This window comes from Rathayibacter sp. AY1B7 (genome assembly GCF_002932735.1).
In the GTDB taxonomy this organism is placed as follows: domain Bacteria; phylum Actinomycetota; class Actinomycetes; order Actinomycetales; family Microbacteriaceae; genus Rathayibacter.
Window position 1 is genome coordinate 53634 of the sequence record NZ_PSWK01000002.1, and the last position, 55328, is coordinate 108961.

Genomic DNA, 55328 nt, shown 5'->3' on the forward strand with positions numbered 1-55328 from the left:
CCCTCGCGCTCGCGATCGTCGTCGCGATGATGTGGAGCCGCTCCGACGCCCGCGAGACCAAGCGCCGCGACCGCCAGGCCGACCGCACCGGAGAGGCCGAGCTCACGGCCTACAACGACCGCCTGGCCGCCCTCCAGAAGCGCGGCTGATCCGCGCCCGGGCCCCGGGGTCCCGGCGGCCCGCGGGTACAGTGGAGCGGTGACTCAGCCGACCCTCTCCGACGAGCAGCAGCGGGTCTTCGACCTCATCGAGAACACGCGCGAGCACCTGTTCGTCACGGGTCGCGCGGGCACGGGCAAGTCCACCCTGCTCAACCACCTGAGCTGGAACACCGACAAGCAGATCGTCATCTGCGCCCCCACCGGCGTCGCGGCGCTGAACGTCGGCGGCCAGACCATCCACTCGCTCTTCCGACTGCCGATCGGCGTCATCGCCGACTCCGACCTCGACCAGCCGCCCGAGCTGCGCAAGCTCCTCAACACCATCGACACACTCGTCATCGACGAGATCTCCATGGTCAACGCCGACCTGCTCGACGGGATCGACCGCAGCCTCCGGCAGGCGCGGCAGCGGCGCTCCGAGCCGTTCGGGGGCGTGCAGGTCGTCCTCTTCGGCGACCCGTTCCAGCTCGCGCCCGTTCCCGGCGATCCGGAGGAGCGCGCCTACTTCGCCGACCGCTACCGCTCGCTGTGGTTCTTCGACGCCCTCGTCTGGCAGGAGGCGCCGCTGCGGATCGTCGAGCTCGGCCGGATCCACCGGCAGAGCGACGAGCGCTTCAAGTGGATGCTCAACGCGGTCCGCTTCGGCATGGTGACGAAGGAGATCGCCGACGTGCTGAACGCGGCGGGCGCGCGGACGCCTCCGGCCGACGACGCGATCACGCTCGCGACCCGCAACGACACGGTCAACCGCATCAACCAGGCGGCGCTCGCGCGGCTGAAGGGCCCGCTGAAGACCGCGTCGGCCGAGATCAGCGGCGACTTCGGCGGGCGCGCCTATCCGGCGGACCAGAACCTCGAGCTCAAGATCGGCGCGCACGTGATGTTCCTGCGCAACGACTCCGAGCAGCGCTGGGTGAACGGCACGATCGGCCGGGTGACGAAGGTCGCGGGGACGGTGTGGGTCGAGGTGGACGGCGAGGTCCACGAGGTCGAGCCCGCGACCTGGGAGCGCTACCGCTACTCCTACTCCGCCGCGACGAAGAAGCTCACCCGCGAGATCGTCGCCGAGTTCGCGCAGTTCCCGCTCCGCCTGGCGTGGGCGGTCACGATCCACAAGTCGCAGGGCAAGACCTACGACTCCGCCGTGGTCGACCTCGGGCAGCGCGCCTTCGCGCCCGGGCAGACCTACGTGGCGCTCAGCCGCATCACGAGCCTCGAGGGGCTCTACCTGACGCGGCCGCTCCGGCCGAGCGACATCATCGTCGACAAGGACGTGCTGCGCTTCATGTCCGAACGGCGAGCCGAGCCGGCCGCCGTCGCGGAGGCGTCCGCGGATTGACGCCCCGCGGAGGAGGTCGGAGCAGGCCCTCAGGCCGCCGCGCAGGTCCGGGCGAGATCGCGGAACAGCTCCGTCGTCAGCCGGTACGCCTCCGCGACCTCCGCGATGACCCGCTCGCGCTCCTCCTCGTCCCAGCCCGCGGCGTCGAGCTGCTCGCGATAGGTGGCGCGGAAGGCCGACGGTGCGGCGATCTCGCCGAAGAGGAAGAAGCCGACGCCGTTGGTCTCGAAGCCGAACCGCCGCTGCAGCAGCCCGCGGACGATCGCGCAGCCGGAGAGGTCGCCGAGGTAGCGCGTGTAGTGGTGGGCGACGAAGCCGCCGCTCCAGCCCGCGGCCACGGTGCGGATCCGGTCGACGTAGGCGCCGGTCGAGGGCAGCGGGCGGATTCGTTCCCGCCAGTCCTCGCCGACGAGGAAGCGCAGGTCCTCCGCGATCGCGGGGAGCCGGGTGAGCTTGGCCGAGAGGAAGGGCTCCGCGACCGGATCGCCGGCCATGTCCTCCGCCACGGCCTCGAGGGCCTCGTAGACGAAGTAGTGCTGCGAGATGAGCGCGATGTAGTCGTCGCGGCTGCCGGAGCCGGTCATCAGCGAGGTCATGAAGGCGGCGCCCTCGTCGTCCGCGCCGGACTGCCCGATGCGCAGGCGCAGGGCCTCGGAGAACGGGATGACGTTCGACACGGTGGCCTCCCTCGGCGACTGAGGTCTGCCTTACCTTAGCCGAGCGGGGCCGCCGGGACCAGAGGGCGTCAGTGCCCGTGTCCGCGGTCGACGACGGAGTGCATCATCCCGCCCATGTCGCCCGAGCCGCCCGAGGAGGCGGCCATGGCGGGGGTGGCGAGGGCGGAGACGGTGAGCGCGCCGGCCAGGAGTCCGACGAGAGCTCGCGACGGCGAGACGGCCTTCTCCTCGACGCGCGGAGAGCGGAGCGAGACGGCCACCACGGCGACCGCGATCAGCTGGAGGGCCGCGGCGGCCAGCGCGGGGAGGGGCTCGGCGAGTGCGCCGAGGGCCAGAGCGAGGGCGAACGCCGCCAGGGAGGCGACCGCGACGACCAGCGCGGAGCGCGGCACGACGATCCGGCCGCGCGCCAGGACGAGGACCGCCCAGAGGATCTCGACGGCACCGAGCACTCCGATCACCGGGGCCTGCACGCCCTCGCCGCCGGCGGCGAGCGAGAGGTGGACGAGCCCGGCGCCGAGTCCGGCGAAAGCGGCGTTGCAGCGGGCCACGGTGGTCATGGCGGCTCCTTCGCTGGATCGGGGAAGAAGAGGAGGCCCCGGATCGACACACCGCATCGTGTCGTCCGGGGCCGTTCAGTCCGTCCGCCGCGGAAAACGGCGGGCCCACGGCGGACGGAGTAGAGGGGGGCGGCGGGTGCCGCCCTGGTCAGGCGGTCGCGGCGGTGCGCGTCCTCGCCGTCTTCTCGGTGCCGAGTCCGACTCCCAGGAGCACCAGCGCGCTGGCCAGGTGCAGGAAGTGGTCGGCGGTGTTCAGCGCCAGCACGTTCAGAGCGGTGTCGACCAGGAAGAAGCCGACGATGCCGAGCAGCAGGTACACCGCTCCGACGGTCACGTTGACGGTCTTCGCCGCGGCGACGGTCGACAGGCCCGCGATCAGCAGCGCGCCTCCGATGAGCAGGTGGGCGATGTTGTGCAGCGGGTTCACCTCGAAGATGCCGAGCAGGAGCCCGCCTTCGGTCGAGAGGAACTGCACGCCTCCGGTCACGACGAAGCCGAGCAGCCCGACGACGACGTAGACGGCTCCGAAGAGAGTCGCCAGCAGTCGATTGGGGGATCTGCGCATGGTCTCTTACCTCCTTCGAGCAGCGCCTCTGCGCTGTACTCCCTCTCTTCGTAACCGGGCGCCTGCCGGTTTGGGAACGGGGTGGACTCCGCCGGTCACGGTCAGGACACGAATCGCGATCGGGCGCTCAGCGGCCCTCTCCGGCCCGACGGAGCCCCCGTACAGTGGTGCCGTTCGCAGACGACGGGGGAGTCGCACGGCATGGGATCTCGCAGACGGACGCGGACGGGGCTGCTCGTCGTCCCGGTCCTCGTGCTCGCACTGGCCGGCTGCACGCCCGCCGCCGCCTCGCGCGTGGCGGAGGCGCCCGCGCAGGCGGCGTCGGAGGAGCTCGCCTCCGCCCTGTCGGGGTTCCTCGACGAGACGGTCGGCGTCGCCGGCGCGACCGGAGCGGTCGCCGGTGTCTGGTCGCCGTGGGGCGGCAGCTGGGAGGGCGCGGTCGGCTGGGAGTCGGACGAGCGCACCACCGCCCTCACCACCGACGCGCACCTGCGGCTCGGCACCGGCGGCACCGAGGCGATGACCTGCGACGTGGTCCTCGCCCTCGCCGACTCCGGCCGGGTCGACCTCGACGCCGACGTCGGCGAGACGCTGCGCTCCCTGCCCGGCATCGACGGGCTCACCCTGCGCGAGCTCTGCGCGCACACCTCCGGCCTGGCCGACTTCCGCTCGGCGCTCTGGCCGACCGTGCTCCAGAACCCCCCGCGGCAGTGGCCGACGCTCGAGCTGCTCGCCGCGGCCCAGGTGCGCGGCGCCTCGGCCGAGCCCGGAGCGGCGTGGTCCGACTCCGCCACCGGTCCGCTGCTCGCCGGCATCGTCGCCGCGCAGGTGACCGGTCGGAGCATCGGGGAGCTCTACGACCAGTACGTGGTGCCGCGGTACGGGCTGCGCAGCACGGAGCTGCCAGACGCCTCCGAGGTCGACCTGCCCGCTCCGTCCCCCCGCGGCTACGCGGTCGCGCTGGACCCGGCGACCGGGGAGAAGCGCTGCGACGTGCGCCTCGACGTCACCGCCGCGTCCCCGTCCGCGCTCGGCGCCGCGGGCGGAGCGCTGACCGATCTGGAGGACCTCCGGCGGCTGGCGACGGGTCTCGCGGCCGATCCCGCGGGCGACGCCATGTGGCAGGACCCGGTCGTCCAGGGCCAGGGCCGCGCCGACTACCTCCGCGCCGGGCTCGGCGGGCACGAGGCGGGACCCCTCCGCGGCTTCTCGGGCCTCGCGCCCGGCTTCGTCACCGCGGCCTACTCCGACCCGGTCTCGGGCCTGACCGTGGCCGTCTCGATCAACAGCTCGACGCCCGGCGGCGACTTCGCCGCGACGGTCGCCCGCACCCTGGCCGCCATCGCGGTCGAGCAGGGAGCCGCGGCGGGAGCCGAGGGCCTGCCCCGGCTCCCGTGGACGGCCGACGGCGAGCGCGGCGCCGTGCAGGGGACCCCGACGCGCTGCTGATCCGGCGGCGCCCTACTCTGGTGCCATGCCGATCACTCCCGACACCAAGGACTGGACCTGGGTCCTCGAGTGCCCCTGCCTCGAGTGCGGTTTCGACGCCTCGCTCGTCGACGCCGACGAGGTCGCCGAGCTCATCCGCGAGAACGCCGCCGCCTGGCCCTACGTGCTCGACCGCGACGACGCGGCGGGCCGGCCCGACGACGAGACCTGGTCGCCGCTCGAGTACGCCGCGCACGTGCGCGACGTGCACCGCATCTACCGCACCCGTGTGCAGCTGATGCTCGCCGGCGACGACCCGCTCTACCCCAACTGGGACCAGGACGTCACCGCCGTGGAGGAGCGCTACGACCAGCAGGACCCCGCGACGGTCGGCCGCGAGCTGGTCGAGGCGGCCGAGCGCATCGCCGAGGTGTTCGACTCCGTCGCCGGCGCTCAGTGGCAGCGCCGAGGCCGCCGCAGCGACGGCGCGGCGTTCACGGTCGACACGATCGCCCGCTACTACCTGCACGACGTCCAGCACCACCTGCACGACGTGCAGGGCTGAGCTCAGGTGTCGATGAGCTGCGGATTGAGGAACGAGAGCGTCCGCGCGTAGGCGAGCGCCGCGGAGGCGGGGCTGACCGCGTCGCGCAGGTTGCCGTTCGCGAAGTGCCGCTGCGTGTCCGGGTAGGTGTGCGCCGTGACCGGCGTCCCCGACTCCTTCAGCCGCCCGACGAACGACTCCGGGTCGTCGCCCGCGGGCCACTCGTCGCTCTGCGCGTAGTGCAGGAGGGTGGGGCACGGGACCAGCACGTGCTCCTCCGCACCGAGGGTGGCGTAGTACGCGACCACCGCGTCCACGAGCCCGGTGCCCGCGGCGAGCAGCCCGAGGCGGCCGCCGAAGCCGAAGCCGATGACGGCGCTGCGCGGTGCCCCGGCCGCGACTCCGGTGCCGACCGCCTCGGCGACGGCGGCGAGGGTGCGGTCCTGCGCGGCCATCGCGGCGAGGTCGCGCGCGTCCTCCGGGGCGAGCGTGGCCCAGCCGTCGTAGAGGTCGGGCACGAGCACGTGGTAGCCGTGCTTCGCCACGGCCTCGGCGAACGGCTCCAGCCACGGCAGGCGCCCGAAGACGTCGTGCAGCACGACCACCACGGGCCGGCCGGGGTGCCCGTACTCGAGGGCGACGCCCGGCGACGGGATCTGGACGAGCTCTGTCACCCCTCCACCCTGCCCTCTGCGTCCCGCGATCCCGCGCGCTGCCACTGATCCGCCCGGCGTGTCGCGTCGGAACGCAGCTCGGGCGCCTCACCGCTCCGCGCGGCCGTGCGGCTCCAGCGGCAGGACGACCTGCTCGCGCAGGTGCTCGTAGACGACCGAGGTGCGCACGTCGGCGACCTCGCGGCGCTGCGTCAGCTCGTCGATGACGAAGGCGTAGAGGTCCTGGTTGTCGCGGACGGCGACGTGGATGATGAAGTCCTCCGAGCCGGAGGTGACGAACACGCCGACCGTCTCGTCGAGGCCGGCGACCCAGTCGCGGAAGGCCTCGATGATCTCGCGCGACGGCGGACGGATGCGGACCGCGATCAGCGCCTGCACGCCGCGCCCGAGGGCCGCGAAGTCGAGAGTGAGCGTCGCGCCGGTGATGACGCCGCGGCGCCGGAGGCTCCTCGTTCGGTCGAGGGCGGTGGTGGGCGAGACGTGCACGGCGGCTGCGAGGTCCCGGTTCGTGATCCGTGCATCCGACTGCAGGACCTGCAGGATCCGGACGTCGAGTTCGTCGAGTGCCGCTCCTGGGCCGTTCTGCTGGTCGTTCATACGGAGATCCTGCCGCAGGGGAGCCCTCCTGCCTACTCTTCGTGACGTCACTTCGCACGAACCGAGGAGCATCATGACCATCCCCGCCCCCGACGCCGTCGGCTTCCACCCCGACGAGATCGACACCGCCGCGCCCACCCGCTCGGCTCGCCTCAAGTGGGTGGTCGTCGTCGACGAGTCCCTCCCCGCCGGTCGCGCCGTGAACGCCGCGATCTGCGTGGGCGCCGCGACGGCCGCGCACGTCGTGGGACTGCTCGGACCGAGCCCCGCCGACGCGTCCGGATCGCTGCATCCCGGTCTGCCGTGGGCCGGCTGCACGGTCCTCGCCGCCGACGCGGCCACCCTGCTCGCGATCCGCGCGAAGGCCGAGGCGCACGAGGGGACGTTCGTCGCCGACATGCCCGCGTCGGCGCAGGCCACCCGGGTGTACGACGAGTACCGGGAGGCGGTGGCGGCGAGCGGCTCCGACGAGCTGCAGTACCTCGCGGTCAGCCTGGTGGGGCCGAGGAACCGGATCGACAGGATCGTCGGGCGGCTGCCGCTGCTGGGCTGACGGATACCGCTGGGCTGGCGGACGCCGCTGGGCTGCCGGACGCCGCTGCGCTGCCGGACGCCGCTGCAGCGCCGGAGGAGGAGCCGTTCGCATCGGGCCGGAGGACCGGCCGCAGACGAGGGGGAGGAGAGCGAGTGACGGGAATCGAACCCGCGCCATCTGCTTGGGAAGCAGAAGTTCTACCATTGAACTACACTCGCGCGGCGCCGCTCGGGCGCACCAGGACATCGTAGCAAGGCCCGGAGCCGGCCCATGCCCCGGGGTCGCGCCACGCCCTAGGATCGCAGCGTGCTCCTCTCCGACCGCGACATCTCGCTCGAACTCGCCTCCGGCCGCGTGGGGCTCGCCCCGCACGATCCGTCGATGCTGCAGCCGTCGTCCGTCGATGTGCGCCTCGACCGCTTCTTCCGGCTGTTCGACAACCACCGCTACCCGTACATCGATCCGGCCGAGGACCAGCCCGAGCTGACCCGCCTGGTCGAGACGCCGCAGGGCGAGCCGTTCATCCTCCACCCGGGAGAGTTCGTGCTCGGCTCGACCTACGAGGAGGTGTCGCTGCCGGACGACATCGCGGCGCGCCTCGAGGGCAAGAGCTCTCTCGGACGGCTCGGGCTGCTGACCCACTCGACCGCCGGATTCATCGATCCGGGCTTCACCGGCCACGTCACCCTCGAGCTCAGCAACGTCGCGACGCTCCCCATCACGCTCTGGCCGGGGATGAAGATCGGCCAGATGTGCTTCTTCCGCCTCAGCTCGCCCGCCGAGAAGCCCTACGGCTCGGCGGAGTACAGCTCGCGGTACCAGGGCCAGCGCGGTCCGACCGCGTCGCGGTCGGCGCTCAACTTCCACCGCACGGACGTCTACACCGACTGACTCCGGCGCAGGGATCAGGGCGCGGGGGTCAGCCCAGCAGGCGGGGGAGCTGCAGCACGAGCCAGGGGGAGAACGCCCAGGGGGTCGAGCGGACGGCGGCGAGCGTCGCCTCGGCGTCGACCCACTCGTAGTCCATGACCTCGTCGAGGCGCGGATCGAGGGCGTCGCGGCTCGACAGCGTCGCCGTGTAGACGGGGCAGATCTCGTTCTCGACGACGCCGGACGCGTCGACCGCGCGGTAGCGGAAGTCCGGCAGGGCGACCTCCAGCGTGGCCAGCCGGGCGCCGAGCTCGCGCTCGGCCCGGCGGACGACGGCGTCCTCGATCCGCTCGCCCGGGGCGGGGTGCCCGCAGAAGGAGTTGGTCCAGACGCCCGGCCAGGTGCGCTTCTCGAGTGCGCGGCGGGTCACCAGAAGCGCGCCGTCCGGGGAGAAGACGTGGCAGGAGAACGCGAGGTGCAGGGGAGTGGCCGTGTCGTGCACGGTCGCCTTGTCGGCGACCCCCACGGCGTTCCCGGCCTCGTCGAGGAGGACCACCTGCTCGATCCGGTCCGTCTGCACAGTGGCGGCTGGCGAAGTCATACCCGCAAGTCAAGCACGCCGCAACACATCAGCCGGCTTATCGTCCTGGTTCTCCCCTTTGTTAGCCTTCCCACGTGGATACGCGCGACCCCGTGGTTCTGTCCCGGTTGAGGCAGGAGCACGTCGATGCCGTCCTGGACAGGTTCTTCTCGTTGGCGAGGTCCCGGGCGGTGCGTCTCGGACCCCGCTACCTGACCCTCTGGCAGACGCTGGAGGCCAACACCCGCGGCGGCAAGCGCTTCCGCCCGCTGATGGTGATCTCCGCGTACGAGGCCCACGGCGGCCAGGATCCGGAGGCCGCCGCCCATCTCGGCGCGGCGTTCGAGCTGCTGCACACCGCGCTGATCGTGCACGACGACGTGATCGACCGCGACTTCGTGCGCCGCGGCGGCCCGAACGTCTCGGGCAGCTACCGCGACGAGGCGACGACCGCGGGCCTCTCCATCCCGATCGCCGAGCACCGGGGCACCTCGGTGGCCGTGATCGCCGGGGACCTCGCCCTCACCGGCGCCCACCGCCTCGTCGAGGGCGTCGGCGCCTCCGACGGCGTGCGGGCCCGCCTGCTCACCCTGCTCGACGAGGCCGTCTTCGCCTCCGCCGCGGGTGAGCTGGCCGATGTGGACTTCTCCCTCATGCCGGGCATGCCCTCGGTCGACGAGGTGCTCGAGATGGAGCGCCTCAAGACGGCCGTCTACTCGTTCGAGGCGCCGCTCCAGGCCGGAGCGATCCTCGCCGGGGCCTCGGACGCCGCGGTGGACGCCCTCGGCGAGTTCGGCCGCTGGATCGGCATCGCCTATCAGATCGTCGACGACCTGCTCGGGGTCTTCGGCTCGGAGGGGCAGACCGGCAAGACCACGCTGGGCGACCTCCGCGAGGGCAAGCGCACCGTCCTCATCGCCCACGCGGCCGGCACGGACTGCTGGCCCGACATCGAGGCGCTGATCGGCGACGAGCACCTCGCGCCCGAGACCGCGGAGAAGGTGCGCGGCATCCTCGAGGAGTGCGGCGCCCGCAGCTACGCCGAGGGGCTCGCGAACCAGTTCGCCGATCGCGCCTGGGCGGCTCTGGAGACGCCCGCGGTGTCGGAGGCGTTCCGCAACGAGGTCCGCCCGCTGGTGGCCAGCGTGGTCGGGCGCACCCGATGAGCGCTGTCCGCCACGCGCGGATGCGCGCGACGATGCGCTCCGCCCGGCCGAGCCCCCGTACGGTGGCACGATGAGCCGCCAGAGCGAACTGTACGACCGCGTCGCGCACGAGTCGTCCGCGCAGGTGATCCGCCGCTACTCCACCTCCTTCGGGCTGGCCACGCGTCTGCTAGCCCCGGGTGTCCGCGAGCGGGTGGAGGACGTCTACGCCCTCGTGCGCGTCGCCGACGAGATCGTCGACGGCGTCGCCGAGGAGGCCCGTCTCGATCGGGCCGCGGTGGAGGAGTCTCTCGACGCCTTCGAGGCCGAGACCGAGCGCGCGCTCGCCTCCGGCTACAGCTCCAACCTCGTGATCCACGCCTTCGCTCGGACCGCGCGGGCGACCGGATTCGGCACCGAGCTCACCCGGCCGTTCTTCGCGTCGATGCGCGCCGACCTCCGCGAGACCGAGCACACCCCCGAGTCCTTCGAGGCCTACGTCTACGGCTCCGCCGAGGTCGTCGGGCTGATGTGCCTGCACGTGTTCCTCGCGGCGCCGGACGCGGGGCTCGTCTCCGAGGCCGCCCGCGAGCGGCTCGTGGCCGGAGCGCGCCGCCTGGGCGCCGCGTTCCAGAAGGTCAACTTCCTCCGCGATCTCGCCGCCGACGTCGACGGCCTCGGCCGCAGCTACTTCCCCGGAGTCGACCCGCGGGCGTTCTCCGAGCGCGACAAGGCCTCGCTGCTCGCCGACCTCGACGACGACCTCGCCGAGGCCGCAGCCATCGTGGCCGAGCTCCCGCGCTCGAGTCGGCGCGCGGTCCTGCTGGCCCACTCCCTCTTCGCCGCCCTGGCCGACCGGATCCGCGCGACGCCCGCCGAGGAGCTCCTCCGCGCCCGCGTCAGCGTGCCCACGGCCGCCAAGGCGGCGCTCGCGGCCAAGGCGGCCGTGTCGACGCTCGGCCCGCGCCTGGGCCCCGGCCCCGTCCGCGCGACCCGCTCGAGGACCGGCCCGCACCGCGCCGTCGTCATCGGCGGGGGGATCGGCGGACTCGCCTCCGCCGCGCTGCTCGCGCGCGACGGCTACGACGTGACCCTCCTGGAGGCGCGCGAGGCCGTCGGCGGCCGCGCCGGCTCGTGGGAGCACGAGGGCTTCCGCTTCGATACCGGTCCCTCCTGGTACCTGATGCCCGAGGTGTTCGACCACTTCTTCCGCCTCATGGGCACCAGCGCCGAGGAGCGCCTCGACCTCGTCACGCTCGACCCCGGCTACCGGGTCTACAGCGAGGGCGTCGACGAGCCGATCGACGTGCTCGCCGACCTCGAGTCGAACCTCGCGCTCTTCGAGAGCATCGAGCCCGGAGCGGGCGAGCGGATGCGCGCATACCTCGACTCCGCGCGCGACACCTACGAGATGGCCAAGCGCCGCTTCCTCTACACGAGCTTCTCGTCCTTCCTCCCGCTGCTGCGCCGCGACGTGCTCAGCCGGACCGGGAGGCTCGGCCGCCTGCTGCTCACTCCGCTCGACACGTTCGCGGCGACGGCGGTCACCGACAACCGGCTGCGCCAGATCCTCGGCTACCCGGCCGTCTTCCTCGGCTCCTCGCCGTTCGCCGCGCCGAGCATGTACCACCTGATGAGCCACCTCGACCTCGCCGACGGCGTGCTCTATCCGATGGGCGGATTCACGAAGCTGATCGAGGCGGTCGCCGACGTCGCCGAGGAGGCCGGCGTCACCGTCCGCACGTCCTCGCCCGCGACGCGGATCCTCACCGCCCGCTCGCCCCGCGGCGGACGCCGCGGCGCCGAGGTCGTCGGAGTCGAGTTCACGGGCCCCGACGGCACGGAGCGGATCCCCGCCGACCTGGTCGTCAACGCCTCCGACCTCTTCACCACCGAGCAGTCGCTCCTCCCCGAGGAGCTGCGGACCTACCCGCCCGCCTACTGGGAGAAGCGCGAGCCCGGCCCGAGCGCCGTCCTCGTCCTCCTGGGCGTGCGCGGGGAGCTGCCCGAGCTCGAGCACCACACCCTGCTCTTCACGAAGGACTGGCGCGACAACTTCGACAAGATCTTCGGCGAGCACCCGACCGTCCCCGATCCCGCGTCGATCTACGTCTGCCGCCCGAGCGCGACCGACGCGAGCACGGCTCCGGAGGGGCACGAGAACCTGTTCGTGCTCGTGCCGATCCCGGCCGACACCTCGATCGGCCACGGCGGAGTCGACGGCGCGGGCGACGCGCGCGTCGAGGCCATCGCCGACCAGGCCATCGCGCAGATCGCGTCCTGGACCGGCGCGGCCGACCTGGCCGAGCGGATCGTCGTCCGCCGCACCATCGGCCCGGCCGACTTCGAGAGCGACCTCGGCGCCTGGCGCGGCTCGATGCTCGGACCGGCCCACGTCCTCTCGCAGAGCGCCTTCTTCCGGGCCGGAAACGTCAGCCGGCACGTCGACGGCCTGCTCTTCGCCGGCAGCTCCACGATCCCCGGCATCGGCCTGCCGATGTGCATCATCAGCGCCGAGGTCATGCTCAAGCGCGTGCGCGGCGACGTGTCGACCGAGCCGCTGCCCGTGCGGGAGGCGCCGTCCGCTCCGGTCGCGCCCGTCGCCGTGGGGGAGTAGGCGTGGGGATCCTCTACCTGCTCGCGCTCCTCGTCTCGATCACCGGGATGATCGTGCTCGATCGCCGCTTCCGGCTGTTCTTCTGGGCGGACGCGCGACGCGCGGCGATCGTGCTGCCCGTGGGCGTCGCGTTCTTCCTGGTCTGGGACCTCGTGGGGATCGGCCTGGGCGTCTTCTTCCGCGGAGAGACCTCCTACATGACCGGCCTGCAGATCGCGCCGGAGCTCCCGGTCGAGGAGGTCCTCTTCCTCACCCTGCTCTGTTACCTGACGATGGACGTGCACGGCTTCCTCTCGCAGCGCGTCGCCCGGCGGGCGGAGGCGCGCGCGTGACCTACCTCCTCCTCAACGCCGTGTTCCTCGCGGTGGTGCTGGTGCTGCTGCTGCTCGCGCTGCGCCGACGCGTCCTGCGCCTGCCCGCCGTCCTCGGCACGCTCGCCGTGCTGCTGGTGATGACCGCCGTGTTCGACAACATCATGATCGGAGTGGGCCTGCTGGTCGCCTACGACGACGACCTGATCTCGGGCATCCGGATCGGTGTCGCTCCGATCGAGGACTTCGCCTACGCGATCGCCGCGGCCCTCGCCCTCCCGGCGCTCTGGGTGCTCCTGCCCTCGCGTCGTCGGAGCGAGCCGTGAACCGGCTGCGCGCGCTGTTCGTCTCGAGCCGCCCGCTGAGCTGGGTCAACACCGCCTACCCGTTCGCCGCGGCGTACCTGCTGACCACCCGCGAGATCGACCTCGCCTTCGTGCTCGGCACGATCTACTTCCTCATCCCCTACAACCTCGCGATGTACGGGATCAACGACGTCTTCGACTACGAGTCCGACCTGCGGAACCCCCGCAAAGGCGGCGTCGAGGGCGCCGTGCTCGACCGGAGCGAGCACCGCGCGACGCTGATCGCGGCGGTGGCCACGAACGTGCCGTTCCTGGTGGCGCTCGTGCTGCTCGGATCCCCGGTCTCGTGGCTGGTCCTCGCGATCAGCGTCTTCGCGGTGATCGCCTACAGTGCGCCGGGGCTCCGCTTCAAGGAGCGTCCGTTCGTCGACTCGCTGACCTCGGCGACCCACTTCGTCAGCCCGGCCGTCTACGGGATCGCCCTCGCGGGCACCGTGGTCACCGGACCTCTCGTGGCGCTGCTCGTGGCGTTCTTCCTCTGGGGGATCGCGAGCCACGCCTTCGGCGCGGTGCAGGACATCCTGGCCGACCGGGCGGGCGGCATCGGCTCGATCGCGACCGTGATCGGAGCGAAGGCGACCACGCGCTTCGCCATCGCCGCCTACGTCGCGAGCGGCCTGCTCCTGCTCCTGCTGCCCTGGCCGGGGACTCTCGCGGCGATCCTCGCGGTGCCGTACGCGGTGAGCATCTGGCCGTACCGGTCGCTCGAGGACGCCGAGGCGGAGCGGGCGAATGCGGGCTGGAAGCGCTTCCTCGCGCTGAACTTCCTGACCGGCTTCCTCGTCACGCTCCTGCTGATCGTGTTCTGGATCGCCACGGTCTGATCCGCGGCCGCCGGCGCGGGGAGGTCCTCGCCCGCGTCTCCGCGGGCCGGGCCTCGTCAGTCCCGGCGGGCGGGCGGAGCGAGCCGCGGCTCCGGCACGACGGGGGCGGTGGCCGGCGGACGGCGCACCGGCAGGAGCAGCACCAGCCCCACGGCGAGGACGAGGACGAGCCCGAGGATGCCCCAGTACTGCACGTTCGCCTCGCCGCTGCCCGAGACGGCCGCGGCGATCGAGACGGCGGCTGCGAAGGCGGCGGGCGCGAGGAACGAGGCCGCCCGCCCGGTGGTCGCGTAGAGGCCGAAGATCTCGCCCTCGCGTCCCTCCGGGATGAGGCGGGCGAGGTAGCTGCGGCTCGCCGACTGCGCCGGGCCGACGAACAGGCACAGCAGCAGGCCGAAGATCCAGAACACCGTGCTCCCCCCGTCGTGCAGGACGAAGACGGCGGTGCCGCAGACGACCAGGCCGATGAGCGAGGCGACGATCACGGCCTTGGGGCCGATGCGGTCGTCGAGCGCGCCGACCGAGATGGTCGCCACTCCGGCCACGACGTTCGCGGCGATGGCGAAGAGGATCACCTCGCCGGCGTCGAAGCCGAAGGTGCCCTGCGCCAGCACGCCGCCGAAGGTGAAGACCCCGGTGAGCCCGTCGCGGAACACCGCGCTGGCGATGAGGAAGGCCACGGTGCTGCGGCTCTCGCGCCAGAGGCCGGCGACCTGCGCGAAGAGCGCGCGGTAGGAGGCGATCACGCCGACGCGCTCCGCCCGGCTCGCGCGCGCCGGCGTCTCCGGCACCGCGACCAGCACAGGGAGGGCGAAGACGGCGAACCACACGCCGGCGACCAGGATCGAGACGCGCACGTCGAGGCCGTCGTCCCCCGTCACTCCGAAGAGCCCGACCTCGGGCGAGATGAAGCCGAAGTACACGATCAGCAGCAGGACGATCCCGCCGACGTAGCCCATGCCCCACCCGAAGCCGGAGACGCGGCCGATGGTCGCCCGGGTCGAGACCTGGAGGAGCATCGCGTTGTAGTTGACGCTCGCGAACTCGAAGAAGACCGTGCCGACCGCGAGCAGTCCGAGTCCCAGCCAGAGGAGGGCCGGGTCGGGGCGCACGAGGAACATCAGCAGGATGCAGAGGACGACGACGGCGGAGTGGATCCCGAGCCAGAGCCGGCGGTGCCCGCCGAGGTCGGCCCGGCGGCCGGTGATCGGCGCGATGACGGCGACGACCACGCCGGCGGCGGCGAGGGACCAGCCGAGCGCGGCCGAGACTCCGCTCGAGGTGCCGAAGAGCCCGTCGGTGGTCAGGTAGACGGTGAAGACGAAGGTGGTCACCACCGCGTTGAAGGCCGATCCGCCCCAGTCCCACAGGCCCCAGGCGAGGACGGGCCAGCGGCCGGTGCGCGTCGTCATGGGCCCACCGTAGGGGGAGGAGGTGAACGGCCGGAAGCGGCGGGACCCGTGAGTCTGAGAGTTGAGCCGATGCGACTCAACTTCTCGCCTCCGGACTTGACGCGAGACGACGGATGCGTAAACTTGAGCGTGCGGGGCTCAACTCCCGCAGAGGATTCCGCACCACCCGTCAACTGACCGGCAGCCGCCCGCGCGACGCCGATCGCGAAGGAGAACAACGCATATGTCCCGTGCCGTAGGCATCGACCTGGGAACCACCAACTCTGTCGTGGCCGTCCTCGAGGGAGGCGAGCCCACCGTCATCGCCAACGCCGAGGGCTTCCGCACCACGCCGTCCGTCGTGGCGTTCACCAAGGACGGGGAGGTGCTCGTCGGCGAGACCGCGAAGCGCCAGGCCGTCACCAACGTCGACCGCACCATCGCGTCGGTCAAGCGCCACATGGGCACCGACTGGACCTTCGGCGTCGAGGACAAGAAGTACACCCCGCAGGAGATCTCGGCCCGCATCCTGGGCAAGCTCAAGCGCGACGCGGAGCAGTACCTGGGCGACAAGGTGACCGACGCGGTCATCACCGTCCCGGCCTACTTCAACGACGCCGAGCGCCAGGCGACCAAGGACGCCGGCGAGATCGCCGGACTCAACGTCCTGCGCATCATCAACGAGCCCACCGCGGCCGCGCTGGCCTACGGCCTCGACAAGGGCAAGGAGGACGAGCTCATCCTCGTCTTCGACCTCGGCGGCGGAACGTTCGACGTCTCCCTCCTCGAGGTGGGCAAGGACGACGACTTCTCGACCATCCAGGTCCGTGCGACCTCGGGCGACAACCGCCTCGGCGGCGACGACTGGGACCAGCGCGTCGTCGACCACCTGGTCAAGCGCTTCAAGGACTCGACCGGCGTCGACGTCTCGAAGGACAAGATCGCTCGCCAGCGCCTCAAGGAGGCCGCGGAGCAGGCGAAGAAGGAGCTCTCCTCGAGCACCTCGACCAGCATCCAGCTGCCCTACCTCTCGCTCACCGAGAACGGTCCGGCGAACCTCGACGAGACGCTCACCCGCGCCAAGTTCGAGGAGCTCACCAGCGACCTGATCGAGCGCACCCGCAAGCCCTTCACCGACGTCATCGCCGAGGCGGGCGTCAAGGTCGAGGACATCGCTCACGTGGTCCTCGTCGGCGGCTCGACCCGCATGCCGGCCGTCGCCGAGCTCGTCAAGAAGCTCACCGGGGGCAAGGAGCCCAACAAGGGCGTCAACCCGGACGAGGTCGTCGCCGTCGGCGCCGCGCTGCAGGCCGGCGTCCTCAAGGGCGAGCGCAAGGACGTCCTCCTGATCGACGTGACCCCGCTCTCGCTGGGCATCGAGACCAAGGGCGGGATCATGACGAAGCTCATCGAGCGCAACACCGCGATCCCGACCAAGAGGTCCGAGACCTTCACCACGGCCGACGACAACCAGCCGTCCGTCGCGATCCAGGTCTTCCAGGGCGAGCGCGAGTTCACCCGCGACAACAAGAACCTGGGCACGTTCGAGCTGACCGGCATCGCGCCGGCCCCGCGCGGCATCCCGCAGGTCGAGGTCACCTTCGACATCGACGCCAACGGCATCGTCCACGTGTCCGCGAAGGACAAGGGCACCGGCAAGGAGCAGTCGATGACGATCACGGGCGGCTCGTCGCTGCCCAAGGACGACATCGACCGCATGGTCCGCGAGGCCGAGGAGCACGCCGCCGAGGACAAGGCCCGCCGCGAGGCCGCCGAGATCCGCAACAACGCCGAGACCCTGGCGTACTCGATCGACAAGCTGATCAAGGACAACGAGGACAAGCTGCCCGAGGACGTCAAGTCCGAGGTGCAGGGAGACGTCGACGCGCTGAAGACCGCGCTCGCCGGCGACGACGACGCGGCCGTCAAGACCGCGTTCGACGCCCTCAACGCCTCGCAGACCAAGATCGGCCAGGCGATCTACTCCCAGGACCAGGCCGCGCAGAGCGCCCCCGCGGACGCTCCGGCCGACGGTGACAAGAAGGACGACGAGGACATCGTCGACGCCGAGGTCATCGACGAGGACGAGCCGAAGGACACGAAGTAGCCATGGCAGCCGAGAACGAGCCCCAGGACCTCCCCGAGGAGCAGCCGGCCACCGGCGGCGAGGCGGGAGTCGAGGCGGCGCAGGACGCCCAGGACCAGGAGGGCCTCATCGAGGCCGAGGGGCCCGACGTCGAGACCAGCCTCTCGGACGCCGACCTCTCGTTCCTCTCGGGACAGTCCAGCGCCGAGACGCTCGCAGCCGAGCACCTCGCCGACCTCCAGCGGGTGACCGCGGAGTACGCGAACTACCGCAAGCGCACCGAGGCGAACCGCCAGGTCGACAAGGAGCGGGCGATCGGCGACGCGGTGAAGGTCATCCTCCCCGTGCTCGACGACCTCGACCGCGCCGAGAAGCACGGCGACCTCGCCGAGGGCGGGCCCTTCACGGCCATCGCGCAGAAGCTGCGCGGCGGAGTGGAGAAGCTCGGCCTGGTGAAGACCGGCGCCGTGGGCGACCTGTTCGACCCGAACATCCACGAGGCGATCTTCCAGCAGCCCACCCCCGGCGCCGAGACCTCCACGGTCGCGGACGTCGTCGAGGCGGGCTACTACCTCGGAGGCTCGCTGCTGCGGGCCGCCAAGGTGGTCGTGGCAGTCCCCGCCGACTGACCCCGCCACCGGCACCACCACCGCGGAGGACCCCGCCCCGCTCGGTAGCACGCTGCCGGACCGGGGCGGGGTCCCTCGCCGCATTCGACACAGGAAGAGGCACATGGCCAGCCAGGATTGGTTCGACAAGGACTTCTACAAGGTCCTCGGCGTGTCCAAGGACGTCTCCGCCGCGGACCTGAAGAAGACCTACCGCAAGCTCGCCCGCCAGTTCCACCCCGACTCCAACCCGGGGGACGCGAAGGCCGAGGCGCGCTTCAAGGAGATCAGCGAGGCGTACACCGTGCTCTCGGACGCCGAGCAGCGCAAGGAGTACGACCAGATCCGCGCCATGGGCGGCGGAGCGCGCTTCACCGCGGGAGGCCAGCCCGGAGGGTTCGACGACGTCTTCGGCGGCATGTTCGGCCAGGGCGGGCGCACCTCCTACAGCACCCAGCAGGGCCCGCCGCCCGGCTTCGAGGACATCCTCGGCGGCATGTTCGGCGGCGGAGGCAGCCGCTTCGGCCAGCCCAGCGGCGGCTACCGCGGCTTCGGCGGCCCGCAGAAGGGCGCCGACGTCACCGCCAGCACCACCATCGACTTCCGCACCGCGACCCGGGGCGACACCGTCCAGCTGCAGACCGGCGACGGGCGCACCCTCTCGGTGCGCATCCCGGCCGGCGTGGCCGACGACCAGAAGATCCGCGTCCGCGGCAAGGGCCGCCCCAGCCCGGACGGCGGTGATCCCGGCGACCTGGTGCTCACCGTCTCGGTCCGCAAGCATCCGGTGTTCGAGCGCGACGGGCTGAACCTGCGCGTGACGGTCCCCGTGACCTTCGTCGAGGCGGTCTTCGGCGCGACGATCGAGGTGCCGACCCTCGGCGGCGAGCCCGTCAAGCTCCGGGTCGCCGCAGGCACCCCGAGCGGCCGCGTCCTGCGCGTCAAGGGCCGCGGCGTCACGACTCCCAAGGGCACGGGCGACCTGCTCGCCGTCCTGCAGGTCGCCGTCCCGAGCCACCTGTCCGCCGCCGCCCGTGAGGCCCTCGAGGCCTACGCCGCCGCCGAGCCGGACGAGGACCCGCGCGAGGACATCCTGGAGAAGGCCCGCTACTAGCACCGGATCGGCGCGACCGGTCGGAGGAGGAGACATGGACGAGAACACGCCCGTCTTCGCGATCGCCGTCGCCGCCGAGCTGGCGGGGATGCACCCGCAGACGCTCCGGCAGTACGACCGGCTCGGGCTCGTGAGCCCGACCCGCACCGCGGGCAAGTCGCGCCGCTACTCGATGCGCGACGTGGTGCAGCTGCGCGAGGTCGCCCGGCTCTCCTCCGAGGGCGTCTCGCTCGAGGGCATCGCGCGCATCCTGCAGCTCGAGAACCAGGTGCAGTCGCTCTCGCAGCGGGTGCGCGAGCTGGAGTCGGCCCTCGCCGACGAGCTCCTGAACCGGCCGGGCCGCCGCGTGTTCGCCGCCGGACTCGAGGGGGACGTGGTCACTCTGCGCCACGGCACGCGCGCGCAGCGCCGGACCGAGCTGGTCGTCTGGCGCCCCGCGCCACGATCAGAGGCCGACGACGACGCCACGCCCTGAACGAGGGGTAGCCTGACCGGGCGCCGCCCCGTCATCGCGGCGCCCGTCCCTCCGCTCGGGGCGGAGAGCAGGAGGACCGCCGTGGACCACGACAGCAGTACCCCGCGCGACGAGCGCGACGCCCGCCGGGAGCAGGCCGCCCAGGAGCAGGCCGCCCAGGAGCAGGCCCCCCAGGAGCAGGCGTCGGACGCCTCGCGACAGGAGCAGGCCCCGGACGCCACGCGCGCGTCCCGCAGGACGCCCGTCGTCCCCGACAACGGGTTCTCCCGCGAGTCCTACGCGATCCACGCCGCCCGCAGCGACCTCCCCCTCTTCTCGGAGGCGCTGAACGTCGGCCGCGACGACTCCGGCTGGCTGTCGTCGCTCTCAAGCACCCTCGCCGGACCCACCGGGCCGGTCGGCTCCCCGGACTCGGCCGCTGAGACGGCGCAGGCCGCGCTCGACCGCCGCACTCGCCGTCGGAGCGACGAGTCCGACTCCTGAGCCGCGGCTCCGGCTAGTCGCGCAGGCGCGTCGCGGCCATCCGGGCGTCGACCAGGCGGCCGCCGCTGAGGCGGGCGAGGATCACGGAGCCGAACGGCAGCGCGCGCACGAGGGGCAGGCCCTCGACCCGCTCCTCGTCCGTGTAGCCGAGGAGGACGTACATCCCGACCACGGCGATCGCGGCGATCGTCGCGACCCGCGCCGGGATCTGGTCCATCGTGCCGCCTCCGCCGTCGATCGGCTCGGCGAGCGTGACGCACATGAGGAAGATCGACGCGTAGACCGCCAGGTGCACGTGGGAGCGGCTCCACGGGCGCGCGAGCGCGGCGATCGGCAGGATCCAGAGGGCGTACCAGGGGTGGATGGCGGTTGACGCCGTCACGAACGCGAGCAGCGCACCGGACAGGCGGGCGAGCGGATCGATGGAGCGCCGCGACAGCATGAGGCGCGCAGCGATCAGGCCGGCGAGCCCGAGCGCGAGGATCTTGACCACGGCGATCGCCGCGGCGGGGTCGTGACCGGTGAACTCGACGGCGCGGGAGACCGAGACCGTGACGAACGACATCGGCGCGTACCAGTGCAGGATCGAGCCGGGCACGACCATCGCCGCGACCCAGCCGACCCCGACGCCCGCGAGCAGCCCGACGGCGACCACGAGGCCGAGCGCTCCGGCGCCCGTCCAGAGCCAGCCGCGGGTGCGCTCGCGCCACGTCGCGTCGTGGCGCAGCCACAGGAGCGCGAGCACGGGGAGCGCGATCACGGCGATCGGCTTGATCGCGATCGCTCCGGCCATCAGCACGACGGCGGCGATGCGCCGGTCGGTCTGGGCGTAGTAGAGCGACGCGAGGATGAGCGCCAGCATCACGGAGTCGTTGTGGCCGGCGACGACGAAGAGCACGAGGGTCAGCGGGTTGGCGACGATCGTCCAGGCGGTGAGCGGGACCGAGAGGCCGCGCAGGCGCGCCAGGCGGAGCGCGTAGACGGCCATGACGGCCACGCCCGCGACCGACACGGCGCGGAGCATCGCGATCGAGAGCTCCGGTGCGCCGTAGCCCGCGAACTGCACGGCGGTGCGCTCGATCAGGAGGTAGAGGGGCCCGTAGGGCGTGGGCGTGTCGGCCCAGAGCGGGTCGACGCCGAGGTCGAACCAGCCCGGGAGCGTCGCGACGCCGTGGGTGTAGGGGTCGATGCCCTGGGTCATCAGGCGACCCTGCGCCACGTAGGAGAACATGTCGTGGCTGAACAGCGGCACCGTCATGAGGAGCGGAGCGGTCCAGGCGAGGGCCGCCACCACGATGGTGCGGACGGAGCCGGGGCCCGCCGCGCGAGCGACCGTGCGCAGGCGGAGCCACGCGATCAGCAGCAGCATCCCGCCGCCCACGACGAGGGCGCCGCTGGACTCGGTGAGCCAGCCCGTGGCGCGGATCGAGGCGACGAGAGGCCAGTCGCGGATGGGCGAGCCGGCGGGCAGGTAGCCCACGCCGAGCGAGCCGAGGAGGATCGCGATCGAGCCCAGCAGGCCCGTCGCCAGCGGTGCGGCCTCCATGAAGCGGAGCCGCGGTCGGCGCTGCCGTCCCGTTGCCCGGGCCGTGTCCGGCCGCTCGATCGTCCCCCGTGAAGCCATCGGAGCCACGCTAAAGGATGGGACTCCGAAGTGCATGGACGGCCGGTGAACGGTTGATCAGTCGGCGCTCAGGTTGTACAAGCACCCGCACGCGCACCGATCAGGGCAGGCGCGGCACCGGGGCCGGCTCCGCGAAGCGCAGCTGGTTGCCGAACGGATCGATCACGTCGAGCGCGAAGCCGAACGGCGTGCGGGTGATCCGCGGGTTGAGGTAGGGGTACGCCTTCGCGTCGAGCTCGGCGTGCAGCTCGCGGACACCGCGGAGGGCGACGTGCACCGCGGCGCCGGGACTGCCGTCGCGGTGGTGCTCGCTGAGGTGCAGGCGGAGCCCCGAGCGCGACACCTGCAGGTAGAGGGGGGCGTCGAGCGCGGCGCGGTGCTCCCAGTCCACCTCGAAGCCGAGGTAGTCGACGTAGAACTCGCCCGCCTTGGCGACCGAGAAGATCCGCAGGATCGGCACGGCCGCCTCCAGTCGCACCGGCTCGAGCCGGTCCGGCTCCTCCGCGCTCGACCGGTCCCGTGCACGCCGTCTCGTCTCCACGCCACGAGGCTAGCCGCCCCGCGGTCGGCCCGGCGCCGGAGGGTCAGTCGACGAGATCGAGACCGCGCAGCAGCCGGAGGGTCTCGACCCCGGCGGGCGGGCAGCGGCCCGCATCGGAGCCGTCGACCCAGTGCAGCGAGTCGATCTCGCCGCTCGGGCGCGCCTCCCGGTCGAGCTCGGCGGCGAAGACGCTCATGTGGACCTCCCGCCCCTCCGGCTCGCCGTGCGCCTGGGTGCAAACGGTGAACAGGGGCTCGAGGCCGAGCGCGACGGCGCCAAGCTCCTCGCGGGCCTCGCGGGCCGCCGCCTCGATCCCGCTCTCGCCCTCGTCGACCTTGCCGCCGGGGAGGTAGAGGACGTCGCGGCCCCGCGCCGTGACCATCAGGACGCGCCGGTCGCGGAGGACGGCGACGGCGGACACGACGATCGGCGGGAGGGTGCTCATCCGCTCATCATGCCCGCCGCGGGCGGACCGTCGCGGCGCCCCCGCGGCTACCATGGGGGCACACCAGAAGGACGCGCGCAGCCGGCGCGCGCCGGGGCCCCGTGCGCCCGAACAGCTGAGGAGCAACCCGTGGCAGAACCCACCACCCTCGACAAAGTCATCACCCTCGCGCAGCACAGGGGATTCGTCTTCCCCTCGGGTGAGATCTACGGGGGCACCCGCTCCGCGTGGGACTACGGGCCGCTCGGCGTGGAGTTCAAGGAGAACATCAAGCGCCAGTGGTGGAAGACCTTCGTGCAGGGCCGGGGCGACGTCGTCGGCCTGGACTCCGCGGTCATCCTGCCCACGGCGATCTGGCACGCCTCGGGACACGTCGGCGTCTTCTCGGACCCGCTGACCGAGTCGCTGATCACCCACAAGCGCTACCGCGCCGACCACCTCTTCGAGAAGTACGAGGAGGTCAACGGCCACCCGCCCGTGAACGGCCTCGCCGACATCCCCGACCCGGAGCACCCCGACAAGGTCGGCCAGTGGACCGAGATCAAGCAGTTCTCGGGCCTGATGAAGACCTACCTCGGCGTCGTCGACGACGAGTCGGGTCTGCACTACCTGCGTCCCGAGACCGCCCAGGGCATCTTCACCAACTTCGCGAACGTGCTGCAGAGCGCCCGTCGCAAGCCGCCCTTCGGCATCGGCCAGATCGGCAAGGCGTTCCGCAACGAGATCACCCCCGGCAACTTCATCTTCCGCACCCGCGAGTTCGAGCAGATGGAGCTCGAGTTCTTCGTCGAGCCCGGCACGGACGAGGAGTGGCAGGAGACCTGGATGCAGCTCGCCTGGGACTGGTTCGTCGGGCTCGGGATGAACCCCGAGAACATCCGGCAGTACGAGCACCCGAAGGACAAGCTCTCCCACTACTCCAAGCGCACCGTCGACATCGAGTACCGCTTCAGCTTCGCCTCGGGCGAGTGGGGCGAGCTGATGGGAGTCGCGAACCGCACCGACTACGACCTCAAGACGCACATCGAGCACTCGGGCAAGGACCTCTCGTTCTTCGACCAGAACAAGAACGAGCGCTACGTGCCGTTCGTGATCGAGCCGTCGTTCGGCCTCACCCGCGCGCTCATGGCGTTCCTCGTCGACGCCTACGAGGAGCAGGAGCTGCCGCCGAACGCCAAGGGCAAGGTCGAGACGCGGACCGTGCTGCACCTCGACCCGCGCCTGGCGCCGGTGAAGGTGGCCGTGCTGCCGCTCTCGCGCAACGAGGCACTCTCGCCGCTCGCGCGCCGCGTCGCCGACCAGCTGCGCCAGCTCTGGAACGTCGACTTCGACGACTCCGGAGCGATCGGCCGCCGCTACCGCCGCCAGGACGAGATCGGCACCCCGTACTGCGTGACCGTCGACTTCGACTCGCTCGAGGACGACGCCGTGACCGTCCGCGACCGCGACACGATGAAGCAGGAGCGCATCCCGCTCGAGCAGCTCGAGTCGTACCTCTTCACCGGGCTCCGCGGGGCCTGACGCTCCTCCGGGACGCCGCCGACCGGACGGGCCGGCGGCGTCCCGCCGGGCGCGGACCAGCCGGCCCTGCGGTCAGCGCTCGCGGGCGAGCAGGGCGAAGACGAGGGTCGAGGTCCACTCGCCCTTGCAGAACTCGTCCTCCCGGTGGTGCGCCTCGAGGCGCATCCCGAGGCGCTCGCAGAGGCGGGCGGACGCGGTGTTCCGAGCGTCGAGCTGCGCGATCACGCGGTGCGCGCCGAGGGTGTCGAACGCGAGGTCGAGCAGCGCTCGGGCGGCCTCGGTCGCGTAGCCGCGCCCCTGCGCCTCCGGGTGCAGCACCCAGCCGATCTCGACCGCCTCCTGCTCGACGGACGTCGCGATGAGCGTGAGGTCGCCGATCATCCGCCCGGCGAGGACGCCCTCCCGGGGGACGATCGCCAGCACGGCCACGTCGCCGTCGGCGGCGAGCCGTGTCGAGGGGAGGCGGCGCTGCAGGTGCGCCCGCGACTCCTCGGGGGTGCGGACCGGCCAGCGGAGGAACCGGACGGCGTCGGCGTCGCCCTGGTAGCGCGCGTGGTCCTCGGCGTCCTCCGGTCCGAGGGGACGCAGGAGCAGGCGCTCGGTGAGCAGCGGCGCGGAGCGCAGCGGCTCCGCGTCGAAGGGGAGCCGGAGGCTCACGCGGTGGCGGCGTCCGCGTCGGGGCGGGCGGCGGCGGCGGGCTCGGCCGGGACCTCGATGCCGAAGAGCGCCTCGAGCCCGGTGAGGTAGGCCCCCTGGGCTCCGGCGCGCGCGTAGTCGCGGGCGCGGACGCTCGGAGTGTGCAGCAGGACGCCGGCGAGGTGGCGGAGCGCCTGCTCGGTGCGGCCGTCCTCGTCGCCGCGCGAGCGGGCCCGCTCGATCTCGGCGTCGAGCGCGTCGAACACGTGGGCGCGCAGGGCGACGACGGCCGGAGTGAGGCTCTTCTCGTCGGCGACGTCCGAGAACTTCCGGGCCGCCTTGTCGACGAGCGCGCGCGCCTGCTGCGACGCGTCGAGCACGTCGAGAGGCGCGTGCAGGCTGATCGTCTCGAGGTCGAGGAGCTCGACGCCGGCGACCGAGGTGACGTCGGAGGCGACGTTGCGCGGCAGGCCCAGGTCGATCACGAGCTGGCGCTCGCGGGAGAAGCCCTGGAGGCGCCCGGCGGCGAGCAGGGCGGCGTCGAGCACCGGCTCCTGGGTCGTGGTGCAGGTGATGACGATGTCGGCCGAGACCGCCTCGAGCGCGAGATCGGAGGCGGCGATGGGCCGGAGCGAGCGGCGGGCGGCGAAGCCCTCGGCGCGGCCGGAGGGGGAGTGCACGGCGATGTCGACCACTCCGCGGTCGCGCAGGGCCGCGACGGTCGCCCGCGCGTAGCTGCCGGTGCCGACGAGGAGGACGCGGGCGGCCCGCCAGTCGGTGACGCGGCTCGCGGCCAGGTCGAGCGCGAGGCGCACGATCGAGCGGCCGGCGCTGCCGAGGCCGGTGCGGTTCTTGATGCCGCGCGAGGTCTGCGAGGCGCGCTGGAACAGCCGCTCGAGCTCGGAGGAGGTGGTGCCGAGGCGGCGCGCCTCCTCGAGGGAGCGGCGGACCTGGCCCGCGATCTCGCCCTCGCCGACCACGACGGACTCGAGTCCGCTGGAGACGGCGAAGAGGTGCTCGGCCACCCGGTCGCCCGAGACGACGTCGACGCTCCCGCGCAGCTCGTCCTGCTCGACGCCGGTCGCGGCGCTGACGGCGGCGGTGGCGGCCTCGACGGCGACGGCCTGCGCGGCGGTCAGCGGCTCCTCGATGTCGAGGTAGGCCTCGAAGCGGTTGCAGGTCGCGACGACGACGGCTCCGGAGACGAAGTCGATCCCCTCGGAGAGGGCCGCGGTCACGGCGGAGGAGTCGACGGAGAGCTTCTCGAGGAGATCGAAGCTGGCGTTCTTGTGCGACGCCGTCAGACACAGAAGCACCATGTCAGTCTACGCGCGCTCTGCGGGGCGGGGTCCCCGGACTGGGGAGGAATGCACGGATGCGCCTGGAATAATGCCGCGGTGACCTCCCCCACCGACGGCCTGCTCGATCCGCTGCACCCCCTCTCCGCCGGCCGCACGGCCGACTCGCTGCTCCTGCGCGCCTACCGCTCCGAGCGGGGCGAGAGGACGCCCGTCTGGTTCATGCGCCAGGCCGGCCGCAGCCTCCCGGAGTACCGGGCCCTGCGCACCGACACGAAGATGCTCGACGCCTGCCTCGACCCGGCGCTGGCGAGCGAGATCACCCTGCAGCCGGTGCGGCGCCACGGAGTGGACGCGGCCATCTTCTTCAGCGACATCGTGATCCCGCTGCGGCTCGCGGGCGTCGGCGTCGACATCGTCCCCGGTCGCGGTCCGGTGCTCGAGAAGCCGGTGCGCACGGCCGCCGACGTCGCCGAGCTCGCCTCGATCGACCCGTCCGTGCTCGACGAGACGCTCGAGCCCATCCGCGAGGGAGTGCGCCGCACCGTCGCGGGCCTCGGCGACACCCCGCTCATCGGCTTCGCCGGCGCTCCCTTCACCCTGGCCGCCTACCTGGTGGAGGGCGGCCCGTCCAAGGACCACCTGCGCGCGCGGACGATGATGCACGCCGACCCCGCCGCCTGGGCTCAGCTGATGGAGTGGACCGCCGAGGTCACCGGCCGCTTCCTCCGCGCGCAGGTGCTCGCCGGGGCCAGCGCCGCGCAGCTTTTCGACTCCTGGGCCGGGGCGCTCTCGCTCTCGGACTACACGACCCACGTCGCTCCCGCCTCCGCGCGCGCCCTCGTCCACGTGCGCGACCTGGCGTTCGACCACGGGGAGACGCGCCGCAACGTCCCGATCGTGCACTTCGGCGTCGGCACCGGCGAGCTGCTCGGAGCGATGCACGGCATCGGCGCCGACGTGGTGGGCGTCGACTACCGGATCCCGCTCGACGAGGCCAACCACCGCCTCGGCGGCTTCGTGCCGGTGCAGGGCAACGTCGACCCGGCGCTGCTGACCGCGCCGTGGGAGGTCCTCGAGTCCCACGTCGACGACGTGCTCCGCCGGGGCCTGAGCGCCCCCGCGCACGTGCTCAACCTCGGCCACGGCGTGCCGCCCGAGACCGACCCCGACGTGCTCACGCGCCTCGTCGCGTTCGTGCACGCCTGGCGGCCGTGAGCGAGGAGCGCCCCCGCGACGCGGCGTCGTACGACGTCGCGGTCGTCGGCGGCGGAGTGGCGGGGCTCGCCGCCGCCGCGGAGTGCCTGCGCATCGGCCTGCGCGTCGTGGTGCTCGAGGCGGGGGAGCGGGTCGGCGGCTCCGTCTCTCCGCTCGCCCTGGCCGGAGCCGCGCTCGACGCGGGCGCCGAGAGCTTCGCCACCCGCGGCGGCCACGTCGAGCGGGCGCTCGCCGCGCTGACCCTCGACGGCGTCCCGCTCGCCGAGTCGATCGTCGAGCCCCGGACGCACGGCTCGTGGCTGCACCTCTCGGGCGGCCGCTCCGTGCCGTCGCCCCGGGCCGGCATCCTCGGCATCCCCGGCACGCCGCTCGCCCCCGACGTCGTGCGGGCGATCGGCCGCCGCGGCGCCTGGCGCGCCTGGCTCGACACCCTGATGCCGGTGCTGCGCATCGGCCGCGCGCACTCCCTCGCCGAGCTGGTGCGCACCCGGATGGGCGAGCGCGTGCTCGAGGACCTGGTCGCGCCGGTCGTCTCCGGCGTCTACTCGAGCCGGCCGGACGACATCGACGTCGACCTGGCCGCACCCGGACTGAATGGCGCGCTCACCCGCGCGGGCTCCCTCGCCCGGGCCGTGGCCGCCCTCCGCGCGAACCTCCCGGCCGGAGTCGCGGTCCGCGGGCTCGAGGGCGGGATGCACCGCCTGGTCGCCGCGCTGGTCCAGCGGATCGACTACCTCTCCGGCGAGATCCGCACCGGCGCCTCCGTGCAGCGGCTCGAGGGCTCCGACGGGGACTTCGTCCTGACCCTCGCCGACGGCGCTCTGAGCGCCCGAGCGGTGATCGTCTCGACCCCGGAGCGCGACGCCCGGGCGCTGCTCGCCGGCCTCGCTCCCGCCGTCGCGGAGCGCGCCGACGAGGCGCCCCACGACTCCGTCGAGCTGGTGACCCTGGTCCTCGACGACGCCCGCCTGGACGCAGCCCCCCGCGGCTCCGGCGTGCTCGTGGCGCCCACCGCCACCGACGTCACGGCCAAGGCGATCACGCACGCGACCGCGAAGTGGGACTGGCTGGCCGCCTCCCTCCCTCCCGGCCGCCACGTGCTGCGCCTCTCCTACGGGCGCCCGGGCGAGCGCCCGCCGCTCGAGGGGCGCACCGATGCCGAGGCGGCCGCGATCGCCCTGCTCGACGCCTCGACGCTGCTCGGACTCGCCCTCGATCCGGCGTCGCTCGTCGACTCCGCCCGGGTGCGCTGGGCCAACGTCCGGCCCGCCGCGGCGCTGGGCCGCCGCGCGCACCTGGAGGCGTTCCGCGAGGCGCTCCTCCCGATTGAGGGAGTCGCTGTGACCGGCACCTGGATCGCGGGCACGGGCCTCGCCTCGGTGCTCCCGCACGCCGCCGAGACGGCCGCCCTTATCCGGCGCCGACTGGTGCGTCAAGGAGTCGGGCTGCCGAGCGACGCCCGCGACGCCGACGGCTACTCTTAGGCCCAGGCATCCGCGCGAGCGTGCGGCGTGCCCCGGCACGAGTGGTCACCGACCGCGTGGACGATCGCGAGAGCGACCCAGGACGAGGAGTAGGCGTGAAGGGCAAGATTCTTTTCGTGGCAGGAGCCGCAGCCGGGTACGTGCTGGGAGCACGTGCCGGCCGCAAGCGGTACGAGCAGATCGCCTCGGCGGCAGGCCGCTTCTGGCGGACCCAGCCGGTGCAGGACGTCGCGGGCGCCGTCGGCGGTGCCGCGAAGACCCAGCTGAGCAGCGTCTCGGACAAGGCGTACGAGGTCGTGCGCTCGGTGGTCGTCAAGGCCGTGTCCGGCGGCAGGAAGGCCCAGGGAGCGAGCGACGCGGAGGCGTCCGCCGCCGCCCGCAAGGCGGCCTCGAAGGTCGACGAGGCCGCGGCGTCGGCCGGCTCCGGCGGGTCGACGACGTCCACCTCCACCAGCAGGGCCTAGTGCTCATCCCTCCGGCCGTCCCAGGCGCGCGCCGGCCGGCACGTCCCACCCTCGAGGAGCTCCCGTGGTGAACGAACGCAATCCCAAGAACGCCCGATCACTGGGAGAGCTGGTCAGCGACCTGCCCGGCCTCGTGATCGAGCTCGTCAAGGCCGAGGTCGCCTCGCTGAAGAACGAGCTGGCGGGCAAGGCGAAGAGCGCGGGTCTGGCCGTCGGCCTGTTCGCGGTCGCGGCCTTCCTCCTCCTGACCGCGTGGGCGACGCTCGTCGCTTTCGCGATCATCGGCATCGCCTCCTGGCTGCCGGCCTGGCTGTCGGCGCTGATCGTGACGGTCTTCTTCCTCCTGGTGGCCGTGATCCTCGCCCTCGTCGGCGTGCGCACCATCAAGAAGGCCGTGCCGCCGGTGCCGCAGGACTCGATCGACAGCATCAAGAAGGACGTCCAGGCGTTCAAGGGAGTGGGCAGCTATGACAACTGAGCGATCCGTCAGCAGCACCACGCCCCGCTTCGTCGACCCGGCGGAGCTGAAGCCCGGCCAGCTGAAGGCCGACATCGAGCGCGCTCGCTCCGAGCTGGCCGCGACCCTCGACGCGATCGAGTACAAGGTCAACGTGCCGCGTAAGGTGCGCACGGCCCAGCGGACGATCGAGCGCAAGCTCCAGGTGGTGCGCCGCCAGAACCCCTCCGCGCTGATCGCCGGAGCGGTCGGCGCCGCCGCCGCCGTGGGCCTCGTCGTCTGGGGCGTCGCGAAGCAGATCATCGAGGACTGAGCGCCGGAGGGCCCGGGGTGCTAGCGTCCCGGGCCCTCCGGCGCCAGAGCCCCCGCCGCTTTTGTGCATCGGCACGAGCGGAGGGATGATGGATCAATGACCGATCAGACCGCCGGCACGGCGGGTCCCGTTCAGTCCGCCCCCGACACGAGCGCCGCCGCTCCGGCGCCGCAGCCCCCCGCCGATCAGGATCACTCCGATCAGGCCCTGGGATACACGCTCTGGGCGGTTCTCCGCAGGGATCCCGCACGTCCGTTCACCCTCTCCAGCGACGCCGTGGATCCCGCGGTGAAGCAGTACGAGCACCTCGTCGCCCAGCTCGAGGGCCAGGGCGTGACCGTTCGCGGCACCTACGACGTCTCGGCCCTGCGCGCCGACGCCGACATCATGCTGTGGCTCACGGGCCCGGCGCCCGAGGAGCTGCAGCGGGCCTACCGCGAGCTGCGGCGCACGGAGCTGCTGGTCGGCCTCCTGCCGACGTGGAACGCGATGGGCGTGCACCGCGACGCTGAGTTCAGCTCGAACCACCTCCCCGCCTACATGCGCGGGAAGGCGCCGGCCCGCTGGCTCACGGTCTACCCCTTCGTCCGCTCCTACGAGTGGTACATCCTCCCCGAGGAGGAGCGCCGCGCGATGCTCGCCCAGCACGGGCGCCAGGGCTCGCGGTTCCGCTCCGTCCTGACCAACACGGTCGCCTCGTTCTCGCTCGGCGACTACGAGTGGATCCTCGCCCTCGAGGACGAGGAGCTCGTCAACCTCGTCGACCTCATGCGCGACCTGCGCGCCACCGAGGCCCGCCGCCACGTGCGCGAGGAAGTCCCCTTCTACACAGGCCGGCGCATCGACGCCGACCAGATCGCCGAGGTGCTTCGATGAGCGACACGACCAGCGAGCCGATCCTCGTCCGCGGGGCCACCCCTGCGGCGGCGTCCGGCCCCGAGCACGTCGAGGTCCCCGTGGCCTACGACGCGATCCTCCTCGCCGGCTTCGGCGGGCCCGAGGGCCAGGACGACGTCATCCCGTTCCTCCGCAACGTCACCCGCGGCCGCGGCATCCCGGAGAAGCGCCTCGAGGAGGTCGCCCACCACTACCGCCACTTCGGCGGCGTCAGCCCGATCAACGCGCAGAACCGCGCGTTGAAGAAGGCGCTCGAGGCCGAGCTCGCGAACCGCGGCATCGACCTCCCCGTGCTCTGGGGCAACCGCAACTGGGCGCCCTACATGAGCGAGGCCGTCGCCGAGGCGAAGGAGCGCGGGTTCACCAACCTGCTCGCCATCGCCACCAGCGCGTACTCCTCCTTCTCGTCCTGCAGGCAGTACCGCGAGGACTACGCGGCGGCGCTCGACGCGACCGGCCTCGAGGGCGAGCTGCGGATCGACAAGGTGCGCCAGTTCTTCGACCACCCCGGCTTCGTGATGCCGTTCATCAAGGCCGTCCACGACGGGCTCGACGAGCTGCGCGAGCGGATGCCCGACCTCGATGTCACGTCCGAGGTGGAGGTGCTGTTCTCGACGCACTCGATCCCCATGGCCGACGCCGAGCGCAGCGGACCCCACGAGCGCCACGACGACGGCACCGTCGTCGACGTGCACGAGTTCGGACCGGGCGGCGCCTACGAGGCGCAGCACCTCGCCGTCGCCGAGGTCGTCATGGCCGCCGCCACGGACGAGGACGTGCCCTGGCAGCTGGTCTACCAGTCGCGCTCCGGCCCGCCCACCCAGCCCTGGCTCGAGCCGGACATCAACGACGCCATCGCGGAGCTGCCGGCCCGCGGCCGCCGCGCGCTGCTGATCGTCCCGCTCGGCTTCGTGTCCGACCACATGGAGGTCATGTGGGACCTCGACAACGAGGCCCTCGAGACCTCGGAGGAGCACGGACTCGTCGCGCTCCGCGTCGCGACCCCCGGCACGGACCCGGTCTACGTCTCCGGCCTGATCGACCTGGTCCTCGAGCGCGTCAACGGCGTGCCGACCGAGGACCGGCCCTCGATGACGGCGCTCGGCCCCTGGTACGACGTCTGCCGCCCCGGCTGCTGCGAGAACGTGCGAGCGGGGTTCAAGCCCGCCCTGGCGGGAGTCGCACCGTGATGAGGAGTCGTCTGTCGTGAGCATCAGAGTCGGCACCCGCGCGAGCGCGCTCGCGGTGGCGCAGACCCGGATGACGGCCGATCTGATGTCGGCCGCCGCGGGGGTCCCCGTGGAGCTGGTGCGCATCGAGTCGGACGGCGACCGCATGCGCGGCTCGCTCGCCTCCCTCGGCGGCACCGGCGTGTTCGTCAGCGCCCTGCGTGACGCGCTGCTCGCCGGGCGCTGCGATGCGATCGTGCACTCGCTGAAGGACCTGCCCACCGCTGCGGTGGAGGGTCTGCTGCTCGGAGCGGTCCCCGAGCGGGAGGACCCGCGCGACGCGCTCTGCGCCCGCGACGGGCTCACCCTGGCGACGCTGCCGGTCGGCGCCCGCGTGGGCACGGGCTCGCCCCGCCGGCGCGCGGCGCTGCTGGCCGCCCGTCCGGACCTCGAGATCGTGGACATCCGCGGCAACATCGACACCCGGCTCCGGAGGGTGCTGCCCGGCAGCGACTCGCCGCTGGACGCGATCGTGCTCGCCCTGTCCGGCCTGCGCCGCCTCGGCCGGGTCGACGCGATCACCGAGGTGCTCGGCTTCGACGTCTCCCCGCACGCCCCCGGTCAGGGAGCGCTGGCCATCGAGGTGCGCGACGAGGAGCCGTCGGAGGAGCTTCGCGCCGCTCTCGCAGCGGTCGAGCATGTGCCGACCCGCGCGGCGATCACGGCCGAGCGGTCGCTCCTCGCCTCCCTCGAGGCCGGGTGCGCCGCTCCGATCGGAGCCTCCGCGGTCGTCGAGGAGGACCGCGTGGTCCTGCACGGCGTGGTCTTCGCCGTCGACGGCACGGCGTCCCTCGCACGGGAGGTCGCGGAGCCGGTCGATAACGGTTCGGTCGGCGGTGGTCGACACCGGGCGGATCCGCAGTATGGTGGTCGCGAACTGCCCGTCGTCGAAGCCGCGTTCCGTTGCGGCTCTCTGCTCGCTGACGCGCTTCTCGGTGCGGGTGCCGCCGAACTCGCACCCCTGGGAGCCCCTTCGTGATCGTCCCCGCCGCCTACTCCCAGTGGGAGAAGCCGTTGCAGGGGTGGCGCATCCTCGTCCCCCGCGGAGGCCCGTGGGGGGACGGTGTCGCCGCCGCTCTCCGTGCCAAGGGAGCCTCGCCCGTCGTCGCTCCGATGATCAACTTCGCGCCGACCGACGACTTCCCGGCGCTCGAGCAGGCCCTCGCCGACCTCGAGGCCGGCGCCTTCGACTGGATGACCGTCACGAGCGCCACCACGGTCGACGTCCTCTCCCTCCTGCGCACCACCGTGCCCGCGAGCACCAAGGTGGCGGCGGTCGGCGAGACCACGGCGGCCGCGCTCGTCGCCGCCGGCTACTCCGTCGACCTCGTCCCCTCCGAGGACAACTCCGCCCGCGGCCTCCTGGCCGAGTGGGAGGAGGCCACCGGCGGCCGGCACCCCCTGCGCGTGCTGACGCTGCGGTCCGAGATCGCCAAGCCGCTGCTCACCGAGGGCCTCACCCGCATCGGGCACGACGTGCGCTCCGTGGTCGCCTACCGTACGGTCGGCGTCCCAGTGGAGGAGCGCGTCGTGGCGGATGTCGCCGGCGGAGCCGTGCACGCGATCCTCGTCACCTCGGGCAGCGTGGCGGAGCAGGTCCAGAAGCAGCTCGGCCCGGTGCCCGAGTCGATCCTCGTCGCCGCGATCGGCCCTCAGACCGCGAAGGACGCCCGCGCCTTCGGCCTGCGCGTCGACGTCGTCGCCGACGAGCGCTCGGCCTCCTCCCTCATCGACGCGGTCGCCGCCGTCGCCACGGAGCGCGCTCCCCGCTAAGCCGCCTCCCCGGCGCGACGTCGGCCGGGAGGGGCGGGCCTGGCCCCGCAGGCCAGGGATCCGCCTCTCGGCTGATGTCGTGCGTCCGGAGCACCTCAACGGGGTGAGGCGTCCGCGCTCCCGGGAGGTGCTCGGCGGGGCGGGATTACGCTGGAGGACATGACTGCCATCCGCCCGCGCCGCCTCCGCACGACCCCCGCACTCCGCCGTCTCGTCCAGGAGACGCGCATCCACCCGGCGCAGCTGATCCTGCCCCTCTTCGTGGCCGAGGGGACCACCGAGGCCCGGCCGATCGGGTCGATGCCGGGGGTGATGCACCACTCGCTGGACAGCGTCCGCGGAGCGGTGACGGAGGCGGCCGAGGCGGGGATCGGCGGTGTGATGCTGTTCGGCGTGCCGACCACGCGCGACGCGGTCGGCTCCGGTGCGACCGACCTCGACGGCGTGCTCAACGCCGCGACGCGGGTCGTCGTGGAGGAGGTCGGCGACGCGCTGGTCGTGCAGACCGACCTGTGCCTGGACGAGTTCACCGACCACGGCCACTGCGGCGTGCTCGACGACCGCGGGCGCGTCGACAACGACGCCACGCTCCTCCGCTACGAGGAGATGGCGCTCGCCCAGGCCGAGGCCGGCTCCCACCTGCTCGGGCTCTCGGGGATGATGGACGGCCAGGTCGGAGCGATCCGCGCCGCTCTCGACGGCGCCGGGCACCTGGACACCGCGATCCTCGCGTACTCGGCGAAGTACGCCTCCAGCTTCTACGGTCCGTTCCGCGAGGCCGTGCAGTCCACGCTCGAGGGCGATCGCCGCACCTACCAGCAGGACCCGGCGAACCGCCGCGAGGGCCTGCGCGAGGCGACCCTCGACCTCGCCGAGGGCGCCGACGTGGTGATGGTGAAGCCGGCCATGAGCTACCTCGACGTGCTCTCGGACGTCGCATCCGTCTCGGACGTGCCGGTCTGGGCGTACCAGGTGTCGGGGGAGTACGCGATGATCGAGGCCGCCGCCGCGAACGGCTGGATCTCGCGCGAGCCGGCGATCCTGGAGTCGGTCACGGGGATCCTCCGCGCGGGGGCCGACGCGGTTCTCACCTACTGGGCCGTCGAGATCGCTCGCGACCTGCTGAAGTAGCCGCTCCTCCTCCTGGGAGCGAGCCTCGGCGTCTCGTCCGAAAGCGCTCCTCCGGCGCGAGGGCGCCGGGCGGCGCGCGTACCCTGGAGGGGTGACCACCTCGGCGAACGACACCCTGTACGAGCGTGCCCGGCACGCGATCCCCGGAGGCGTCAACTCGCCCGTCAGAGCGTTCCGCTCGGTCGGCGGGACCCCCCGCTTCATGGTCTCGGCCGCCGGCCCGTACATCACGGACGCGGACGGGCGCGAGTACGTCGACCTCGTCTGCTCCTGGGGCCCCGCGGTCCTCGGGCACGCGCACCCCGAGGTCGTCGCGGCGGTGCAGGAGGCGGCCGCCCGCGGTCTCTCGTTCGGCGCGTCCACTCCCGCCGAGACCGACCTCGCCGAGCTGGTCGAGGCGCGGATCACGGCCGGGGGAGTCTCGCCGATCGAGAAGCTCCGCCTGGTCTCCACCGGCACCGAGGCGACGATGACGGCGATCCGCCTCGCCCGCGGCGTCACCGGCCGCGACCTGCTGATCAAGTTCTCCGGCCACTACCACGGCCACTCCGACGGGCTGCTCGCCGATGCCGGCTCCGGTCTCGCGACCCTCTCGCTGCCCGCCTCCGCCGGCGTCACGGCCGCGACCGCGGCCCAGACGATCGTGCTGCCGTACAACGACCTCGAGGCGGTGCGCGCGGTCCTGGCCGAGCGCGGCGCCGACATCGCGGCGGTCATCACCGAGGCCGCGGCCGCCAACATGGGCGTCGTCGCTCCGGACCCGGGCTTCAACGCGGCCCTCGCCGACCTCGTGCACGCGAACGGCTCGCTGCTGATCATGGACGAGGTGCTGACCGGCTTCCGCGTGAGCGCCGGCGGCTGGTGGGGGCTCGAGAACCGCGGCGCCGAGGCTCCGTACCGGGCCGACCTCTACACCTTCGGCAAGGTCATCGGCGGAGGGATGCCGGTCGCGGCTCTCGGCGGCCGTGCGGACGTCATGGACCACCTGGCGCCGCTCGGGCCGGTGTACCAGGCGGGCACCCTCTCCGGGAACCCGGTCGCGGTGGCCGCGGGCATCCGGACGCTGCAGCTGGCCGACGACGCGGTCTACGCCTCGCTGGACGCCACGGCGCTGACGCTCCAGCGCGAGGTGTCGGCGGCGCTGACGGCCGAGGGCGTCGCGCACACGGTGCAGACGGCCGGGAGCCTCTTCAGCTTCATGTTCACGGACCTGGGCCGGCCGGTGCGCGACTACGCCGAGGTTCAGGCGCAGGAGTCGTTCCGCTACCCGGCGTTCTTCCACGCGATGCTCGATGCGGGCGTCTCGCTGCCGCCGTCGGTGTACGAGGCCTGGTTCGTCTCGGCCGCGCACGACGACGCGGCGATCGGGCGCATCGTGGACGCGCTGCCGGCGGCGGCGAAGGCCGCGGCGGCCGCTCGGGCGTAGGCTCCCGGGCCGCCCGCGGATCAGGCGGGGGGCCCGCCGCGCCGGAGCTCCGGGCGGCGGACGTTCCGCGCGCCCGGCCGCCGGCGTGCGGCGACCGGACAGGGGCCCTCAGCCCCGGCGCGAGACCGACTTCGGCAGCACGAACACCAGCGCGAAGGCGGCGACCGCCATCAGGGTGCTGAGGAGCATCGCGGGAGCCGCGGCGTCGAGGAAGCCCGAGGCGACCGTGTCCGGACCCGTGATGACGAGGCTCCCGAACAGCACGCTGCCGATGACCGCGATGCCCACGGCCGAGCCGATGCGCTGGATCGCCGAGATCACGCCGCTCGCCGCGCCCGCGTCCTGCGGGTCGACGGTCGAGACGATGAACTGCACGTTCGGGGCGATGAAGAAGCCGTTGCCGAGGCCCGCGATCAGCAGCGGCGGCAGGAGCTGCCAGTTGCTGATCGAGTCCGGGGTCGCGGTCAGCAGCACCAGCCAGACCCAGCCGAGCCCGACGGCGAGGAGTCCGCTGCCCATCACCAGGACGTTGCGGCCCAGGCGCGCGGTCATCCGGTTGCTCTGCGAGGAGCTGATGATGCTGCCGATCGCGAAGGGGATCGACACCAGGCCCGACTCGAGCGCGGTGTGGCCGAGGCCCGACTGCCACAGCAGCGAGATGGTGAAGAAGATGCTCGTGAAGGCCGCGAAGTAGACCAGCGCGAGGATCACGCCTCCGGTGAAGGCCGGGTGGCGGAACAGCGACGGCGGCACCAGGGGAGCGCGGCCGCGGCGGACGTGGAGGACCTCCCAGGCGCCGAACGCGGCGAGGAGCAGGACTCCGCCGGCGATCGAGAGGAAGGTCCACAGCGGCCAGCCCTCGTCCTCGCCCTGGATGAGCGGGACGAGCAGGGCGACCAGGCCGCCGGAGACGAGCACGAGGCCGAGCCAGTCGACGCCTCCGCTCGGGGCGCGGTCGCCGGCCTCGAGGTCGCGGCGGGCGGGGAGGAGGACCGCGGCGGCGATCAGGGTCGCGACGCCGATGGGCAGGTTCACCCAGAAGACCAGGCGCCAGCCGTTCTCGTCGCCGAAGGCCTGGATGATCAGGCCGCCGATGATCGGGCCGAGCGCCGACGAGACGCCGAGGACCGCGCCCATCACCGCGAAGGCCTTGCCGCGCGAGGGGCCGCGGAAGAGGAGCTGGATGTAGGCGTTGACCGCCGGGACGAAGACGCCGCCCGCCAGGCCCTGCACGATGCGGGCGATGACGAGCTGGGTGTCGTCCGCGGCCAGTCCGCACGCGAAGCTGGCGACGGTGAAGAGGGCGATGCCGCTGACGAAGACCCACTTGTGCCCGAAGCGGTCGCCGAGGCGGCCGGCAGGGATCAGGGCGAGGCCGAACGCGAGGGCGTAGCCGGAGATGATCCAGGAGAGCGTCGACTCGGAGGCGTCGAGCGTGGTGCGGATGGTGGGCAGCGCCACGTTCACGATGGTCGTGTCGAGCAGGGCGATGAACATGCCCGCGAGCAGGACGATCAGCGAGCGCCAGGCGCGCTTGTCGGGGGTGGGAGGGGCGCCGGTCGATCGGGCGGTCGACGTCTCGGTCATCGCAGGAGTGCCTTTCGAGCAGGGGGGGGAGGGGGTGGTCCGTCAGACCTGTTCGAGGGACGCGACCGGGTGTGAATGCTCGCAGGAGAAACCGGGTTTCCGCACGCCGGGATCTGTGGGGGCCTTCAGGCGGAGGGCGCGCCGCAGGCTCGCCTCGCGGGGCGTCAGCGGATGCGCGACTCCGCCAGACGGGCGCAGTCGATGCAGAGCTCGGCCGTGGGCCGGGCGGCGAGGCGGGCGGCCCCGATCGGGCGGCCGCACGAGGCGCAGTTCCCGTAGCCGCCGGTGCCGAGGCGGGCGCGAGCGGCGTCGAGCTCGCGCGCCGTGCGGGCGAGAGCGTCGCGGACTCCGGCCATCCGCGACCACTCGGCCGAGAGCGGCGTGCCCTCCGGGTCGTGCTCGTCATCGGCGGTGCCGTCGGCACGGTCGCGCAGGAGCTCGGCCAGCGAGGCCTCGAGCCGGGCCGCCTCGTCGCGCGTCTCGGCCTGCCGCTCGGCCAGCAGCGCGTCGAGGAGGCGCGCCTCGTCCGGATCCATCGGCATCCGACCATGCTGCCACCCACGCGAGCGGCGGGGCATCGTTGTGCGATCCGGCGCTGACCCGGCGGCGGGCGGCGGGGCAGACTAGAGGCATGCCCGTCGTGACCGTGCTCCCCGACCGCCTCGAACTCCGCCTCACCGCGGCCGAGCGACTGCTCGCGTTCCACCGCAGCGACGTCGTCGTCGACCGGTCGAGCATCCGCTCGGCGACGGTCACCGAGGACCCCTGGATCTGGGTGCGGGGCATCCGCGCGCCGGGCACCGCGGTGCCGCTCACGCTCGCGGCCGGCACGTGGAAGTTCCACGGCGGCAAGGACTTCCTGCTGATCAAGCGCACCGCCTCGGCCGTCGTGATCGACCTGGTCGACGAGGACTACTCCCGCCTGATCGTGAGCACCAAGCACGCTCCCGAGCTGATCGCGGCCCTCCAGCTGGGGACGACGACCGCGGCGATCCCCGTGATCGAGACCGACGACCTCGTGATCGTCCCCGAGGTCGCCGAGCAGGCGGAGCGGGCACAGGCGGCCGCCGCGGAGAAGCGCGCGAAGAAGAAGGCGAAGGCGGCGGAGGCCGCGGCCGTGGCCGCGGAGGCGGCGGGTCCGGCGACGGTGGTCGAGGGCCGGGAGGCGGCGAGCAGCGGGAGCGCGGCGGCCGCGGCTCCGGAGGCGGACGGCGCCGCGGAGGACGTCGTGGCGCCGACGGAGTCAGCAGCGGGGGCCGCTCCGAAGAGCCCGAAGGCCACTCCGAAGGCCGCTCCGAAGACGAGTGCTCGGACCGCCGCGAGCACGCCGGCCGGGTCCGGGGGTTCCGCGCCCGTGGACGTCATCGGCTCCGAGCCGATCGAGTCCGCAGCCCCGGTGAAGCCCGCCGAGCCGAAGCCCGCGGAGCCGAAGCCCGCCGAGAAAAAGTCCGCGGGATCGAAGCCCGCCGAGCCGAAGCCCGCCGGATCCGAGTCCGCCGAGCCCGCCCCCGCGAAGCCGGGGCCGGCCGCGAAGCCCGCGCCGAAGCCCCGCACGCCGGCGAAACCCCGCGCCGCGCGCCCCGACTCCTCCGTCGGTCACGCGTCGGCCGAGCCGAGCGGCGCCACCGAGGCCGCGGAGTAGCGCACCGCCGCACGAGCAGCAGCCACGCAGCGCCGGCCGAGGCGCCCACTCCTCCACGCTCGAGGCGGGCGGACGCCCTCCGCCGACGCCGTGCCCTCAGGCGCGGACGTCCACCAGCGTCCGACCGTGCGAGCGGCCGGCGAGCACGTCCTCGGCCGCGTCGACCGCCCCGCCGAGCGGCACCGTCGTCGTCAGCTCGTCGAGCAGCTCCAGGTCGAGGTCGTGGGCGAGGCGGCGCCAGGCCTCCTCGCGGAGCTTGCGCGGCGCCTCCACCGAGTTGATGCCGGCCAGCGTCACTCCGCGCAGGATGAACGGCATCACGCTCACCGGCAGGTCCGGGCCCTGCGCGAGACCGCACGCCGCCACGGTGCCGCCCCACCGCGTCTGCGCAAGGGCGTTCGCGAGCGTGTGCGAGCCGGCGGAGTCCACCGCTCCCGCCCAGCGCTCGGACTGCAGCGGCTTCCCGCCCTCCTGCAGCTCGGCGCGGTCGATGACGTCGGAGGCGCCGAGGCGCTGGAGCAGAGCGCCGTGCTCGCCGAGCCGGCCGGTCGAGGCGACGACCTCGTGGCCGAGGCGCGCCAGGAGCGCGACGGCGAGCGACCCCACGCCTCCCGAGGCCCCCGTCACCAGGACGGGACCGCTGCCCGGCCGCACGCCGTGCCGCTCGAGCGCCAGCACGGCCAGCATCGCCGTGAAGCCCGCGGTGCCGATCGCTCCGGCCCGTGCCGCCGAGATGGCGCCGGGCAGCCGGAGCAGCGACGCGGAGTCGACACGCGCCCGCTCGGCGAGCCCGCCGTCGTGGCGCTCGCCGAGGCCGGCGCCGTTGAGCACCACCCGGTCGCCGGAGTCGAAGCGCTCGCCCGCCTCGCCGTCCGCGTACTCCACGGTGCCGACCAGGTCGATGCCGGCGACGAGCGGGGTGCGGCGCACGATCCCGGGCCGCCCCGCCAGCGCCAGGGCGTCCTTGTAGTTGACGCTCGAGTACTCGACGGCGATCGACACGTCGCCGTGCGAGCGGTCGGGGTCGTCGCGCTCGAGGAGGCGGGCTCGGTTGGGGGTGTCGGTGTCGGAGTCGGAGTGCCGCTCGACGACGATGGCTCGGTACATGGGCCCACGCTACGCCCGCGGGCCCGCGGCCGGGCGGTCAGTTCAGGGGCCGGGTGCCCTCGGGGAGCGATCCGCCGGAGTAGAGGGCGGAGGCCGCGTCCTGGAGCGCCGTCAGGGCGACGCGCTGCGTCCACGGACCGTAGGAGACGCGGGCCAGCCCGAGCTCCTCGAAGCGGGCGGGCGACTGCGATCCGGGGACGCCGATGACGCTGACGCGCTGCCGCCCGAGGGCGGCGACGAGGGACTCCAGCTCGGCGTCCTGGAGCAGCCCGGGGACGAAGAAGCAGGTGGCGCCGGCGTCGAGGTAGGCGCGGCCGCGCTCGATCGCGTCGGCCAGGACCTCGCCGCGGTCGCGGTCGCCGGCGCGGAGGAGCACGTCCGTGCGGGCATTGAGAGCGAAGGGCACCGCCTCCTCCTCGGCCGCGGCGACGGCCTTCTCGACCGCCCGCAGCGCCTCCGGGAGCGGCTTCGCCTGGTCCTCCAGGTTCGCGCCCACGACGCCGATCCCGATCGCGCGGCGGACCGTCTCGCCCGTGTCGCCGTAGCCCGCCTCGAGGTCGGCCGAGACCGGGACCTCGACGGCGGCGACGATGCGCTCGATCATGCCCAGGTGCAGCTCCAGCGGGATCCGCTCGCCGTCCTCGTAGCCGAACGCCGCCGCGATGGAGTGGCTGGCGGTCGCGAGCGCCCGGGTCTCCGGGAGTGCGGCGATCGTGGTCGCGCTGATCACGTCCCAGACGTTCACCACCTGCAGCAGCTCGGGGGCGGTGTGGAGGTCGACGAGGGTGCGTCCGCGCGCTTCGATGCTCATGGCACGAGCGTAGGGCCCGCGTGCGCGGCGCAGGCCGCCGCATCGCAGTCGGCGCAGACCACGAGCTGGGCGCGGCAGGAGAGATCGGTGCAGTTGCGCATCCGGCTGGTCGGCGCGGCGCACGAGGTGCAGCGGCCGAGCGCCTCGGCGTCGGGGGAGAAGGAGACGGAGCCGCGGCCGTCGAAGACGTACAGGGCCCCCTTCCACAGACCGCGGTCGCGCCGCGCCTCGGCGTAGCGGACGACGCCTCCGTCGAGCTGGTACACCTCGCCGAAGCCGCGCGCCGTCATCAGGCTCGACAGCACCTCGCAGCGGATGCCGCCGGTGCAGTACGTGACCACGGGCCGGCCCTTGAGGTGGTCGTAGACGCCGGCGTCGAGCTGCTCGACGAACTCGCGGGTGCTGGAGACCCCCGGCACGATCGCCCCCTCGAACCTGCCGATCTCGGCTTCGAAGGCGTTGCGGCCGTCGAAGAGCACCACGTCGTCGCGCTCGGCGACGAGGGCGTCCAGCTGGTCCGGGTCGAGCCGCGGCGCCGTCCCGACGACCCCGTCGGCGTCGACCCGCAGCTCGTCGGGCGCGCCGAACGAGACGATCTCGTCGCGCACCTTCACCGAGAGACCGGGGAAGTCGAGGCTGCGGCCGTCGTCGTCGAGGCCGGAGCCGTCGCTCCACTTCACCTCGAGCCCGTGGAAGGCCGAGTGCTCACGGGTGCGGCGGACGTAGCGCTTCAGGGCGTCCATCCCGCCGCCCAGCGTGCCGTTCACCCCGTGCTCCGAGATCAGCAGGCGCCCGCGCAGGCCCAGCGACTCGCACAGCTCGCGCTGCCACAGCCGCACGGACTCGGGGTCGGCCAGCGGCACGAAGCGGTAGAACAGCAGGATCTTCGGCAGCACCGGCACATCCTACGAGGACGTCCGGACCGGGGCGCGGCGTGTGGCAGCATCGTCGGGTGCCCGACGCCTCCGCCCCCGTGCCGCACTCCCGCCTCGAGGACGTCTTCGGTCTCGTCACCGGTGCGTTCGTCGTGTCGCTCGGCCTCTACCTGCTGCGCGCGAGCCAGGCGGTCACGGGCGGCACCGCGGGTCTCGCACTGCTGCTGGGGTACCCGCTCGACATCCCGTTCGGCGTGATCCTCGTCACGGTCAACGTGCCGTTCCTCGCCCTCTCGCTGTGGAAGAAGGGCTGGCGCTTCACGCTGCGGACCATGTTCTCGATCGTGCTGGTCTCGGTCCTGGCGGGCCTGCACCCGCTGGCGTTCGGCGAGCTGCGGATCGAGCCCGTCTACGGCGTCCTCACGGGCGACGTGCTCGCGGGGATCGGCCTCCTGATCCTCTTCCGGCACGGGTCGAGCCTGGGCGGATTCAGCATCGTCGCCCTGATCGCGCAGGAGCGGCTCGGCTGGCGGGCGGGCTACGTGATGATGGCGCTCGACGCGTGCGTGGTCGCGGCCGCGCTGCTGGTGGTGCCTCCGCTGAACGTGCTGATCTCGGCGGCGGGAGTGGTGGTGCTCAACCTGGTCCTGGCGTTCAACCACCGGCCCGGGCGCTATCTCGGGTCCTGACCCCCTCCGCAAGCCCTTCGGCGCGCACCGCCGGGTTCCTAGGCTGAGGGCGCGGGCCCCCGCCCGCCCTTCCCGAACGGAGAAACCGGATGTCCGACTGGACCTACGACCCCTACGCCCGCCTCGGCGAGGTGCCGACCTTCGCGCTCGAGAGCGACGACATCGCCGACGGTGCGCCCCTGTCCGCCCGCCACTACGGCGAGGGCTCCGGCGGGGAGGACGTCTCGCCGCACCTGCGCTGGTCGGGAGCCCCCGCCGAGACGAAGAGCTTCGCCGTGACGGTGTTCGACCCCGACGCGCCCACCGGCTCCGGCTTCTGGCACTGGGCCGTCTACAACCTCCCGGCCGACACCACGGAGCTCCCCACGGGAGCCGGAGCCGCCGGCTTCGAGCTGCTCCCGGCGGGCGCGCAGACGCTGCCCAACGAGATGCGGCTGCGCCAGTTCGTCGGAGCGGCGCCGCCGGACCGCGAGCACCGCTACTTCTTCGTGGTGCACGCCCTCGACGTCGAGTCGCTCGACCTCGATCCGGAGTCGACGCCGGCGATCCTCGGCTTCAACGCGCACTTCCACACCCTCGCGCGGGCGCAGATCGTCGCCACGGCGACGCCGGACGGCGCGAAGGGCTGACCCGCTCCGCGGGGAGCGCGCGCTACCCGAAGAGGGTGCGCGCCTCCTCGTAGCGGGCGTCCGGGACCGTCTTGAGGGTGCCGAGCGCCTCGGCGAAGTCCACGTGGTAGATGTCGGTGCCGCGCAGGGCGACCATGCGGCCCCAGTGCTCGGCGACGACGGAGTCGATGGCGGCCATGCCCAGGCGGGTCGCGAGGACGCGGTCGAACGCGGTGGGCGTGCCTCCGCGCTGGATGTGGCCGAGCGTCGTGGCGCGGGTCTCGATGCCGGTGCGCTCCTCGATGAGCGGAGCCAGCAGCTCGCCGATGCCGCCGAGGCGGGGCCGGCCGAAGGCGTCGAGGCCGCGCTCGGAGTGGGCGTCGTCCATCGTGTCGAGCGAGAAGCCCTCGGCGACCACGACGAGCGGTGCGCGCCCGCGGTCCTGCGCGCTCTGCACCCACTCGACGATCTGGTTTAGGGAGGTGCGCTTCTCCGGGATGAGGATGACGTGGGCGCCCGCGGCCATGCCGGAGTGCAGGGCGATCCAGCCGACGTGGCGGCCCATGACCTCGGCGACCATGCAGCGGCCGTGCGAGTCGCCGGTGGTGCGGAGGCGGTCCATCGCGTCGGTCGCGATGCCGACGGCGGTGTCGAAGCCGAAGGTGTAGTCGGTGGCGCCGAGGTCGTTGTCGATGGTCTTGGGGACGCCGACGATCTTGAGGCCCGCGTCCGTGAGGCGCTTGGCCGCCGCCAGGGTGCCCTCGCCGCCGATCGCGATGATCGAGTCGATGCCGTTGCGGTCCATCGTCTCGGCGATCTTCTCGGGGCCGCCGTTCTCGCCCTCGAAGGGGTTCGTCCGGCTGGTGCCGATGATCGTGCCGCCCTGCTTGGCGATGCCCTGGATCTCGGGGCGGCCCAGCGGCAGGAGGTCGCCGTCGACCACTCCGCGCCAGCCGTTCCGGAAGCCCACGAACTCCTGGTCGTAGACCTTGATGCCCTTGTAGACGGCACCGCGGATGACGGCGTTGAGGCCGGGGCAGTCGCCACCGGAGGTCAGGATCCCGATCTTCACCCGCTCAGGTTAGAGGACCCGGTGAACGGATGTGCACGCGGACGACGACGGGCCCCTCCTCGCCGCCTCGAGGAAGGGCCCGTCGTCGTGCTCTGTGCTGGTGGGACTAGGTCGTGACGAGCTCGCCGTTGACGCCGCGGGGGAAGAATCCGCCGGTGCGCGTCCCGGCCGCGGGGTTCAGGTACACGATGTTGAGGACCTGGCCCGGGGTGCGGCTGAACGCGATCGAGCTGGCGTCGGTCGGGACGATGTTCGCCTGGCCGTTGACCTTGACGCCCTGGTCGAGGTCGGTCTTGCCGTCGAGGCTGTCGCGCGCGTCGGAGAGCTTGTTCGCCGAGTCGGACAGGTCGGCGGCGTAGATCGCCGAGCGGATCGCGCCCGCGTGGTACGCCTCCACCGCGAGGATGCCGGCGGCCGCGTCGAGGTAGGTCTTCGACTGGATGAGCGGGGCGGCGCCCTTGTAGGCGGTCACTCCCACGTCCTCGAAGACGAAGGCGCCGAGCAGGAAGTTCGACTCGCTCGCGAACGGGTCGAACGACTGACCGGCCTTGATCAGCCCCGCCGCAACGGCGGCGGAGTTGAAGCTGTCCTTCAGGTTGATCGCCGGGCGGGCCACCTTCGCGGTGCCCAGCGCGGCCCGCAGGAACTGCACGTGGGCCTTCTCGTCGTTCGCGACCTCGGTGGCGAAGCTCTTCAGCCACGGGGTCTTGAAGTCGACGGGGCGGCCGCCGATGACGCCGCCGGGCGTGCCCTTGCCGGTCACGTCCGAGCCGCCGAGGCCGGTGCCGTAGACGGCGCGGAGGTAGAACTCGGCCTCGAGGTACTCGAGGTTGAGGGCGAAGTTGAGGATCGAGGCGTCGCTGGGGCCGCTGGCAGCGACCTCCTCGGCGGAGGCGGTGGGCGCGGCGAGGGCCGCGGCTCCGATGCCGAGGCCGGCGACGCCGGTGGCCTCGAAGAAGCGGCGACGGTCGAGAGCGGTCTCAGAGCTCTTGACGATCGCGTTGCGGATGAAGGTCGTGTCGAACATGTGCGCATCTCCAGTGTTAGGCGGGTGCCGGGCAGCTGGAGCGCCGCCGCGACAGCGCGAAGCTACGCCCGGGACCGACCTGCTGACCAGTGGAAACGGGCGATCGGATCCGCGCATGTGTTCACGCCGTCTGAACCAATCCGCCGGGCGTGTCGCTCCGAACACGTCGTGGATGGGGGTTCTGCGGAGGAGCGTCCGATCCGGTGTCGGAGCCGCCGGTTAGCATCACTGCGTGTCGATCCCCGCCCCTGCTCCCGAGCCCTCCTGGGCGACGGTCTACGCGCCGTCGGAGCCCGTGAGCCTCGCGCTCACCCTCCGCACGCTGCTGCGGGGCTCGGGCGACCCGACCATGCTCCTCGACGCGTCCGGCTTCTGGCGGGCGTTCCGCACGCCGCTCGGCCCGGGCACGCTGCATCTGCGGCAGGCGGCGGACGGCGCGATCCACGCGCGCGCCTGGGGCGGGGGAGCGGAGTGGCTGATCGACGCGGTCCCCGAGCTCCTCGGCCACGGCGACGACTGGAGCGGGCTCGACCTGTCGGCCCACGCGCCGCTCGCCGAGGTGCTCCGCCGCTCGTCGGGCCTGCGCCTCACGCGCGCGAACCTGGTGTTCGAGATGCTCGCGCCGTCGGTCCTCGAGCAGAAGGTCACGAGCACGGAGGCGTGGCGCGCCTACCGGGTGCTGGTGCGCCTCCACGGGGAGCCCGCCCCGGGGCCGGTCGCTCTGCACGTGGCTCCGAGCGCGCAGCAGTGGCGACGGGTGCCCTCGTGGGACTGGCACCGCGCGGGAGTGGATCCGCGGCGCTCGCGGACCGTCCTCACCGCCGCGCTCGTCGCCTCCGGCCTCGAGCGGACCCTCGCGCTCGGGCGGGGCGGCGACGAGGTCGCCCGCCGGCTGCAGTCGGTGCCGGGGATCGGGCCGTGGACGGCGTCCGAGGTGATGATGCGCGCCCACGGCGATCCGGACGCGGTCAGCGTGGGCGACTACCACCTGGCCGCGGCCGTCGGCTTCGCGCTCACGGGTCGGCTCGGGGTCGACGACGACGGCATGCTCGAGCTCCTCGAGCCGTGGCGCGGGCACCGGCAGCGGATCATCCGGCTGATCGGCTGCAGCGGAGCGAGGAAGCCGCGGCACGGCCCGCGGATGACCATCCAGGACCACCGCCGGCACTGATCCGCTCCTCCACAGGGGCGGCTCGCGGGCGAGTCGGCGCGACCACCGCGTCACGCCGCGTCCGGGCGGCGGCTCGGGCTTAGCCTCGGAGGATGCAGCAGTCGACGACCCCAGGTGTGCCCGGCAGCGACCCGGAGCGCGAGCCCGACGACGCGGCCGTGCGGAGCGGCGTCGACGCGACGATCGGTGGTCGGACGCCGGAGGGCGGCACGGAGTCGGACGACGAGGTCGAGGCCGGTGAGGCGCGCGACTCCGTGAGCGGGGCCGAGGTCCTGCCGGCGCCGGAGTCCGCGTCCGAGGACGTGGCCGAGCCTCAGGACGAGCAGGAGTCCGACGCTGAGGACGAGGACCTGCGCGAGCCCGGTGTTCACGACGAGGACGAGGTCGTGCGCGACGCTGAGGACGAGGCCGTGAGCGAGCCCGATGCCGACGACGAGGTCGTGCGCGATGCTGAGGACGAGGTCGTGCGCGGGCCCGACGCCGCGTCGGAGTCGGAGCACGCGGCGCCCGCTGCCGCCGAGCCCGAGGTCGACGACCGCCCGATGATCGAGCGCGTTGAGTCCCTGGTCCGCCGCTGGATCGCGCGCAGCGGCGAGTTCCCGGTCGAGCCCGCCGCCCAGCGGCTCGCGGGCGTGCTCCAGGACCCGAACGGACTCGACTTCACCGTCGGGTTCGTCGACGGCGTCGCCCGGCCCGAGGACCTCTCGGTCGCGGCCGAGAACCTCGCGGCGCTCACCGCGAAGACGCCCGCCTTCCTCCCCTCCTACCTGCGCGCCGCGATCAGCACCGGCGGCGCCGTCGGCCCCGTGCTGCCCTGGGTGGTCGTGCCCGCGGCCCGCCGGGTCCTCCGCCGCCTCGTCGGGCACCTCGTGGTCGACGCCTCGGAGGCCCGTCTCGGCGCGGCCGTCGCCGCGCTGCGCGAGGGCGGCGACCGGCTCAACCTCAACCTCCTCGGCGAGGCCGTGCTCGGCGAGCGCGAGGCCCGCCGCCGCCTCGAGGGGACCCTCCGCCTGCTCGAGCGGCCGGACGTCGACTACGTCAGCGTCAAGGTCTCGAGCGTCGTCAGCCAGCTGTCGATGTGGGCCTTCGAGGAGGAGGTCGACCGCGTCGTGGAGCGTCTCACCCCGCTCTACCAGGCCGCCGCGTCCGGAGCCGACCCCACCTTCATCAACCTCGACATGGAGGAGTACCGCGACCTCGACCTGACGGTCGCCGTGTTCCGGCGCCTCCTCGAGCAGCCGGGCATGCTCGACCTCGAGGCGGGCATCGTCCTGCAGGCCTACCTGCCCGACTCCGTCCGCGTGCTCGACGAGCTGACCGAGTGGGCGCAGGAGCGCCGGGCCCGCGGCGGAGCCCCGATCAAGGTGCGCGTCGTGAAGGGCGCGAACCTCGCGATGGAGCGGGTCGACGCGGCCCTGCACGACTGGCCGCTCGCGACCGTCGGCAGCAAGGTGGAGGCCGACACGAACTACAAGCGCCTGCTCGACCGGGCGCTGCGGCCGGAGCGCGTCGACGCGGTGCGCGTGGGCGTCGCCGGGCACAACCTCTTCGACCTCGCCTGGGCGTGGCTCACGGCGACCGAGCGCGGGGTGACCGGCGCGGTCGAGATCGAGATGCTGCTCGGGATGGCGACCGGGCAGGCGCGCGCCGTCCGCGAGGACGTGGGACGCCTCCTCCTCTACACGCCCGTCGTGCACCCGCACGAGTTCGACGTGGCCATCTCGTACCTCATCCGCCGGCTCGAGGAGGACAGCAGCCCCGAGAACTTCCTGTCGGCCGCGTTCCGCCTCGACGACGAGGAGGTGCTGCAGCGGGAGCTCGGCCGCTTCCGCGCCTCGCTCGAGGCCCTCGACGACTCCGTCCCGCCGCCGAACCGCACGCAGGACCGCCTGCGGGAGTGGTCCTCCGGCTCCGGCCGCCGCCTCGTGCAGGAGCACGCCCGCGCCGGCGAGCGGGCGCAGGACCCGGCCGCCGCGGGCCTGACGCAGGCCGTCCTCGGCCTCAGCCGCGGCTCCGGTGCGGCCGCCGCGACCGCGGGCTTCCACAACGAGCCCGACACCGACCCCGCCCTCCCCGGCAACCGCCGCTGGGCGCGCCTGATCACCGAGCGCATCGCCGGCTCGACCATCGGAGCGGGCACGGCCGACGCCGCGCGCGTGAGCACCGAGGCGGAGCTCCAGGAGGTGCTGCGCGCGGTGTCCCGCCGCGCGGAGCGCTGGGGCGAGCGCCTGGGCTACGACCGAGCGGCCGTGCTCGACCGCGCCGGCCTCGTCCTCGCCGCGAACCGCGACCGCCTGATCGAGGTGATGGCCTCCGAGACCGGCAAGACGATCGCCGAGGCCGACCCCGAGGTCTCCGAGGCCATCGACTTCGCCCACTACTACGCCACCCGCGCCCGCGAGCTCGACGCCGTCACCGGGGCCACCTTCGTCCCCGCTCGGGTCACCGTCGTCGCTCCGCCGTGGAACTTCCCGGTCGCCATCCCGGCCGGATCGATCCTCGCGGCGCTCGCCGCCGGCTCCGGAGTCGTGGTGAAGCCGGCGCCCCAGGCCCGCCGCTCGGCCGCTGTGCTCGTCGAGGCGCTCTGGGACGCGGGCGTCCCGCAGGAGCTCCTCGCCCTGGTCGACCTCGACGAGGAGGAGCTGGGACGGGCGCTGATCACCGACCCCCTCGTGGACCGCGTGCTGCTCACCGGCTCCTACGAGACCGCCCGCCTCTTCCGCTCCTGGCGGCCCGGCCTCGCACTGCAGGCCGAGACCAGCGGCAAGAACGCGATCATCGTCACTCCCCACGCCGACTACGACCTCGCCGTCGCCGACATCGTCCGCAGCGCCTTCGGGCACGCGGGCCAGAAGTGCTCCGCCGCCTCCCTGGTGATCCTGGTCGGCTCGGTCGCCCGCTCCAAGCGCTTCCGCGCCCAGCTGGTCGACGCCGTCACGTCGCTGCGCGTCGGTCGCCCCGACGACCCGTCGGCGGTGATGGGGCCGCTCATCGAGGAGCCCACCGGCAAGCTCCTGCACGCGCTCACCACGCTGGGCGGAGGCGAGTCGTGGCTCGTCGAGCCGCAGCGCCTCGACGAGAGCGGCACGCTCTGGTCGCCCGGGATCCGCGAGGGCGTCACCGAGGACAGCTACGTCCACCTCACCGAGTTCTTCGGCCCGGTGCTCGGGATCATGCACGCGGCGACCCTCGAGGACGCCATCCGGATGCAGAACGGCACCGAGTACGGGCTCACTGCCGGGCTCCACTCCCTGCACGCCGACGAGCTCGCCCTCTGGATCGACTCGGTCGAGGCGGGCAACCTCTACGTCAACCGGGGCATCACCGGAGCCATCGTCCGGCGCCAGCCCTTCGGCGGCTGGAAGCGCTCGTCCGTCGGCGGCGGCGCGAAGGCGGGCGGACCCAACCACCTCATCGGCCTCGGCTCCTGGAAGCCCTCGCCCGCGCGCTCCTCCTCGACACTGCACCTGCGCGGCCTCGACGACCGCGCGCGCCAGTTCATCGAGGCGGCCCAGTCCTCGCTCCGGTTCGAGCAGTTCGACCTGCTCCGCCGCTCCGCACTCTCCGACCAGCTCGCCTGGGCGACCGAGTTCGGAGTCGTCACCGACATCTCGAAGGTCGGCGTCGAGCGCAACCTGTTCCGCTACCTCCGCGTGCCGATCGCGCTGCGCCTGGCCGACGGCGGCGACCTCGGAGAGCTCCTCCGCGTCATCGCCGCCGGTCTGCTGACCCGCTCCCGGATGGACATCTCCACGTCCCTCCCGCTCCCGCCGCGGGTCCAGGAGATGCTCGGCGGCGACGAGCTCGCCGAGATGGCGGGCCTCGTCCCGCGCATCGTCGTCGAGACCGACGCCCAGTGGCTCGAGCGCGCCGCGGCCGGCCGCATCACGGCGCCGCGCATCCGCATCATCGGCGACATCGTCTCCGACCGCGTCGACGGTTACGCGGGCCCGCAGGCCCCCGGCAGTCCGTCCCACGGACAGCAGGCCGTCGTCCGCCGATCGTCCGACTCGACCGGCTCCTTCACCGACGTCGTCGCCGGCATGACCCGCGGCAGCACAGGCAAGCCGGTCCCGCTCACCCGCGCCGACGGATCCCGCGTCCCCCTCGCGACCGCCCTCGCCGAAGCCCTCGGCGGCGCCCTCGACACCGCCGTCTACGCCGACCCGGTCACCCCCGCCGGCCGCGTCGAACTGCTGCCCTTCCTCCGCGAGCAGGCGATCTCGATCACGAACCACCGCTTCGGCAACCCGATCGATCTGAGCGACGACGTGCTGTGAGTTGGATTCCACGCCCGTCCCTGACGGGCGTGGCGCGGTCGGCTTCTCGACGGGGTGCGTTCTGAGGAGCGGGGGGCGTTCGGCTACAGCGATCCGCTGGTACGCGGATCGCTGGTTCGCCTCGGGGGCGGTGCTCGCGGGGATGGTGTGGATCGAGTGTGGCGCGGTCGGCTTCTCGACGGGGTGCGTTCTGAGGAGCGGGGGGCGTTCGGCTGCAGCGATCCGCTGGTACGCGGATCGCTGGTTCGCCTCGGGGGCGGTGCTCGCGGGGATGGTGTGAACGGGCGTGGCGCGGTCGGCTTCTCGACGGGGTGCGTTCTGCAGGGCGGGGTGCGTACGGCTGCAGCGATCCGCTGGTACGCGGATCGCTGGTTCGCCTCGGGGGCGGTGCTCGCGGGGATGGTGAGATCAGGCTGGCGCGGGTCGGCCTCCCGACGGAGCCCCGGGACGCGGCTCGACGAGGCGCGGGGGGACTTACTTGTCGCGGCAAGTAGTGGGTAGGGTGGGGGGATGAGTGCGCCCGAGACACGTTGGCTGACGCCCGATCAGCTCGACGCCTGGCTGCGCTTCATCGCGGTCGTGGAACTGCTGCCGGGCGCCCTCGACACGCAGCTGCAGCGCGACGCGGGACTCACGCACTTCGAGTACCTGACGCTGGCGATGCTGTCCGAGGCGCCCGACCGCGCCCTCCGGATGACCACGCTCGCCGCCCGCACCAACGCGACCCTGCCCCGCCTCTCGCACGTGGTGACCCGCCTCGTCGCCCGCGGCTACCTCGAGCGCCGCCCCTGCGCCTCCGACGGCCGCGCCACGAACGCGGTGCTCACCGACGCCGGCCTCCAGAAGATCGTCGACACGGCGCCCGGTCACGTCGCGACCGTGCTGGCCGACGTCATCGATCCGCTCGACGCCGAGCAGATCCCGCAGCTGGCCGACATCATGTCGCGCATGCTCGCCCGGCTCGACCCCGAGGGCAGGATGACGGTCGACGCCGTGCGCTCCTCGCTCGGAGACCCCGACACCCGCTCCTGCTGAGCGCACCGACCCCTCGCTCCCGGGGCGGACCGGCCTCGGCCGCGGCCGAATTCATGTACAGGGACTCCCGGACGTGCCCGTCAGGGTCCTCGAGGCCGCGCCCGCATGGAGCCGAGGTCCTGCACCGCGACCGGCTCGGCGCCGCCGGAGGCCGGTTCGTTCCCGAGCACCTCGCCGACCTCCTCCCGGCTGCCGACGCTCACCGCGAAGAGGCCCTGCACCCGGGAGCGCGCGTCGATGATCCCCTTCGACCTGGAGGTCGAGAAGGAGGGGTGCGGGACGACCATCGCGGACACGTTCTCGGAGGCGACGGAGCAGGCGGCGTCGTCGCTGAACAGAGGACTCAGGCCTGAACAGAGGATTCAGGCTCCGGCCGAGCGCCGTGGAGAACGCCCTCGAGCGCTCCGGATCCGTGAACGGGAGGTCGACGAGGATCGAGTCGACGGCCCTCCGCGTCAGTCCGGCGATCGGCCGCGCGACACGCGGGAGTCCGTGCCATCATCGCCTCGTGCAGTTCACCACGACGCTCTTCCAGATCGGCAACAACACCGGCATCGAGGTGCCGTCCGAGGTCCTCGAGGCACTCGGCGGCGGCAAGCGTCCCGCCGTCGCGGTGACGGTGAACGGCTACCGCTTCACCAGCACGGTCGGAGCGATGGGCGGACGCGCGCTCATCCCGTTCTCGGCCGAGAAGCGCCGCGAGACGCAGCTCGCCGGCGGTGACGCGATCGACGTCGTGATCGAGCTCGACACCGCGCCGCGCGAGGTCGTCGTGCCGGAGGACCTGGCGTCCGCGCTGGCCTCGGCGGGCGCTGTGGAGCGCTTCGCCGCGCTCTCGCCCAGCGCGCGGAAGGCCCACGTCACGTCGGTCGAGGGCGCGAAGGCCGCCGAGACGAGGGCGCGCCGCGTCGCCTCGATCGTCGCGGCGCTCGCCGGCTGACGGGCGCGCCACGGTCCGTGACGCGACCTCCCCGCCGGATAGGCTGCCTCCGGCGCCCCACGGCGGAGCGCCCTGGAAGCGGAGTCGGGGGACTTGATGGGTGCGGTTCGGCGTTGGGTGTTCCCGATCGTGTGGATGGTCATCATCGGAGCGGCGAGCATCGCCCTGGTGAAGATCGCGTTTTTCCCGGACGGCGCGGCCGAGGCCGATCCGACGCAGCCGACCGGTGAGATCACCGAGCCGACCGTCACGGTCGCCCGCGGCACGGTCACCAACGACCTCACCCTCCAGGGCACCGTCGCCGCCGACCCCGCCGTGCCGCTGAAGGCGACGGCGGCCGGAACGGTCGACGACGTCTACGTGCAGCAGGGCGCGGCCGTCGCGTCGGGCGATCTCATCTACGACATCCGCGTCGAGACTCCGCGCGACCCGGTCGAGACGACCGGCCCGGACGGCGCCGTCACCCTCACCCAGCAGGAGCCCTCCGTGCGCTTCGAGCGGGTCTACGCCGCGACCGGCGGCACCCTCAGCGCCCTCGGCGTCATCCACGACCAGGCCGTCACGGTCGGCGAGGTGACCGGACAGGTCGCGCCGCCGAGCTACGCCGTCACCGGCACGATCGACGCGCAGCAGCTCTACCGCATCCAGAACCGGCCGACGGAGGCGCAGGTCGCCATCACCGGCGGGCCCGCGGGCTTCACCTGCACCGACCTCACCATCAGCACCCCTCTCGCCGGAGCCGGCGAGGGCGGCACGACCGGCGGAGCGACGGACGGCGGCGGTGGAACCTCCACCGGCGGCTCCGGCACGAGCTTCACCTGCCAGGTGCCGACGGAGGTCACCGTGTTCCCCGGGCTCGCCGCCTCGGTGACGCTCGCGGGAGGCAAGGCGGAGGACGTCCTCGTGGTGCCGACCACCGCGGTCGAGGGCACCGCCCAGTCCGGCGTCGTGTTCCGCCGGGCGGACGACGGCAGCACCGAGGAGGTCCCGGTGACGCTGGGACTCACCGACGGCAGCTCCGTCGAGATCACCGGCGGAGTGGAGGAGGGCGCCGAGCTCCTGCAGTTCGTGCCGGGCGCGGAGGAGGCTGCTCCCGACGTCCAGCTGGGCGGCGACTGCATCGCGCAGCCCGACGGCTCGGTCTTCTGCTCGTGACGATCCTCCGGCTCGAGGGTATCCGCAAGGTCGTCCCGCTGCCCGACGCGCCGCCGCTGACGATCCTCGACGGAGTCGATCTCGAGGTGGGCGAGGGCGACCACGTCTCGGTCGTGGGCCGCAGCGGTTCCGGCAAGTCGACGCTGCTCAACATCCTCGGACTCATCGACGAGCCCACCGAGGGGCGGATGCTGCTCGAGGGTGCTCCCACCGAGACCCTGTCCTCGCGGGCCCGCGCGCGCATCCGCGGCGGCAGCATCGGCTTCATCTTCCAGCAGTTCAACCTGCTGGAGGGGCGGACCGCCCGCGAGAACGTGATGACGCCGCTGCTCTACGCGACCGGATCGGAGTTCTGGCGCCGCCGCGACCTCGCGGCCGAGATGCTGGAGCGGGTCGGCCTCGGGCACCGCGTGGACTCGATGCCCGGGCGCATGTCCGGCGGCGAGCAGCAGCGGATCGCGATCGCCCGCGCCCTGGTGCGCCGACCGCGGCTGATCCTCGCCGACGAGCCGACGGGCGCCCTCGACACCGACACCGGCGAGAGCGTGATGGGCCTGCTCGACGAGATCGCCCGCGAGTCCGGCTCCGCGCTGGTCACCATCACCCACGACCCGGCCATCGCGGCGCGGGCCGAGCGCCACTACCGGCTCGACCACGGCCGCCTGGGCTCGACCGCGGATGCGGGCCCCGTCGCCGAGGGGGTGGTCCTCTGATGCGCGCGCTCGTCGGGATCGCCGGCGCGATCGTCGAGGCGTGGACCGAGCTGCGGATCCACCGCGGCCGCGTGCTGCTCTCGCTGATCGGAGTCGCGGTGGCCGTCGCCGCCCTGACCGCGGTCGTCGCCGCCGGTGGCATCGCCCGCCAGGCCAGCATCGAGCAGGCCGAGCGCTCCAGCGGGCGCCCGGCGAGCCTCTTCCTCTCCG

Annotated in this window: 58 protein-coding genes and 1 tRNA gene (2 of these 59 cut by a window edge); 38 read left to right on the forward strand and 21 right to left on the reverse strand. The window is 73.1% G+C overall.

Annotated features, from left to right (window positions below):
* Both C5C95_RS01685 and C5C95_RS01690 read left to right on the forward strand, forming a co-directional pair.
* On the forward strand, positions 1-149 hold the end of the coding sequence (locus C5C95_RS01685) for a bifunctional copper resistance protein CopD/cytochrome c oxidase assembly protein (RefSeq protein ID WP_258072607.1). Its footprint begins 1990 nt before the window's first position; 149 of the gene's 2139 nt are visible here — the last part of the coding sequence; its start codon lies beyond the left edge, outside the window; its stop codon occupies positions 147-149.
* Positions 150-198: 49 nt separating this feature from the next.
* A complete protein-coding gene (locus C5C95_RS01690) occupies positions 199-1500 on the forward strand; it encodes an ATP-dependent RecD-like DNA helicase (RefSeq protein ID WP_104222908.1) in 1302 nt (433 codons plus the stop codon).
* A gap of 29 nt (positions 1501-1529) precedes the next feature.
* Here the strand turns inward: C5C95_RS01690 and C5C95_RS01695 are convergent, their stop codons facing one another.
* The 3 genes from C5C95_RS01695 to C5C95_RS01705 all read right to left on the reverse strand — a co-directional run bounded on the left by C5C95_RS01695 (position 1530) and on the right by C5C95_RS01705 (position 3302).
* On the reverse strand, positions 1530-2177 hold the full coding sequence (locus C5C95_RS01695; protein WP_104222907.1) for a heme oxygenase (biliverdin-producing): 648 nt from the start codon (positions 2175-2177) through the stop codon (positions 1530-1532).
* 68 nt (positions 2178-2245) lie between these two features.
* Positions 2246-2737: a hypothetical protein gene (locus C5C95_RS01700; RefSeq protein WP_104246936.1), complete on the reverse strand. Its 492-nt coding sequence runs from the start codon at positions 2735-2737 to the stop codon at positions 2246-2248.
* A gap of 148 nt (positions 2738-2885) precedes the next feature.
* On the reverse strand, positions 2886-3302 hold the full coding sequence (locus C5C95_RS01705) for a DUF4383 domain-containing protein (protein WP_104246935.1): 417 nt from the start codon (positions 3300-3302) through the stop codon (positions 2886-2888).
* 201 nt (positions 3303-3503) lie between these two features.
* Between C5C95_RS01705 and C5C95_RS01710 the strand changes: the two genes are divergently transcribed.
* Complete coding sequence (locus C5C95_RS01710) at positions 3504-4751, forward strand: serine hydrolase (RefSeq protein ID WP_104222904.1); 1248 nt, start codon at positions 3504-3506, stop codon at positions 4749-4751.
* Between the two features lie 25 nt (positions 4752-4776).
* Complete coding sequence (locus C5C95_RS01715) at positions 4777-5295, forward strand: DinB family protein (protein ID WP_104323664.1); 519 nt, start codon at positions 4777-4779, stop codon at positions 5293-5295.
* 2 nt (positions 5296-5297) lie between these two features.
* On the opposite strand, the gene C5C95_RS01720 is transcribed toward C5C95_RS01715, so the two are convergent.
* Both C5C95_RS01720 and C5C95_RS01725 read right to left on the reverse strand, forming a co-directional pair.
* Positions 5298-5948, reverse strand: a complete 651-nt coding sequence (locus C5C95_RS01720; protein ID WP_104237610.1) for a dienelactone hydrolase family protein — start codon at positions 5946-5948, stop codon at positions 5298-5300.
* A gap of 87 nt (positions 5949-6035) precedes the next feature.
* Positions 6036-6545, reverse strand: a complete 510-nt coding sequence (locus C5C95_RS01725; protein WP_104255349.1) for an Lrp/AsnC family transcriptional regulator — start codon at positions 6543-6545, stop codon at positions 6036-6038.
* Positions 6546-6618: 73 nt separating this feature from the next.
* Between C5C95_RS01725 and C5C95_RS01730 the strand changes: the two genes are divergently transcribed.
* A complete protein-coding gene (locus C5C95_RS01730) occupies positions 6619-7098 on the forward strand; it encodes a DUF2000 domain-containing protein (protein WP_104323665.1) in 480 nt (159 codons plus the stop codon).
* 129 nt (positions 7099-7227) lie between these two features.
* On the opposite strand, the gene C5C95_RS01735 is transcribed toward C5C95_RS01730, so the two are convergent.
* Positions 7228-7298: transfer RNA gene (locus tag C5C95_RS01735), tRNA-Gly, on the reverse strand.
* 88 nt (positions 7299-7386) lie between these two features.
* Between C5C95_RS01735 and dcd the strand changes: the two genes are divergently transcribed.
* Positions 7387-7971 (forward strand): dCTP deaminase, encoded by a 585-nt coding sequence (gene dcd, locus C5C95_RS01740; protein ID WP_104222898.1) that lies wholly within the window; start codon positions 7387-7389, stop codon positions 7969-7971.
* A 28-nt stretch (positions 7972-7999) separates the two neighbouring features.
* Here dcd and idi read toward each other — a convergent pair whose 3' ends face one another.
* The gene (gene idi, locus C5C95_RS01745) at positions 8000-8551 is read right to left on the reverse strand and encodes an isopentenyl-diphosphate Delta-isomerase (protein ID WP_104222897.1); all 552 of its coding nucleotides are present in this window, start codon (positions 8549-8551) and stop codon (positions 8000-8002) included.
* 170 nt (positions 8552-8721) lie between these two features.
* Here idi and C5C95_RS01750 point away from each other — a divergent pair, with 170 nt between their 5' ends.
* From C5C95_RS01750 to C5C95_RS01770, 5 genes are all read left to right on the forward strand, one after another.
* A complete protein-coding gene (locus tag C5C95_RS01750) occupies positions 8722-9696 on the forward strand; it encodes a polyprenyl synthetase family protein (RefSeq protein ID WP_244229492.1) in 975 nt (324 codons plus the stop codon).
* A 70-nt stretch (positions 9697-9766) separates the two neighbouring features.
* Complete coding sequence (gene crtI / locus C5C95_RS01755; protein ID WP_104323666.1) at positions 9767-12292, forward strand: phytoene desaturase family protein; 2526 nt, start codon at positions 9767-9769, stop codon at positions 12290-12292.
* 2 nt (positions 12293-12294) lie between these two features.
* On the forward strand, positions 12295-12624 hold the full coding sequence (locus C5C95_RS01760) for a lycopene cyclase domain-containing protein (protein ID WP_104222894.1): 330 nt from the start codon (positions 12295-12297) through the stop codon (positions 12622-12624).
* Complete coding sequence (locus C5C95_RS01765) at positions 12621-12929, forward strand: lycopene cyclase domain-containing protein (RefSeq protein WP_104222893.1); 309 nt, start codon at positions 12621-12623, stop codon at positions 12927-12929. The genes C5C95_RS01760 and C5C95_RS01765 overlap by 4 nt, the downstream gene beginning before the upstream one ends.
* Entirely contained in the window at positions 12926-13792 is an 867-nt protein-coding gene (locus C5C95_RS01770; RefSeq protein WP_104222892.1) for a prenyltransferase, read from the forward strand. Before C5C95_RS01765 ends, C5C95_RS01770 begins: the two co-directional genes overlap by 4 nt.
* A 56-nt stretch (positions 13793-13848) precedes the next feature.
* Here C5C95_RS01770 and C5C95_RS01775 read toward each other — a convergent pair whose 3' ends face one another.
* Positions 13849-15204, reverse strand: a complete 1356-nt coding sequence (locus tag C5C95_RS01775) for an MFS transporter (RefSeq protein WP_104222891.1) — start codon at positions 15202-15204, stop codon at positions 13849-13851.
* A gap of 223 nt (positions 15205-15427) precedes the next feature.
* Here C5C95_RS01775 and dnaK point away from each other — a divergent pair, with 223 nt between their 5' ends.
* From dnaK to C5C95_RS01800, 5 genes are all read left to right on the forward strand, one after another.
* Positions 15428-17290: a molecular chaperone DnaK gene (dnaK, locus tag C5C95_RS01780; protein WP_104222890.1), complete on the forward strand. Its 1863-nt coding sequence runs from the start codon at positions 15428-15430 to the stop codon at positions 17288-17290.
* A 2-nt stretch (positions 17291-17292) separates the two neighbouring features.
* Positions 17293-17898 (forward strand): nucleotide exchange factor GrpE, encoded by a 606-nt coding sequence (locus C5C95_RS01785; RefSeq protein WP_104323667.1) that lies wholly within the window; start codon positions 17293-17295, stop codon positions 17896-17898.
* Between the two features lie 103 nt (positions 17899-18001).
* Positions 18002-18991, forward strand: coding sequence for a DnaJ C-terminal domain-containing protein (locus tag C5C95_RS01790; protein WP_104222888.1), 990 nt, complete (start codon positions 18002-18004; stop codon positions 18989-18991).
* 34 nt (positions 18992-19025) lie between these two features.
* Entirely contained in the window at positions 19026-19466 is a 441-nt protein-coding gene (locus C5C95_RS01795) for a heat shock protein transcriptional repressor HspR (protein WP_104222887.1), read from the forward strand.
* Positions 19467-19547: 81 nt separating this feature from the next.
* Positions 19548-19949: a hypothetical protein gene (locus C5C95_RS01800; RefSeq protein ID WP_104323668.1), complete on the forward strand. Its 402-nt coding sequence runs from the start codon at positions 19548-19550 to the stop codon at positions 19947-19949.
* A gap of 13 nt (positions 19950-19962) precedes the next feature.
* On the opposite strand, the gene mptB is transcribed toward C5C95_RS01800, so the two are convergent.
* From mptB to C5C95_RS01815, 3 genes are all read right to left on the reverse strand, one after another.
* Positions 19963-21573 (reverse strand): polyprenol phosphomannose-dependent alpha 1,6 mannosyltransferase MptB, encoded by a 1611-nt coding sequence (gene mptB / locus C5C95_RS01805; RefSeq protein ID WP_146087034.1) that lies wholly within the window; start codon positions 21571-21573, stop codon positions 19963-19965.
* Between the two features lie 100 nt (positions 21574-21673).
* Positions 21674-22114, reverse strand: a complete 441-nt coding sequence (locus tag C5C95_RS01810) for a glyoxalase superfamily protein (protein WP_208543318.1) — start codon at positions 22112-22114, stop codon at positions 21674-21676.
* Between the two features lie 43 nt (positions 22115-22157).
* Positions 22158-22559 (reverse strand): NUDIX domain-containing protein, encoded by a 402-nt coding sequence (locus C5C95_RS01815; RefSeq protein WP_104323670.1) that lies wholly within the window; start codon positions 22557-22559, stop codon positions 22158-22160.
* 129 nt (positions 22560-22688) lie between these two features.
* Between C5C95_RS01815 and C5C95_RS01820 the strand changes: the two genes are divergently transcribed.
* Positions 22689-24080: a glycine--tRNA ligase gene (locus C5C95_RS01820; RefSeq protein ID WP_104226140.1), complete on the forward strand. Its 1392-nt coding sequence runs from the start codon at positions 22689-22691 to the stop codon at positions 24078-24080.
* Between the two features lie 72 nt (positions 24081-24152).
* Here the strand turns inward: C5C95_RS01820 and C5C95_RS01825 are convergent, their stop codons facing one another.
* Together C5C95_RS01825 and C5C95_RS01830 are read right to left on the reverse strand one after the other, a co-directional pair.
* Complete coding sequence (locus C5C95_RS01825; protein ID WP_258059379.1) at positions 24153-24737, reverse strand: GNAT family N-acetyltransferase; 585 nt, start codon at positions 24735-24737, stop codon at positions 24153-24155.
* Positions 24734-26032 (reverse strand): glutamyl-tRNA reductase, encoded by a 1299-nt coding sequence (locus C5C95_RS01830; RefSeq protein WP_104260433.1) that lies wholly within the window; start codon positions 26030-26032, stop codon positions 24734-24736. Before C5C95_RS01830 ends, C5C95_RS01825 begins: the two co-directional genes overlap by 4 nt.
* A gap of 51 nt (positions 26033-26083) precedes the next feature.
* On the opposite strand from C5C95_RS01830, the gene hemE reads away from it, so the two are divergent.
* From hemE to hemL, 11 genes are all read left to right on the forward strand, one after another.
* Entirely contained in the window at positions 26084-27232 is a 1149-nt protein-coding gene (hemE, locus tag C5C95_RS01835) for a uroporphyrinogen decarboxylase (RefSeq protein ID WP_104222882.1), read from the forward strand.
* The gene (locus tag C5C95_RS01840; protein ID WP_244229490.1) at positions 27229-28716 is read left to right on the forward strand and encodes an NAD(P)/FAD-dependent oxidoreductase; all 1488 of its coding nucleotides are present in this window, start codon (positions 27229-27231) and stop codon (positions 28714-28716) included. The genes hemE and C5C95_RS01840 overlap by 4 nt, the downstream gene beginning before the upstream one ends.
* Positions 28717-28811: 95 nt before the next feature.
* Complete coding sequence (locus C5C95_RS01845; protein ID WP_146076613.1) at positions 28812-29180, forward strand: hypothetical protein; 369 nt, start codon at positions 28812-28814, stop codon at positions 29178-29180.
* A 67-nt stretch (positions 29181-29247) separates the two neighbouring features.
* Complete coding sequence (locus C5C95_RS01850; RefSeq protein ID WP_244229489.1) at positions 29248-29658, forward strand: phage holin family protein; 411 nt, start codon at positions 29248-29250, stop codon at positions 29656-29658.
* Positions 29648-29950 carry a DUF3618 domain-containing protein gene (locus C5C95_RS01855; RefSeq protein ID WP_104222879.1) on the forward strand — a complete coding sequence of 101 codons (303 nt, stop codon included), beginning with the start codon at positions 29648-29650 and terminating at the stop codon, positions 29948-29950. The genes C5C95_RS01850 and C5C95_RS01855 overlap by 11 nt, the downstream gene beginning before the upstream one ends.
* Positions 29951-30046: 96 nt before the next feature.
* Complete coding sequence (gene hemQ / locus C5C95_RS01860) at positions 30047-30826, forward strand: hydrogen peroxide-dependent heme synthase (protein ID WP_104226142.1); 780 nt, start codon at positions 30047-30049, stop codon at positions 30824-30826.
* On the forward strand, positions 30823-32037 hold the full coding sequence (locus C5C95_RS01865) for a ferrochelatase (RefSeq protein WP_104323671.1): 1215 nt from the start codon (positions 30823-30825) through the stop codon (positions 32035-32037). Before hemQ ends, C5C95_RS01865 begins: the two co-directional genes overlap by 4 nt.
* A 16-nt stretch (positions 32038-32053) precedes the next feature.
* Entirely contained in the window at positions 32054-33055 is a 1002-nt protein-coding gene (hemC, locus tag C5C95_RS01870; protein WP_104283147.1) for a hydroxymethylbilane synthase, read from the forward strand.
* On the forward strand, positions 33055-33849 hold the full coding sequence (locus tag C5C95_RS01875) for a uroporphyrinogen-III synthase (protein WP_104222950.1): 795 nt from the start codon (positions 33055-33057) through the stop codon (positions 33847-33849). The genes hemC and C5C95_RS01875 overlap by 1 nt, the downstream gene beginning before the upstream one ends.
* Positions 33850-34008: 159 nt before the next feature.
* Positions 34009-34980, forward strand: a complete 972-nt coding sequence (gene hemB, locus C5C95_RS01880) for a porphobilinogen synthase (protein ID WP_104323672.1) — start codon at positions 34009-34011, stop codon at positions 34978-34980.
* A 91-nt stretch (positions 34981-35071) separates the two neighbouring features.
* Positions 35072-36406, forward strand: a complete 1335-nt coding sequence (gene hemL, locus C5C95_RS01885; RefSeq protein ID WP_104222874.1) for a glutamate-1-semialdehyde 2,1-aminomutase — start codon at positions 35072-35074, stop codon at positions 36404-36406.
* A gap of 108 nt (positions 36407-36514) precedes the next feature.
* On the opposite strand, the gene C5C95_RS01890 is transcribed toward hemL, so the two are convergent.
* Together C5C95_RS01890 and C5C95_RS01895 are read right to left on the reverse strand one after the other, a co-directional pair.
* Entirely contained in the window at positions 36515-37993 is a 1479-nt protein-coding gene (locus C5C95_RS01890) for an MFS transporter (RefSeq protein WP_104309358.1), read from the reverse strand.
* Between the two features lie 164 nt (positions 37994-38157).
* Positions 38158-38535 (reverse strand): TraR/DksA family transcriptional regulator, encoded by a 378-nt coding sequence (locus C5C95_RS01895; RefSeq protein WP_258063213.1) that lies wholly within the window; start codon positions 38533-38535, stop codon positions 38158-38160.
* An 89-nt stretch (positions 38536-38624) separates the two neighbouring features.
* Between C5C95_RS01895 and C5C95_RS17935 the strand changes: the two genes are divergently transcribed.
* Positions 38625-39635: a hypothetical protein gene (locus C5C95_RS17935; RefSeq protein ID WP_308471515.1), complete on the forward strand. Its 1011-nt coding sequence runs from the start codon at positions 38625-38627 to the stop codon at positions 39633-39635.
* Between the two features lie 96 nt (positions 39636-39731).
* Here the strand turns inward: C5C95_RS17935 and C5C95_RS01905 are convergent, their stop codons facing one another.
* From C5C95_RS01905 to C5C95_RS01915, 3 genes are read right to left on the reverse strand one after another with little or no spacing between them, the layout of a single operon-like run.
* Entirely contained in the window at positions 39732-40742 is a 1011-nt protein-coding gene (locus C5C95_RS01905) for an MDR family oxidoreductase (RefSeq protein ID WP_104249899.1), read from the reverse strand.
* A 37-nt stretch (positions 40743-40779) separates the two neighbouring features.
* Positions 40780-41553: an isocitrate lyase/phosphoenolpyruvate mutase family protein gene (locus C5C95_RS01910; protein ID WP_104226149.1), complete on the reverse strand. Its 774-nt coding sequence runs from the start codon at positions 41551-41553 to the stop codon at positions 40780-40782.
* Positions 41550-42449 (reverse strand): rhodanese-related sulfurtransferase, encoded by a 900-nt coding sequence (locus C5C95_RS01915; RefSeq protein WP_104226150.1) that lies wholly within the window; start codon positions 42447-42449, stop codon positions 41550-41552. Before C5C95_RS01915 ends, C5C95_RS01910 begins: the two co-directional genes overlap by 4 nt.
* A gap of 56 nt (positions 42450-42505) precedes the next feature.
* Here C5C95_RS01915 and C5C95_RS01920 point away from each other — a divergent pair, with 56 nt between their 5' ends.
* Together C5C95_RS01920 and C5C95_RS01925 are read left to right on the forward strand one after the other, a co-directional pair.
* Complete coding sequence (locus C5C95_RS01920) at positions 42506-43117, forward strand: YitT family protein (protein WP_244230588.1); 612 nt, start codon at positions 42506-42508, stop codon at positions 43115-43117.
* Positions 43118-43206: 89 nt separating this feature from the next.
* On the forward strand, positions 43207-43746 hold the full coding sequence (locus tag C5C95_RS01925; protein WP_104222867.1) for a YbhB/YbcL family Raf kinase inhibitor-like protein: 540 nt from the start codon (positions 43207-43209) through the stop codon (positions 43744-43746).
* Positions 43747-43768: 22 nt separating this feature from the next.
* Here C5C95_RS01925 and C5C95_RS01930 read toward each other — a convergent pair whose 3' ends face one another.
* Both C5C95_RS01930 and C5C95_RS01935 read right to left on the reverse strand, forming a co-directional pair.
* On the reverse strand, positions 43769-44797 hold the full coding sequence (locus C5C95_RS01930; RefSeq protein ID WP_104323673.1) for a 6-phosphofructokinase: 1029 nt from the start codon (positions 44795-44797) through the stop codon (positions 43769-43771).
* Positions 44798-44903: 106 nt separating this feature from the next.
* Positions 44904-45824 (reverse strand): ferritin-like domain-containing protein, encoded by a 921-nt coding sequence (locus tag C5C95_RS01935; RefSeq protein ID WP_104323674.1) that lies wholly within the window; start codon positions 45822-45824, stop codon positions 44904-44906.
* Positions 45825-46056: 232 nt separating this feature from the next.
* Here C5C95_RS01935 and C5C95_RS01940 point away from each other — a divergent pair, with 232 nt between their 5' ends.
* The 3 genes from C5C95_RS01940 (at position 46057) to C5C95_RS01955 (ending at position 52310) form a co-directional block, all read left to right on the forward strand.
* Positions 46057-46995, forward strand: coding sequence for a DNA-3-methyladenine glycosylase (locus C5C95_RS01940; RefSeq protein WP_258072608.1), 939 nt, complete (start codon positions 46057-46059; stop codon positions 46993-46995).
* A 542-nt stretch (positions 46996-47537) separates the two neighbouring features.
* Positions 47538-51275, forward strand: a complete 3738-nt coding sequence (locus tag C5C95_RS01945) for a proline dehydrogenase family protein (RefSeq protein ID WP_104323719.1) — start codon at positions 47538-47540, stop codon at positions 51273-51275.
* Between the two features lie 510 nt (positions 51276-51785).
* Complete coding sequence (locus C5C95_RS01955; RefSeq protein ID WP_104233099.1) at positions 51786-52310, forward strand: MarR family winged helix-turn-helix transcriptional regulator; 525 nt, start codon at positions 51786-51788, stop codon at positions 52308-52310.
* An 80-nt stretch (positions 52311-52390) separates the two neighbouring features.
* Here the strand turns inward: C5C95_RS01955 and C5C95_RS01960 are convergent, their stop codons facing one another.
* Positions 52391-52606, reverse strand: coding sequence for a hypothetical protein (locus C5C95_RS01960; protein WP_104323676.1), 216 nt, complete (start codon positions 52604-52606; stop codon positions 52391-52393).
* 212 nt (positions 52607-52818) lie between these two features.
* On the opposite strand from C5C95_RS01960, the gene C5C95_RS01965 reads away from it, so the two are divergent.
* The 4 genes from C5C95_RS01965 to C5C95_RS01980 all read left to right on the forward strand — a co-directional run.
* Positions 52819-53250 (forward strand): YdeI/OmpD-associated family protein, encoded by a 432-nt coding sequence (locus C5C95_RS01965; protein WP_104323720.1) that lies wholly within the window; start codon positions 52819-52821, stop codon positions 53248-53250.
* 135 nt (positions 53251-53385) lie between these two features.
* On the forward strand, positions 53386-54405 hold the full coding sequence (locus C5C95_RS01970; protein WP_104222862.1) for an efflux RND transporter periplasmic adaptor subunit: 1020 nt from the start codon (positions 53386-53388) through the stop codon (positions 54403-54405).
* Positions 54402-55118 (forward strand): ABC transporter ATP-binding protein, encoded by a 717-nt coding sequence (locus C5C95_RS01975; RefSeq protein ID WP_104233102.1) that lies wholly within the window; start codon positions 54402-54404, stop codon positions 55116-55118. Before C5C95_RS01970 ends, C5C95_RS01975 begins: the two co-directional genes overlap by 4 nt.
* Positions 55118-55328: the 5' portion of an ABC transporter permease gene (locus C5C95_RS01980; RefSeq protein WP_104226156.1), read on the forward strand. 1025 nt of this gene lie beyond the right edge of the window; the window shows 211 of its 1236 coding nt (coding positions 1-211); the start codon lies at positions 55118-55120; its stop codon lies beyond the right edge, outside the window. Before C5C95_RS01975 ends, C5C95_RS01980 begins: the two co-directional genes overlap by 1 nt.

Bases quoted from the DNA above. Each gene is read 5' to 3' on its own strand.
- hemB (WP_104323672.1), top strand. From the start codon at position 34,009: ATGACTGCCATCCGCCCGCGCCGCCTCCGCACGACCCCCGCACTCCGC.
- C5C95_RS01865 (WP_104323671.1), top strand. From the start codon at position 30,823: ATGAGCGACACGACCAGCGAGCCGATCCTCGTCCGCGGGGCCACCCCT.
- C5C95_RS01935 (WP_104323674.1), bottom strand. From the start codon at position 45,824: ATGTTCGACACGACCTTCATCCGCAACGCGATCGTCAAGAGCTCTGAG.
- C5C95_RS01855 (WP_104222879.1), top strand. From the start codon at position 29,648: ATGACAACTGAGCGATCCGTCAGCAGCACCACGCCCCGCTTCGTCGAC.
- crtI (WP_104323666.1), top strand. From the start codon at position 9,767: ATGAGCCGCCAGAGCGAACTGTACGACCGCGTCGCGCACGAGTCGTCC.
- C5C95_RS01890 (WP_104309358.1), bottom strand. From the start codon at position 37,993: ATGACCGAGACGTCGACCGCCCGATCGACCGGCGCCCCTCCCACCCCC.
- C5C95_RS01905 (WP_104249899.1), bottom strand. From the start codon at position 40,742: ATGTACCGAGCCATCGTCGTCGAGCGGCACTCCGACTCCGACACCGAC.
- hemQ (WP_104226142.1), top strand. From the start codon at position 30,047: ATGACCGATCAGACCGCCGGCACGGCGGGTCCCGTTCAGTCCGCCCCC.
- C5C95_RS01785 (WP_104323667.1), top strand. From the start codon at position 17,293: ATGGCAGCCGAGAACGAGCCCCAGGACCTCCCCGAGGAGCAGCCGGCC.
- C5C95_RS01895 (WP_258063213.1), bottom strand. From the start codon at position 38,535: ATGCCGATGGATCCGGACGAGGCGCGCCTCCTCGACGCGCTGCTGGCC.
- C5C95_RS01700 (WP_104246936.1), bottom strand. From the start codon at position 2,737: ATGACCACCGTGGCCCGCTGCAACGCCGCTTTCGCCGGACTCGGCGCC.
- C5C95_RS01715 (WP_104323664.1), top strand. From the start codon at position 4,777: ATGCCGATCACTCCCGACACCAAGGACTGGACCTGGGTCCTCGAGTGC.
- dnaK (WP_104222890.1), top strand. From the start codon at position 15,428: ATGTCCCGTGCCGTAGGCATCGACCTGGGAACCACCAACTCTGTCGTG.
- C5C95_RS01705 (WP_104246935.1), bottom strand. From the start codon at position 3,302: ATGCGCAGATCCCCCAATCGACTGCTGGCGACTCTCTTCGGAGCCGTC.
- C5C95_RS01730 (WP_104323665.1), top strand. From the start codon at position 6,619: ATGACCATCCCCGCCCCCGACGCCGTCGGCTTCCACCCCGACGAGATC.
- C5C95_RS01725 (WP_104255349.1), bottom strand. From the start codon at position 6,545: ATGAACGACCAGCAGAACGGCCCAGGAGCGGCACTCGACGAACTCGAC.
- C5C95_RS01925 (WP_104222867.1), top strand. From the start codon at position 43,207: ATGTCCGACTGGACCTACGACCCCTACGCCCGCCTCGGCGAGGTGCCG.
- idi (WP_104222897.1), bottom strand. From the start codon at position 8,551: ATGACTTCGCCAGCCGCCACTGTGCAGACGGACCGGATCGAGCAGGTG.
- C5C95_RS01955 (WP_104233099.1), top strand. From the start codon at position 51,786: ATGAGTGCGCCCGAGACACGTTGGCTGACGCCCGATCAGCTCGACGCC.
- C5C95_RS01790 (WP_104222888.1), top strand. From the start codon at position 18,002: ATGGCCAGCCAGGATTGGTTCGACAAGGACTTCTACAAGGTCCTCGGC.
- C5C95_RS01970 (WP_104222862.1), top strand. From the start codon at position 53,386: ATGGTCATCATCGGAGCGGCGAGCATCGCCCTGGTGAAGATCGCGTTT.
- hemE (WP_104222882.1), top strand. From the start codon at position 26,084: ATGCACGGATGCGCCTGGAATAATGCCGCGGTGACCTCCCCCACCGAC.
- C5C95_RS01815 (WP_104323670.1), bottom strand. From the start codon at position 22,559: ATGAGCACCCTCCCGCCGATCGTCGTGTCCGCCGTCGCCGTCCTCCGC.
- C5C95_RS01795 (WP_104222887.1), top strand. From the start codon at position 19,026: ATGGACGAGAACACGCCCGTCTTCGCGATCGCCGTCGCCGCCGAGCTG.
- C5C95_RS17935 (WP_308471515.1), top strand. From the start codon at position 38,625: ATGCCCGTCGTGACCGTGCTCCCCGACCGCCTCGAACTCCGCCTCACC.
- C5C95_RS01710 (WP_104222904.1), top strand. From the start codon at position 3,504: ATGGGATCTCGCAGACGGACGCGGACGGGGCTGCTCGTCGTCCCGGTC.
- mptB (WP_146087034.1), bottom strand. From the start codon at position 21,573: ATGGCTTCACGGGGGACGATCGAGCGGCCGGACACGGCCCGGGCAACG.
- C5C95_RS01775 (WP_104222891.1), bottom strand. From the start codon at position 15,204: ATGACGACGCGCACCGGCCGCTGGCCCGTCCTCGCCTGGGGCCTGTGG.
- C5C95_RS01945 (WP_104323719.1), top strand. From the start codon at position 47,538: ATGATCGAGCGCGTTGAGTCCCTGGTCCGCCGCTGGATCGCGCGCAGC.
- C5C95_RS01910 (WP_104226149.1), bottom strand. From the start codon at position 41,553: ATGAGCATCGAAGCGCGCGGACGCACCCTCGTCGACCTCCACACCGCC.